Annotated in this window: 55 protein-coding genes and 1 pseudogene (1 of these 56 running past the window's edge); 24 read left to right on the plus strand and 32 right to left on the minus strand. The window is 72.1% G+C overall.

Translation table 11 applies throughout. The annotated features are described in order from the left end of the window. Nucleotides 1–82 precede the first annotated feature (82 nt). Nucleotides 83–1,293 (minus strand): annotated as a pseudogene (locus ABZ794_RS21895) (RtcB family protein); the annotation flags it as partial. A 362-nt stretch (nt 1,294–1,655) separates the two neighbouring features. Here ABZ794_RS21895 and ABZ794_RS21900 point away from each other — a divergent pair. After that, a complete protein-coding gene (locus ABZ794_RS21900; RefSeq protein WP_238689600.1) occupies nt 1,656–2,663 on the plus strand; it encodes a YafY family protein in 1,008 nt (335 codons plus the stop codon). Here ABZ794_RS21900 and ABZ794_RS21905 read toward each other — a convergent pair. Continuing rightward, nucleotides 2,658–3,965 (minus strand): RICIN domain-containing protein, encoded by a 1,308-nt coding sequence (locus ABZ794_RS21905; RefSeq protein WP_357517244.1) that lies wholly within the window; start codon nt 3,963–3,965, stop codon nt 2,658–2,660. The genes ABZ794_RS21900 and ABZ794_RS21905 overlap by 6 nt on opposite strands. 158 nt (nt 3,966–4,123) lie before the next feature. Between ABZ794_RS21905 and ABZ794_RS21910 the strand changes: the two genes are divergently transcribed. Beyond that, entirely contained in the window at nt 4,124–5,311 is a 1,188-nt protein-coding gene (locus ABZ794_RS21910) for a spore photoproduct lyase family protein (RefSeq protein ID WP_210787416.1), read from the plus strand. A gap of 18 nt (nt 5,312–5,329) precedes the next feature. On the opposite strand, the gene ABZ794_RS21915 is transcribed toward ABZ794_RS21910, so the two are convergent. Continuing rightward, nucleotides 5,330–6,163 (minus strand): M15 family metallopeptidase, encoded by an 834-nt coding sequence (locus ABZ794_RS21915; RefSeq protein WP_357517246.1) that lies wholly within the window; start codon nt 6,161–6,163, stop codon nt 5,330–5,332. A gap of 239 nt (nt 6,164–6,402) precedes the next feature. On the opposite strand from ABZ794_RS21915, the gene ABZ794_RS21920 reads away from it, so the two are divergent. Next, nucleotides 6,403–7,440, plus strand: coding sequence for a LacI family DNA-binding transcriptional regulator (locus ABZ794_RS21920; RefSeq protein ID WP_210787417.1), 1,038 nt, complete (start codon nt 6,403–6,405; stop codon nt 7,438–7,440). A 135-nt stretch (nt 7,441–7,575) separates the two neighbouring features. Here ABZ794_RS21920 and ABZ794_RS21925 read toward each other — a convergent pair whose 3' ends face one another. From ABZ794_RS21925 to ABZ794_RS21935, 3 genes are all read right to left on the minus strand, one after another. Beyond that, on the minus strand, nt 7,576–8,421 hold the full coding sequence (locus tag ABZ794_RS21925; RefSeq protein WP_238689596.1) for a peptidylprolyl isomerase: 846 nt from the start codon (nt 8,419–8,421) through the stop codon (nt 7,576–7,578). A 70-nt stretch (nt 8,422–8,491) separates the two neighbouring features. Beyond that, complete coding sequence (locus ABZ794_RS21930) at nt 8,492–9,700, minus strand: D-alanyl-D-alanine carboxypeptidase (RefSeq protein ID WP_357517249.1); 1,209 nt, start codon at nt 9,698–9,700, stop codon at nt 8,492–8,494. 47 nt (nt 9,701–9,747) lie between these two features. After that, a complete protein-coding gene (locus ABZ794_RS21935; protein ID WP_357517251.1) occupies nt 9,748–10,476 on the minus strand; it encodes a MerR family transcriptional regulator in 729 nt (242 codons plus the stop codon). 166 nt (nt 10,477–10,642) lie between these two features. Here ABZ794_RS21935 and ABZ794_RS21940 point away from each other — a divergent pair, with 166 nt between their 5' ends. Further along, nucleotides 10,643–12,937, plus strand: a complete 2,295-nt coding sequence (locus ABZ794_RS21940) for an excinuclease ABC subunit UvrA (protein WP_357517253.1) — start codon at nt 10,643–10,645, stop codon at nt 12,935–12,937. Nucleotides 12,938–13,140: 203 nt separating this feature from the next. Here ABZ794_RS21940 and ABZ794_RS21945 read toward each other — a convergent pair whose 3' ends face one another. The 5 genes from ABZ794_RS21945 to ABZ794_RS21965 all read right to left on the minus strand — a co-directional run bounded on the left by ABZ794_RS21945 (nt 13,141) and on the right by ABZ794_RS21965 (nt 18,271). After that, complete coding sequence (locus ABZ794_RS21945; RefSeq protein ID WP_357517254.1) at nt 13,141–13,560, minus strand: protein-tyrosine phosphatase family protein; 420 nt, start codon at nt 13,558–13,560, stop codon at nt 13,141–13,143. Between the two features lie 799 nt (nt 13,561–14,359). Continuing rightward, entirely contained in the window at nt 14,360–14,926 is a 567-nt protein-coding gene (locus tag ABZ794_RS21950; RefSeq protein WP_238689647.1) for a hypothetical protein, read from the minus strand. Nucleotides 14,927–15,572: 646 nt separating this feature from the next. Continuing rightward, entirely contained in the window at nt 15,573–16,217 is a 645-nt protein-coding gene (locus ABZ794_RS21955; RefSeq protein WP_357517257.1) for a response regulator transcription factor, read from the minus strand. Next, nucleotides 16,208–17,389 carry a histidine kinase gene (locus tag ABZ794_RS21960; protein WP_357517259.1) on the minus strand — a complete coding sequence of 394 codons (1,182 nt, stop codon included), beginning with the start codon at nt 17,387–17,389 and terminating at the stop codon, nt 16,208–16,210. Before ABZ794_RS21960 ends, ABZ794_RS21955 begins: the two co-directional genes overlap by 10 nt. A gap of 99 nt (nt 17,390–17,488) precedes the next feature. Continuing rightward, complete coding sequence (locus tag ABZ794_RS21965; protein WP_357517261.1) at nt 17,489–18,271, minus strand: DedA family protein; 783 nt, start codon at nt 18,269–18,271, stop codon at nt 17,489–17,491. Nucleotides 18,272–18,353: 82 nt separating this feature from the next. Between ABZ794_RS21965 and ABZ794_RS21970 the strand changes: the two genes are divergently transcribed. Genes ABZ794_RS21970 through ABZ794_RS21980 form a run of 3 tightly spaced genes read left to right on the plus strand, consistent with a single transcriptional unit; the run spans nt 18,354 to nt 20,462 of the window. After that, nucleotides 18,354–19,079 carry a carbon-nitrogen hydrolase family protein gene (locus ABZ794_RS21970; protein WP_238689445.1) on the plus strand — a complete coding sequence of 242 codons (726 nt, stop codon included), beginning with the start codon at nt 18,354–18,356 and terminating at the stop codon, nt 19,077–19,079. Between the two features lie 9 nt (nt 19,080–19,088). Next, nucleotides 19,089–19,922: an MOSC N-terminal beta barrel domain-containing protein gene (locus ABZ794_RS21975; protein WP_357517263.1), complete on the plus strand. Its 834-nt coding sequence runs from the start codon at nt 19,089–19,091 to the stop codon at nt 19,920–19,922. 39 nt (nt 19,923–19,961) lie between these two features. Continuing rightward, on the plus strand, nt 19,962–20,462 hold the full coding sequence (locus ABZ794_RS21980; RefSeq protein WP_210787483.1) for a DinB family protein: 501 nt from the start codon (nt 19,962–19,964) through the stop codon (nt 20,460–20,462). 43 nt (nt 20,463–20,505) lie between these two features. Here ABZ794_RS21980 and ABZ794_RS21985 read toward each other — a convergent pair whose 3' ends face one another. From ABZ794_RS21985 to ABZ794_RS22010, 6 genes are all read right to left on the minus strand, one after another. Continuing rightward, on the minus strand, nt 20,506–21,147 hold the full coding sequence (locus ABZ794_RS21985) for a histidine phosphatase family protein (protein WP_357517265.1): 642 nt from the start codon (nt 21,145–21,147) through the stop codon (nt 20,506–20,508). Nucleotides 21,148–21,180: 33 nt separating this feature from the next. After that, nucleotides 21,181–22,638 carry a serine/threonine-protein kinase gene (locus ABZ794_RS21990; RefSeq protein WP_357517267.1) on the minus strand — a complete coding sequence of 486 codons (1,458 nt, stop codon included), beginning with the start codon at nt 22,636–22,638 and terminating at the stop codon, nt 21,181–21,183. 98 nt (nt 22,639–22,736) lie between these two features. Next, complete coding sequence (locus ABZ794_RS21995) at nt 22,737–22,940, minus strand: hypothetical protein (RefSeq protein ID WP_238689416.1); 204 nt, start codon at nt 22,938–22,940, stop codon at nt 22,737–22,739. Between the two features lie 2 nt (nt 22,941–22,942). Continuing rightward, nucleotides 22,943–23,986, minus strand: coding sequence for a LacI family DNA-binding transcriptional regulator (locus ABZ794_RS22000; RefSeq protein WP_307850597.1), 1,044 nt, complete (start codon nt 23,984–23,986; stop codon nt 22,943–22,945). Between the two features lie 136 nt (nt 23,987–24,122). Further along, nucleotides 24,123–25,010, minus strand: a complete 888-nt coding sequence (locus ABZ794_RS22005) for a helix-turn-helix transcriptional regulator (RefSeq protein WP_210785056.1) — start codon at nt 25,008–25,010, stop codon at nt 24,123–24,125. Nucleotides 25,011–25,152: 142 nt separating this feature from the next. Next, nucleotides 25,153–25,392 carry a DUF397 domain-containing protein gene (locus ABZ794_RS22010; protein WP_091406718.1) on the minus strand — a complete coding sequence of 80 codons (240 nt, stop codon included), beginning with the start codon at nt 25,390–25,392 and terminating at the stop codon, nt 25,153–25,155. Nucleotides 25,393–25,655: 263 nt separating this feature from the next. On the opposite strand from ABZ794_RS22010, the gene ABZ794_RS22015 reads away from it, so the two are divergent. Then, nucleotides 25,656–26,306 carry a GGDEF domain-containing protein gene (locus ABZ794_RS22015; protein WP_210785055.1) on the plus strand — a complete coding sequence of 217 codons (651 nt, stop codon included), beginning with the start codon at nt 25,656–25,658 and terminating at the stop codon, nt 26,304–26,306. A 26-nt stretch (nt 26,307–26,332) separates the two neighbouring features. On the opposite strand, the gene ABZ794_RS22020 is transcribed toward ABZ794_RS22015, so the two are convergent. Next, nucleotides 26,333–27,373, minus strand: coding sequence for an aminoglycoside phosphotransferase family protein (locus tag ABZ794_RS22020; protein ID WP_357517271.1), 1,041 nt, complete (start codon nt 27,371–27,373; stop codon nt 26,333–26,335). A 124-nt stretch (nt 27,374–27,497) separates the two neighbouring features. On the opposite strand from ABZ794_RS22020, the gene ABZ794_RS22025 reads away from it, so the two are divergent. Further along, entirely contained in the window at nt 27,498–28,142 is a 645-nt protein-coding gene (locus tag ABZ794_RS22025) for an NAD(P)H-dependent oxidoreductase (RefSeq protein WP_238689419.1), read from the plus strand. Between the two features lie 99 nt (nt 28,143–28,241). On the opposite strand, the gene ABZ794_RS22030 is transcribed toward ABZ794_RS22025, so the two are convergent. Next, nucleotides 28,242–28,733, minus strand: coding sequence for a type II toxin-antitoxin system PemK/MazF family toxin (locus ABZ794_RS22030; RefSeq protein ID WP_210785052.1), 492 nt, complete (start codon nt 28,731–28,733; stop codon nt 28,242–28,244). Nucleotides 28,734–28,783: 50 nt separating this feature from the next. Between ABZ794_RS22030 and ABZ794_RS22035 the strand changes: the two genes are divergently transcribed. Both ABZ794_RS22035 and ABZ794_RS22040 read left to right on the plus strand, forming a co-directional pair. Continuing rightward, a complete protein-coding gene (locus tag ABZ794_RS22035) occupies nt 28,784–29,299 on the plus strand; it encodes an NUDIX domain-containing protein (RefSeq protein ID WP_210785051.1) in 516 nt (171 codons plus the stop codon). Nucleotides 29,300–29,325: 26 nt separating this feature from the next. Continuing rightward, nucleotides 29,326–30,558, plus strand: a complete 1,233-nt coding sequence (locus tag ABZ794_RS22040) for a hypothetical protein (protein WP_357517274.1) — start codon at nt 29,326–29,328, stop codon at nt 30,556–30,558. A gap of 169 nt (nt 30,559–30,727) precedes the next feature. Here ABZ794_RS22040 and ABZ794_RS22045 read toward each other — a convergent pair whose 3' ends face one another. From ABZ794_RS22045 to ABZ794_RS22065, 5 genes are all read right to left on the minus strand, one after another. After that, nucleotides 30,728–31,213: a DUF2267 domain-containing protein gene (locus tag ABZ794_RS22045; protein WP_210785049.1), complete on the minus strand. Its 486-nt coding sequence runs from the start codon at nt 31,211–31,213 to the stop codon at nt 30,728–30,730. A 40-nt stretch (nt 31,214–31,253) separates the two neighbouring features. After that, complete coding sequence (locus tag ABZ794_RS22050) at nt 31,254–31,652, minus strand: NUDIX domain-containing protein (RefSeq protein ID WP_210785048.1); 399 nt, start codon at nt 31,650–31,652, stop codon at nt 31,254–31,256. A 51-nt stretch (nt 31,653–31,703) separates the two neighbouring features. Continuing rightward, a complete protein-coding gene (locus ABZ794_RS22055) occupies nt 31,704–32,990 on the minus strand; it encodes a hypothetical protein (protein ID WP_357517338.1) in 1,287 nt (428 codons plus the stop codon). A 128-nt stretch (nt 32,991–33,118) separates the two neighbouring features. Then, entirely contained in the window at nt 33,119–33,940 is an 822-nt protein-coding gene (locus ABZ794_RS22060) for a sugar phosphate isomerase/epimerase family protein (protein WP_210785047.1), read from the minus strand. After that, complete coding sequence (locus ABZ794_RS22065; RefSeq protein WP_210785046.1) at nt 33,937–34,977, minus strand: zinc-binding dehydrogenase; 1,041 nt, start codon at nt 34,975–34,977, stop codon at nt 33,937–33,939. The genes ABZ794_RS22060 and ABZ794_RS22065 overlap by 4 nt, the downstream gene beginning before the upstream one ends. Before the next feature lie 115 nt (nt 34,978–35,092). Here ABZ794_RS22065 and ABZ794_RS22070 point away from each other — a divergent pair, with 115 nt between their 5' ends. From ABZ794_RS22070 to ABZ794_RS22085, 4 genes are read left to right on the plus strand one after another with little or no spacing between them, the layout of a single operon-like run. Further along, nucleotides 35,093–36,487 carry an extracellular solute-binding protein gene (locus tag ABZ794_RS22070; protein ID WP_357517278.1) on the plus strand — a complete coding sequence of 465 codons (1,395 nt, stop codon included), beginning with the start codon at nt 35,093–35,095 and terminating at the stop codon, nt 36,485–36,487. Then, nucleotides 36,484–37,440, plus strand: a complete 957-nt coding sequence (locus ABZ794_RS22075) for a sugar ABC transporter permease (RefSeq protein ID WP_210785044.1) — start codon at nt 36,484–36,486, stop codon at nt 37,438–37,440. The genes ABZ794_RS22070 and ABZ794_RS22075 overlap by 4 nt, the downstream gene beginning before the upstream one ends. Then, nucleotides 37,440–38,306 carry a carbohydrate ABC transporter permease gene (locus ABZ794_RS22080; RefSeq protein WP_091406739.1) on the plus strand — a complete coding sequence of 289 codons (867 nt, stop codon included), beginning with the start codon at nt 37,440–37,442 and terminating at the stop codon, nt 38,304–38,306. The genes ABZ794_RS22075 and ABZ794_RS22080 overlap by 1 nt, the downstream gene beginning before the upstream one ends. Before the next feature lie 54 nt (nt 38,307–38,360). Further along, nucleotides 38,361–38,966, plus strand: coding sequence for a class I SAM-dependent methyltransferase (locus ABZ794_RS22085; RefSeq protein ID WP_357517280.1), 606 nt, complete (start codon nt 38,361–38,363; stop codon nt 38,964–38,966). Between the two features lie 119 nt (nt 38,967–39,085). On the opposite strand, the gene eccB is transcribed toward ABZ794_RS22085, so the two are convergent. Further along, complete coding sequence (gene eccB / locus ABZ794_RS22090; RefSeq protein ID WP_357517282.1) at nt 39,086–40,471, minus strand: type VII secretion protein EccB; 1,386 nt, start codon at nt 40,469–40,471, stop codon at nt 39,086–39,088. 129 nt (nt 40,472–40,600) lie between these two features. Between eccB and ABZ794_RS22095 the strand changes: the two genes are divergently transcribed. Next, complete coding sequence (locus tag ABZ794_RS22095) at nt 40,601–41,320, plus strand: spermidine synthase (RefSeq protein ID WP_210785041.1); 720 nt, start codon at nt 40,601–40,603, stop codon at nt 41,318–41,320. Nucleotides 41,321–41,417: 97 nt separating this feature from the next. Beyond that, entirely contained in the window at nt 41,418–41,594 is a 177-nt protein-coding gene (locus ABZ794_RS22100) for a hypothetical protein (RefSeq protein WP_210785040.1), read from the plus strand. A 16-nt stretch (nt 41,595–41,610) separates the two neighbouring features. On the opposite strand, the gene ABZ794_RS22105 is transcribed toward ABZ794_RS22100, so the two are convergent. Continuing rightward, nucleotides 41,611–43,413, minus strand: a complete 1,803-nt coding sequence (locus ABZ794_RS22105) for an acyl-CoA dehydrogenase (protein ID WP_357517285.1) — start codon at nt 43,411–43,413, stop codon at nt 41,611–41,613. A 153-nt stretch (nt 43,414–43,566) separates the two neighbouring features. On the opposite strand from ABZ794_RS22105, the gene ABZ794_RS22110 reads away from it, so the two are divergent. The 4 genes from ABZ794_RS22110 to ABZ794_RS22125 all read left to right on the plus strand — a co-directional run bounded on the left by ABZ794_RS22110 (nt 43,567) and on the right by ABZ794_RS22125 (nt 45,609). Then, complete coding sequence (locus tag ABZ794_RS22110; RefSeq protein WP_238689427.1) at nt 43,567–43,989, plus strand: MmcQ/YjbR family DNA-binding protein; 423 nt, start codon at nt 43,567–43,569, stop codon at nt 43,987–43,989. Nucleotides 43,990–44,013: 24 nt separating this feature from the next. Further along, nucleotides 44,014–44,136 (plus strand): hypothetical protein, encoded by a 123-nt coding sequence (locus tag ABZ794_RS22115; protein ID WP_357517288.1) that lies wholly within the window; start codon nt 44,014–44,016, stop codon nt 44,134–44,136. 97 nt (nt 44,137–44,233) lie between these two features. Continuing rightward, nucleotides 44,234–44,833, plus strand: a complete 600-nt coding sequence (locus ABZ794_RS22120) for a DUF4291 domain-containing protein (RefSeq protein WP_357517289.1) — start codon at nt 44,234–44,236, stop codon at nt 44,831–44,833. An 80-nt stretch (nt 44,834–44,913) separates the two neighbouring features. Beyond that, nucleotides 44,914–45,609, plus strand: a complete 696-nt coding sequence (locus tag ABZ794_RS22125; RefSeq protein WP_357517291.1) for an alpha/beta hydrolase — start codon at nt 44,914–44,916, stop codon at nt 45,607–45,609. A gap of 117 nt (nt 45,610–45,726) precedes the next feature. Here ABZ794_RS22125 and ABZ794_RS22130 read toward each other — a convergent pair whose 3' ends face one another. From ABZ794_RS22130 to ABZ794_RS22140, 3 genes are all read right to left on the minus strand, one after another. Continuing rightward, nucleotides 45,727–46,989, minus strand: coding sequence for an MFS transporter (locus ABZ794_RS22130; protein WP_357517293.1), 1,263 nt, complete (start codon nt 46,987–46,989; stop codon nt 45,727–45,729). Next, entirely contained in the window at nt 46,986–47,606 is a 621-nt protein-coding gene (locus ABZ794_RS22135) for a helix-turn-helix domain-containing protein (RefSeq protein WP_357517295.1), read from the minus strand. Before ABZ794_RS22135 ends, ABZ794_RS22130 begins: the two co-directional genes overlap by 4 nt. Nucleotides 47,607–47,669: 63 nt before the next feature. Beyond that, entirely contained in the window at nt 47,670–49,247 is a 1,578-nt protein-coding gene (locus ABZ794_RS22140; protein WP_357517297.1) for an LLM class flavin-dependent oxidoreductase, read from the minus strand. A gap of 114 nt (nt 49,248–49,361) precedes the next feature. Here ABZ794_RS22140 and ABZ794_RS22145 point away from each other — a divergent pair, with 114 nt between their 5' ends. After that, nucleotides 49,362–49,964 (plus strand): MarR family winged helix-turn-helix transcriptional regulator, encoded by a 603-nt coding sequence (locus ABZ794_RS22145; RefSeq protein ID WP_210785032.1) that lies wholly within the window; start codon nt 49,362–49,364, stop codon nt 49,962–49,964. Nucleotides 49,965–50,058: 94 nt separating this feature from the next. Here ABZ794_RS22145 and ABZ794_RS22150 read toward each other — a convergent pair whose 3' ends face one another. Further along, complete coding sequence (locus tag ABZ794_RS22150) at nt 50,059–51,570, minus strand: phosphoesterase (RefSeq protein WP_210785031.1); 1,512 nt, start codon at nt 51,568–51,570, stop codon at nt 50,059–50,061. Nucleotides 51,571–51,803: 233 nt separating this feature from the next. Then, nucleotides 51,804–52,466 (minus strand): hypothetical protein, encoded by a 663-nt coding sequence (locus tag ABZ794_RS22155; protein ID WP_247669725.1) that lies wholly within the window; start codon nt 52,464–52,466, stop codon nt 51,804–51,806. A gap of 422 nt (nt 52,467–52,888) precedes the next feature. Between ABZ794_RS22155 and ABZ794_RS22160 the strand changes: the two genes are divergently transcribed. Further along, the gene (locus ABZ794_RS22160; protein WP_305076084.1) at nt 52,889–53,851 is read left to right on the plus strand and encodes a helix-turn-helix transcriptional regulator; all 963 of its coding nucleotides are present in this window, start codon (nt 52,889–52,891) and stop codon (nt 53,849–53,851) included. Between the two features lie 39 nt (nt 53,852–53,890). On the opposite strand, the gene ABZ794_RS22165 is transcribed toward ABZ794_RS22160, so the two are convergent. Next, nucleotides 53,891–55,279, minus strand: a complete 1,389-nt coding sequence (locus ABZ794_RS22165; protein WP_357517301.1) for a PLP-dependent aminotransferase family protein — start codon at nt 55,277–55,279, stop codon at nt 53,891–53,893. Here ABZ794_RS22165 and ABZ794_RS22170 point away from each other — a divergent pair. Then, nucleotides 55,278–55,598: the 5' portion of a DMT family transporter gene (locus ABZ794_RS22170; RefSeq protein WP_357517303.1), read on the plus strand. Its footprint extends 633 nt past the window's final position; only the first 321 of its 954 coding nucleotides appear in the window; it begins with the start codon at nt 55,278–55,280; the stop codon falls past the right edge of the window. The genes ABZ794_RS22165 and ABZ794_RS22170 overlap by 2 nt on opposite strands.

Consider the following 55,598-nt stretch of genomic DNA (forward strand, 5'->3'; position numbering starts at 1 on the left):
ACGACGACCACAGTGAGGTGATCGGCGTCCACCGTGACGGCGTGACCAGCCTGACGTGCTTGCCGGACGGGCGGCAGGTCGTCTTGAGGTGCGCGACCACCTCGACCAGGTCCTCCTGCTGGGCCATCACCTCGGTGATGTCCTTGTACGCGCCGGGGATCTCGTCGACCACCCCGGCGTCCTTGCGGCACTCCACCCCGGCGGTCTGCGCGGCCAGGTCCTCCGTGCTGAACGTCCGCTTGGCCTGCGCCCGAGACATCCGACGCCCCGCCCCGTGCGACGCCGAGCAGTACGCGTCGGTATTTCCCCGCCCCCGCACGATGTACGACCCGGTGCCCATCGACCCGGGGATGATGCCCAGGTCACCCCGGCCGGCCCGGATGGCGCCCTTGCGGGTCACCAGCACGTCCACCCCGTCGTAGCTCTCCTCGGAGACGTAGTTGTGGTGGCACGAGATCGACTCGTGGAAGGACACCTGCGGGAAGTGCTCACGCACCACACCGCAGAGCAGGGCCAGCATGACCGCCCGGTTGCGCCGCGCGTACTCCTGCGCCCACCAGAGATCCCGCCGGTACGCGTCCATCTCCGGCGTCCCGGCGAGGAACACGGCCAGGTCCCGGTCCGGAAGGTCGGCGTTGTGCGGCAGCCCTCGGGCCACCCCGATGTGCCGCTCGGCCAGCTCCTTGCCGATGTTGCGGGACCCGGAGTGCAGCATCAGCCAGACCCGTCCCTCGTCGGCGCCGCCCTGCTCCAGGCAGACCTCGATGAAGTGGTTGCCCCCGCCGAGGGTGCCGATCTGCCGCTGCGCCCGCGTCTCCAGCTGCGCCACCCGCCGGTCCAGGCCGGCGAACCGGCCCCAGAAGTCGTCCCAGCCGGCCTGCTCCAGGCCCCGGATCCGACGCGTGTCGACCGAGTCCTTGCGCTGGGCGAAGCCGACCGGAATGGTGGCCTCGATCGCGGAACGCAGCCCGGCCAGGTCGTCCGGCAGGTCGGCGGCGGTCAGCGAGGTACGGACCGCCGACATCCCGCAGCCGATGTGACCCGGGAGGAGCTGCGGCACAACGCCTGGCCGCCGACGCCGACCGCGGCCGGCGAGACGGCCTGCCGCATCGCGATCACCGAGCCGACCGTGGCGCCCTTGCCGAAGTGCACGTCGGGCATGACGGCGACACCCTGCACCCAGGGCAGCGCGCCGATGTTGCGCAGCTGCTTGGCGGCCTGCGGCTCGATGGCGTACGGGTCGGTCCAGACCCGGACCGGTGCCCGGGTACCGGCGAGGGGGGTGAATCCCATCGTGGTCTCCTTCTGTGGTGCGGTGACCGTTAATGATCGTATTTGGCGGCCAGCGGCGGTGCGCGGATACGAAAGGGCCGCCCGATCCCGGTGGGATGGGCGGCCGGCGGACGCGTCAGCGTCGGCGTCAGTCGCGCCACCCCGGCTCGTTGCGCCGCGCCGGGCGGTAGGCACGGGTATTGGCGGTGAGCTGCAAAGGGGTGCCGGTGGAGAGCAAACGCCGGCGGGCGTCGGTGCGGACGCGTCGCGACATGGCGTACTCCCCTCGGGTGTGATCGGTCGACCTTGCACCGACGACAGTAGGAGGGCTGCGGCGCGTCCGCAATGGATATCGCCGCTAGCCGTAGTGCAGACTCGCGGGCATGGTGGAGACCTCCGTGCGCCTGCTGCGGCTGCTGACTCTCCTGCAGGTGCGCCGAGAGTGGTCCGGCGCCGAGTTGGCCGAACGGCTCGCCGTCACCACCCGCACGGTACGCACGGACGTGGAACGGCTGCGGGTGCTGGGCTACCAGATCGAGTCACACCCGGGGGTCGCCGGCGGCTACCGGCTCGGCGCCGGGTCGGCGCTGCCACCGCTGCTGCTCGACGACGACGAGGCAGTGGCGGTGGCCGTCGGGCTCCGGGCGGCGGCCGGCGGCTCGGTGACCGGCATCGAGGAAACCTCGCTGCGGGCGTTGGCCAAGCTTGAGCAGTCATTGCCGTCACGGCTGCGGCACCGGGTGGACGCCCTACGCTCGGCGACGGTCTCCGCCGCGGGCGGTGGCCCGACAGTGGACGCCGACACACTCACCGCCGTCTCCACGGCCGCGCACCGTCGGGAGCGGCTGCGGTTCGACTACGCCGGCCATGACGGCACGGTCAGCGTGCGCGACGTCGAGCCGTACCGTCTGGTCTACACCGGGCGCCGGTGGTACCTGCTGGGGTGGGACACCGACCGGGCGGACTGGCGGACGTTCCGCGCCGACCGGATCCAACCCCGGGTGCCGACCGGCCCCCGCTTCGCGCCGCGGGAGCCGCCAGGTGGCGACGCGGTCGCGCACGTGCTGCACGGCGTCGGCTCGGCGGCCTGGCCACACCCCGCCCGGGTACGCCTGCACGCGTCGGCCGAGGCGATGGCGCGACGGATCCCCACCACGGCGGGCCTGCTGGAGGCGATCGACGAGCGGACCTGCCTGCTGCACACCGGCGGCGAGTCGCTGGGCAATCTCGCCGCCTTCCTCGGCACCCTGGCAGTCGACTTCGACGTGCTCGACCCACCGGAGCTGCGCACCGTCGTCCGGGACGTCGCCGCCCGGTTCGTGCGCGCCGCCGGGCCCGCGCCGGGGCGAGTCGCGGTTCACCCCGGCGCGGACGCGGCAGTGCAGCTATGACTGCGGAACCAGCCGGAAGGACTGCGCCGCGGTGCCGTTGCAGGTGTACTGGATGAGCTGGACGCTGTCCGCTGTGGACGCACCCGGCACGTCGAGACACTTGCCGCTGGAGCGGTTGACCAGGCGGTAGTAGCCGCCGCCCTCGGGCTCGGCCCGCCACTGCTGGTTGTTGCCGCCGCTGTAGGACCAGAGCTGAATCGGCGCCGAGTCGGCGGTCGACCGGTTCGTCACGTCGAGCACCTGGGCGCTGTTGTTGCGGTTGTTGACCCGCAGGTACCCGCCGCTGGTCGGCACGAACTGGTACTGCTGCGCGGTGCTGCTGTTGCACACGTACTGCTGGATGGCCGTGCCGTTGGCGCTGGCCGCGGCGCGGGCGTCCACGCACTTGCCGCTGGCCCGGTTGACAGCGGTGTGCCAGGCGGTCGGCGAGATGCCGTCGGACGGCGGGGGCGTGGTCGGCGGGACGGTGCCGACGCCGGCAAGCCAGTGCAGCCCGTCGATCAGCAGCTGGTTCTGCTGCGCGCTGTCGAACGTCGACGACAGCCCGGTGTTGGTGCTGTAGTTCATCTCGTTGTGCCCGAAGTTGGCGTAGAGCATCTTGTACTGCCGGTTGCTCCAGACGAGCGGGTAGTAGCCGCCGTACCAGGACTGGTTGGGGTCCGTGCCGACCGGGAAGCTGGACGGGTCGACCGAGGCGAGGATGTCGATGTCGGGGTTCTGCCGCAGGTCGTTGCTCCAGGAGTACCACTCGCTGATCGACGACGGGAACGTCGCCGGGAGGTTCCGGGTGGCGGCGTGGGTGCGGTTGTCGGCGCGCATCGTGACCCGGGTGGGTCCCCAGGTGTTCGTCTGGAACGAGCCGGTGCCGAGGAGGGTGTTGTAGTACCAGCTCCAGCTCGACGGGTTGGTGGTGAACGCGCTGACGTGGAAGCCAAACCACGCCCCGCCGCTCTGCATGTACTGCTGGAACGCGGCGCGCTGCGCGGTGGGCGGCGCGTCGTCCAGGAACATGACGACCTTGTACTGGGCCAGGTTGGCGGTGTTCAGCAGACCCCAGTTGTTGGTGGCCTCCCAGGAGAAACCGTGCTGGGCGGCGGCCTGCGGGAACCAGGCGCGGGCGTCCTTGACGAAGTCGATGTGCGCGGCGTCCCAGGTGCCGTTGTAGAAGGCCAGGACCTTGAACGTCGGCGCGGCCTGCGCACTGCGCGAGGCGTTGACCGCGAGACCGGCGGTCAAGGCGACGACCAGGGCGACGAACAACGACAGGATCCGTCTGGTACGGGAGGAGAGTTCTGCGATCACCTGATCGTCCCTTCGGTCGGGACGCGCGCCGCCGCGTCGAAGTGCATCTGTTCACAAGGTTTACAGATAGATGAGAGGTTATGCGCTCCGGTTGGGCGGCGTCAATCGCGAGGCGGCCGATCGGGTGGGATTCCTGCGCCAACGGGTACCCCGGCCGGATGACCAGCCCGGACGCCGTCGACGTCGACCAGCCGCTCGCCGAGGACGTACCCGCCGCACCGCACGACGCCAGCGGCGAGTGGGTGCCGACCCGCGACCTGGCCGGCCTCGCGCCGCCGGCCCGGTCGGCACGCCGCTGGACCCCGAGCCGGGTGGTGGCCACCCCCGCCGCCCTCGACCACCCGCACGGCCAACGGATCGTCGAGCGGGTGCGGGCACTCGGCATCGAGGTGGAACACCTGCGCGCCAACCGGCTCACCGGGGTACGCGGGCAGACCGACCGGGAGACCTACAACCGGGCCAAGTCGACGATGGCGATCGTGGTGAGCCCACCCTCGCGGCGCGTGCTGCAACCCATCGCGCCCAGCGCGGACTGGCGGGTCGACCTGGCCGAGGGCTGCCCGGCGCACTGCCAGTACTGCTACCTCGCCGGATCCCTGTCCGGCCCACCGGTGACCCGGGTGTACGCGGACCTCGACGACATCCTGGCCGGGCTGGCCGCGTACGCCGGGCGCGGCACGGTGACCAGCCGCAACGCGCGGCGCGCCGACGAAGGCACCACCTTCGAGGCGTCCTGCTACACCGACCCGCTCGCCCTGGAGCACCTGACCGGCAGTTGGCGGCGCGCGGTGCGGCACTTCGCCGACTGGGACGCCCCCGTGCAGTTGCGCTGGACCACCAAGTACGCCGACGTGGACACCTTCGTGGGGCTGCCGCACGCCGGCCGGACCCGGGTCCGGTTCAGCGTCAACTGCGCCCCGGTAAGCGAACGGTTCGAGGGTGGCACCGCCCGGGTGCCGGACCGGCTGGCCGCGCTGCGCCGGCTCGCCCTCGACGGCTACCCGGTCGGGCTGACCATCGCGCCGATCATCGCGCTGCCGGACTGGCGGGAGCGCTACGGCGAACTGCTCGACCAGGTCCGCGCGGCCGTCGACGGGGTGCCGGACCTGGACCTGACCGCCGAGCTGATCACCCACCGGTTCACGCCGGGCAGCAAGGAGGTGCTGCTCGGCTGGTACCCGCGTACCCGGCTGGAGATGGACGAGGAGTCCCGCACCCGCAAGCACGGCAAGTTCGGCGCGGTGAAGTACGTCTACCCGCGTGAGCAGATGACCGAGCTGCGCGACTGGTTCACCGCCGAACTGACCGCCCGCGTGCCAGGGTGCCGGATCCTCTACTGGACCTGACCTCGCGCCCCGGGCGGGTCAGCCGACCGAGGAGCGGGCTACCGGGGCGGCGAAGAACGTGTCCGGGTACGGCTCGTCGCGCAGGCTGTAGTGCCACCACTCACGGTCGTAGTTGACGAACCCGGCGTCGGTCATCAGCCGCTGCAACAACCGGCGGTTCTCCCGAGGCGTCCCGGTGATGCGGGGGTCGGCGGTGTGCGCCCGCGAGTCGAAACAGTCGAAGCCCGTACCCATGTCGATGCTGTTGTCCGCGAAGCGCTGCCCGCGCGGCGCGGTGCAGGCGACCAGCGGTTGCCCCACCCGGTACGGAGGTTGGCTGGCGGCGGGCTCGTCGACCAGTGTCAGGTCCAGGGTGCTGCCGCGGCTGTGCGCGGTGGGCGCGCCGATGTAACCGTCGGCGAAGAGCCGGTTCTTGGCCAGGTCCGGGTAGAACTCGGCCTTGGTCTGCTGCTCATCGGGGCGCTTCGACCAGGCGACGAAGTCGTCCACCGCCGGTTGCGGGCGGTAGCAGTCGTACACCTTGAGGCTGTGCCCACCGGTCAGCGCGGCGTCCTGTACGCGGCGCAACGCCTCGGCCGCCTGCCGGGTGAGCAGGCACAGCGGCTCGCGGTAGCCGGTGATCGGTCGGCCGACGAAGTTGTGCGGTGTGGCGTACCGGATGTCGGCGTGGATGCGCGGGTCGAGGTCGGTCAGCACCACGAACCCCGGCAGCGGGGCTGCCGCCGAGGTGGACGGGGTCGGCGCGGGTGTGGGGCTCGCCGACGTCGGCTGCGGCGCTGGGCGGGGCTCCGGCCGCGGGCAGCCGCCGAGCAGCCCGGCGAGCGCGAGCACGACGGCCAGGCGGTGACGCACGAGTCCTGTCTATCAGCCCGACCAGGGTCACCATCCCAGGATTCAGTTGGTCCGCCGACCGAAAGTAACCGGAAAAACTCCGGAACTTTTCCGCAACTCCAGCGAAGCTTCGAACGGCCTGGCATGTCGTCAACCCCTACCGGTGAGGCAAGATGACGCGTGGAACGGGCACGCCGTTTCGGGACACACGGTGGGCGACGCCTGATGGTCGCTCCTCCGGCTCGGTGAAGGAGACGCGGGTGGGCGCGGACGACGGACGCAGGGTGACCATCACCGCGATCGCACGGGAGGCCGGGGTGTCGGTGCCGACCGTGTCACGGGTGCTCAACGGGCGCTCCGATGTGGCCCCGGACACCCGGGAACGGGTCGAGGAGTTGTTGCGCCACCACGGCTACCGGCGTCGCACCAGCCGCAGCGTTCGCCGTGCCGGTCTCGTCGACCTGGTCTTCAACGACCTGGACAGCCCCTGGGCCGTGGAAATCATCCGGGGTGTGGAGGATGTCGGGCACGGCGCGGGCGTCGGCACTGTGGTCTCCGCGATCCACCGGCAGCCCACAGCGGCCCGGCAGTGGTTGCAGAACCTGCGCACCCGGGCCACCGACGGCGTCATCTTCGTGACCTCGCACCTGAGCCCGCCGCTGCACGCGCAGCTGCGTCGCCTCAACGTGCCGGTGGTGGTCGTGGACCCGGCCGGCGTGCCGGCCATGGACGTGCCCACGATCGGCGCCACCAACTGGGCCGGCGGGCTCGCCGCTACCGAACACCTGCTCGCGATCGGGCACCGGCGCATCGGTTTCGTGGCCGGGCCGACGCACCTGCTGTGCAGCCGGGCCCGGCTCGACGGCTACCGTGCCGGGCTGGAGGCCGCCGGGGTGCCGGTGGACGACAAGCTGATCTACCCGGGCGACTTCTACCACGCCTCCGGGTTCGCCGGCGGGACAGCGCTGCTCGACCTCGCCGACCCGCCGACCGGCATCTTCGCCTCCAGCGACCAGATGGCCTTCGGCGTCTACGAGGCCATCCGGCGCCGCGGGCTGCGCGTGCCGGACGACGTGAGCGTGGTGGGGTTCGACGACCTACCGGAAGCCCGCTGGGCTTCACCGCCGCTGACCACAGTGCGCCAACCGTTGGTCGAGATGGGACGCTTGGCGGCCCGGACCGTTCTGCGCCTGGCCCAGGGCGAGGGCATCGACTCGCCCCGGGTGGAACTCGCCACCGAGTTGGTCGTTCGGGACAGCACCGCCGCCCCGCTGACCGGGTCGCCCGCCTCGACGTGACGGCCGGAACTGCGCCGGAAACCGGTTGGACCCGTTCCGGTCCGTTCCCGAAAATTCCGGCGAGGCCGCGCCCGACCGAGATTCACCCACGGCCGGCGCGGTGAGCGACCGACGGCCACCCACCGCGCCGCACTGTCAGTGGTGGTGCCAGCGGACGGCCTTGCGGATGGTCACCGGCAGTGCGGGCGCGCCGTCGACCGGCGCCGGGTCCTCGGCGGTCGGCGCCACTCCCCCGGCGGCGATCCGGTCCAGCGTGGCCAGGCCGGCACCGTCGACCTCGCCGAAGATCGTGTAGTTGGGGCGCAGCGCGGAGTTGGCGTAGACCAGGAAGAACTGGCTGCCGTTGGTGTCCGGCCCGGCATTGGCCATGGCCAGCACACCCCGGGCGTACACCCGGCGCTCCCCGGTCGGGTCGGTGGGCGCGGGCGGCAGGTCGGTCGGCAACTCGTCGCGGTACCGGTAGCCCGGACCGCCCTCACCGGTGCCGGACGGGTCACCGCACTGCAGCACGCTCAGCGTCGGGTACGCGGTGAGCCGGTGGCACGGGGTGCGGTCGTAGAACCGCTTGTTCACCAGGTGCAGGAAGCTCTGCACCGTGCACGGCGCGGCGGCGCGGTCCACTGTCAACCCGATAGGCCCATGATTGGTCGCCAGGGTCACCCGGACGCTGCCCCGGGCCGGGGTTCGTCGCGGGTCGGGCGGCAGCGTCACCGGCCGGGCGGCTGGTTCGTCCGGAGTCTCGGTGTACGCGCACGGACCGTGGGTGGTGCGCGGCGGTCGGGTGGCGGTGTCGACAGCGGCGGGCGGCGCGGCGGAGACGCGCACCGTGTCGGCCGACGGGCCCGGGGCGGCGAGCGCGGTGGCGGACGAGCCGACGACCAGCGCCCCGGCGAGCACTGTCACCCCCGCGAGGCGGGTCAGGGCGCGCACCGGCCGGCGGGGTGCCGCCAATGCGGGGCGCGGTTCGAGTTCACTCGACACAGGGATCCTCCTGGACTGGTGGTGCCAGAAAGACCGGAGTCTATGGATGGCAGCGCCCGATGTCGATCCGTCAGGGCATCCGGCGGCGACGCCGCCACAGCAGACCACCCAACAACGCCACCACCGTCGCGCCGCTCACCGCGGTCACCGACCAGAGCCACTCCGAGCCGGTACGCGCGGGCCCACTGGCCGCCGCCGGTCGGGGCACGCCGGGTGCCGCCAGCGCGGACGGCGCCGCCGACGGGGTGGCGGTCAGCTCGCCGGGCTCGACCAGCCGGCCCACGGCGGCGTCCCGGGGCAGCGTGAAGCCCCAGTCCAGGAGGGCCGCGCCCTGCTCCCAGCCGCGTACCGGTGCCGATTCGGCGCCCAGCACTGTCACCACCAGCCGCCGTCCGCCGCGTTCCGCCGCCCCCACGTAGGTGTGCCGGGCCAGATCGGTGAAGCCGGTCTTGCCGCCGAGCGCCCCCGGGTACCGGTAGATGAGCTGGTTCTCGTTCTGGATCTCGAAGCCCTTGGTGCGCTGCGCCGGCTGGGGCGGAATCGACGTCTGCTCGGTCAGCGCGTACCGGCGGAAGGTCGGCTCGGCGAAGCAGGCCCGGGCGATCAGCGCCAGGTCGTACGCGCTGGTGAACTGCCCCTTGCCGTCCAGTCCGGACGGGGTGACCGCGTGCGTCTGGAGCGCGCCGAGGTGGTGCGCCTGCTCGTTCATGGCCCGCACGCCGGCGGCGCTGTCCGTTCCGCTGCCGAGTCGGGCCAGCGCGTTGGCGGCCTCGTTGCCGGAGTTGAGCAACAACCCGAGCCAGATGGTCTCGATGGTGTACCGGCCGCCCGCGACCAGCCCCACGGCCGAGGAGCCGGGTTCGATGTTCATGTCCGCGTCGGTGACGGTGACCGTCTGCTTCGGGTCGAGCTTGGGCAGCATGGTGGCCGCCAGCAGGAGCTTCTGCACGCTCGCCGGTGTGCCGTACTCGTGAGGGCCGCAGCCGCCGAGCACCTGGCCGCTGTCCAGGTCGGCGACCAGCCACGACGTGGCGGTGACCCTCGGCGGCGCGGCGACGCCGGCCGGCACGACCAGGCCGGCCGTGTCCAGCGCCGCGCCGCCGATCATCCGCTGCTCACCGACGGCCGGCGGGGGCGACGGCCGGGGTGGGCGGAACGCCGCTGGGGCCGGGACCCGGGGGCAGCGCACCGTCGGCGCGGCGGACGCTCCCGTCGCACCGACCGGCACGGGAGCGAGCAGGACGGCGGACGTCGTGGCCGCCAGCAGCGCAGCTCTCATGTGCCCGACCCTAGTCAGGAAGATCGCCCGGTGGGACGGGATGCCGGTCAACTCGCGTCGCCGCGACCGCGCAGGTAGTCGTGCAGCGCGGCGGTGCCCCGCAGCCGGCGCAGGCTGCGGGTGTGCAGCTCCTGCTCGCGTCGGCCCAGCTCGGCGCGGACCCGCTGAGCGCTGCCGGTGGTCCGCAGCTCGCCCAGCACCGCGGCGATGATCTCGAACGGGTACGCGCCCCGGCGCAGCAACGCGATGACCTGCGCCGCGCGTAGCTCCGCCTCGTCGTACACCCGGTAGTTGGTGCCCGGGGTGCGGCCCGGCCGTAGCAGCTCGCGCTCCTCCCACAGCCGCAGCTGCGAGGTCCGGACCCCGACCAGGGCGGCCACCTCGCCGATGCGGGCGCCGTGGCGTGGCGCGGGCCGGGCCGCCGGTGGGCCGGCCAGCACGGTCTCGAAGGCGCCGAGCACCCGGCGGATCTCGGCGCGTTCCCGGTCCAGCTCGGCATGGCCGCCGTCGAGCGCCGCCAGGGCCGCCGGCAGGTCACCCGTGTGCACCGCCGCCATGATCTCCCGGGTACGGCTCCAGCCGTGCCCCTCGGCCAACCGCCGCGCCACTGTCAGCGCCCGGGCGTGCTCGGTGGTGAAGATCCGGTAGCCGCTGGCGGTGCGGCGCACCGGCGGGAGAACCCCCAACTCGACGTAGTTGCGCACCTGCTGCACCGAGATCCCGACGGTGGCCGCCAGGTCCACGGCGCGCAGCCGATCCTTCGAGGCGAGGTCCACGCGAGCCACCGTACCGCTTACGACGTGATTTGAGACTTTCCGGGGCATGCTGCTGAAGCCTGCGCTTGGATCTCGGCGAAAGTCTCTACATGAGGATGAATGAGACAATGGAATCCGCCAGTGCCCGGCGGGGCAAAGTCCCGCCACGATTCCGTGAAGGGTTCGTATGTCGCAGCCAGCATGGTCCGCCGCCGACAGCCACGACATGATCGAGGTACGCGGAGCGCGGGAGAACAACCTCGCCGACGTCTCGGTCGACATCCCCAAACGCCGGCTGACCGTCTTCACCGGTGTCTCCGGGTCGGGCAAGTCGTCGCTGGTCTTCGGCACCATCGCCGCCGAGTCCCAGCGCATGATCAACGAGACCTACAGCGCGTTCCTCCAGTCGTTCATGCCGAACCTCAACCGGCCGGACGTCGACTCGCTGCGCAACCTCAGCGCGGCCATCGTCGTCGACCAGGAACGGATGGGAGTCAACTCCCGGTCCACCGTCGGCACCGCCACCGACGCGTACGCCATGCTGCGGATCCTCTTCAGCCGCCTCGGCCAGCCGTCCGTCGGCGGCGCCGGGGCGTTCAGCTTCAACCTGCCCGAGGGCATGTGCCCCATCTGCGAAGGGCTGGGCCGCGTCTCCGACCTCGACGTCAACGAACTCGTCGACGTCGAGCGCTCCCTCAACGACGGCGCGATCACCGTGCCCAACTTCGCTGTCGACTCCTGGTACTGGCAGACCATCGTCGGCTCCGGGCTGTTCGACCCGGACGTCAAACTCCAGGACTTCACCCCGCAACAGTGGGAGGACTTCCTGCACAAGCCGGCCACCAAGATCAAGGTGGGCAGCAACAACTGGACGTACGAGGGGCTGGCGGTCAAGGTCAAGCGGCTCCTCCTGTCCAAGGACCGCGAGTCGATGCAACCGCACATCCGCGCCTTCGTCGACCGGGCGGTCACCTTCACCAGCTGCGGCGACTGCGGCGGCACCCGACTCAACGCGGCGGCCCGGTCATCACGGATCGCCGGGCACAACATCGCCGACTGCTCAGCCATGCAGATCAGCGACCTGGCCGCGTTCGTCCGCACCGTTGACGACCCGGGGGCCGCGCCACTCGTCGCCAACCTCCGCGACCTGCTGGACTCCCTGGTCGAGATCGGTCTGGGCTACCTCAGCCTGGACCGCGAGTCGGCGACCCTCTCCGGCGGCGAGGCGCAACGGGTGAAGATGGTCCGGCACCTCGGCTCCAGCCTCTCCGACGTCACCTACGTCTTCGACGAACCCACCGTGGGCCTGCACCCGCACGACATCGCCCGGATGAACGACCTGCTGCTGCGGCTGCGCGACAAGGGCAACACCGTGCTGGTGGTGGAACACAAACCGGAGACCATCGCCATCGCCGACCACGTGGTCGACCTCGGACCGGGCGCCGGCACCGACGGTGGTCGGATCTGTTTCACCGGCGACATCCCCGGCCTGCGCCGCTCCGACACCCTCACCGGCCGACACCTGGACCACCGGGTGACAGTGCGCGAGGCGGTACGCCAACCCACCGGGCAGCTCGCCATCCGCCAGGCCGACCTGCACAACCTGCACGACGTGGACGTGGACATCCCACTCGGGGTCCTCACAGTGGTCACCGGCGTGGCCGGCTCCGGCAAGAGCTCACTGATCCACGGGTCGCTGCGCGGCCGGTCCGGGGTCGTCATCGTCGACCAGTCCCCGATCCGTGGCTCACGACGCAGCAACCCGGCCACCTACAGCGGACTGCTCGACCCGATCCGCACCGCCTTCGCCAAGGCCAACGGGGTCAAGGCCGCGCTGTTCAGCGCCAACTCCGAGGGCGCCTGCCCGACCTGCAAGGGAATCGGCCTCATCTACACCGACCTGGCGATGATGGCCGGCGTCGCGAGCGTCTGCGAACGGTGCGAGGGGCGACGCTTCACCGACGAGGTGCTCACGTACACGCTGCGCGGCAAGAACATCCACGAGGTGCTGACCATGTCGGTCACCGAGGCGTACGCGTTCTTCCCCAGCGGGGCGGCGCACCTCATCCTCGGCCGGCTGGTCGACGTCGGGCTGGGCTACCTCAGCCTCGGCCAGCCACTGACCACCCTGTCCGGCGGGGAGCGGCAACGACTCAAGCTCGCCATCCACCTGGCCGAGAAGACCACCACGTACGTCCTGGACGAGCCGACCACGGGCCTGCACCTGGCCGACGTGGACCAACTGTTGGCCCTGCTCGACCGGATGGTCGACGCCGGGAACACGGTGATCGTCATCGAGCACCACCAGGCGGTCATGGCACACGCCGACTGGCTCATCGACCTCGGCCCCGGCGCCGGCCACGACGGTGGCCGCATCGTCTTCACCGGCACACCGGCCGAGCTGGTCGCCACCGGCGACACCCTCACCGCCAAGCACCTCCGCGAGTACGTCAACAACCCGGCGGGGATCGGCCAGAGCTGACACCGCTGCCCCCGCTACCGGCCGGAGCACAGTAGCGACGGGTGCCGGCACGAGCGGCTGTGGTCCGGCGGTACCAGCGGCGGCGGTCGGCTGACACGGCGTCACGGGTGGCCGGCACGAGCGACGGTGGTTGGCCGGAATCGCTCCGGCCGACGGCGGCGGCGGCGCTCCCGCAGCGCTCCGGCGGCGGCCCGGCGGCGGTGTCAGGTGACCCGGCGCAGCCAGCGCCGCTGCCAGGGGGTCTCCACCGCCTTCGGGTGGTAGCCGGCCCGCACCCACGGCACCGCCCGCTCGACCGGCAGACCGTCGAGGATCGCCAGCGCGGCCAGGGCCGTTCCGGTCCGACCCACCCCACCCCGACAGGCCACCTCGACACGTTCACCGTCGTGGGCGCGTCGCAGGGCCTCCCGCAGGACGTCGAGGGCTTCGACACGGTCGAGCGGCACCCAGAAATCAGGCCACCGGATCCGCCGGTGCGGCCAGGCCGGCTCCGGGCCGGGTGCCAGCAGCACGGCGAAGTCGGCGGGCGAGGTCGCGGCAGCGACGCGGCGTCCGCGCACCGTCGCCCCACTGGGGAGTACGAGTACGCCAGACTGCTCGGACCACGGCTGCGCATCAGTCATCCGGACATTGTGCCGCGACGCTCTGAGGGGTGAGCACAGACAGCGCCGCCCCCGGCCGGTGGGCCGGGGGCGGCGCTGGTGTCGGTGTGCAGGTCGCCTCTCGGCGAGTGGCACGACGCGGCTCCAGCCAAACGGTATTCCGCGAGGGCGATATTAGGTGAGGCCCGGGGACACTGAGTCACACCGACACTCTCCACAACCAGCCCGCCGCCGCCGTTGTTCCCACACCCCGCCCACCCATCCGATCGGCGCCCCGCAGCCCGCCACGTGGCGGTCACCCGGCCCCGCCGCACCGCCGTGGCACCGCACCGAGGGCCGAGGCCCGCCCTACTCCCGCCGCACCGCCGGCTGGCGTCAGCCGTCGCTGGCGTCCGTGGCCGGCATTGGGCGGTGGCATCAACGCCTCGCCGCACCACCGGTGGCGGCGGTCGGCCGGCCGCAACGCCCCACCGCTCGCCGGGCCGATGCGCCGACGGGTTCCATCGCTGAACACCGGTCGCCTCACGACCGCGACACCCGCCATCGCGTCGCGCTTCGGCCATGACCCACGAGATCTTGGACGTTTTCCGTTCGCGCCGGACGGAAAATGTCCAAGATCTGCTGGCAGCCACCGACCGGACCGCGCCATCCGCTTCCGACGGGCACGCGGCGTCGCGGCATCGGCGACCAGCGGCATGTGCCTGCCGCACGGAAACGGAACGTGCCACTGGCCGGCACCCCGAGTGCGGGTGCCGGCCAGTGGTCGGTGCGGTGGTGCTGTGGTCTTGCCGTGCTGGGTGCTGGGTGCTTGTGGTGTGGGTCAGCTGTTCCAGTGCTGGGCGACGAGGTCGGTGGCCTGCTGCTCCCACTGGGCGTAGGCGTCCGGGTAGGCCGACACCTGTACGGTCTGGGCGGCGTCGGTCAGCGGCATGTCCTGCCACCCGTCGACCTGCTTGAGGCCCTTGAGGAACGCGGTGGTGGAGTACTCGGGGTCGGTGATCTGCTCCGGGGTGCCCCAACCCGAGCTCGGGCGCTGCTGGAACAGGCCCAGCGAGTCGTGGTCGTTCCGGTCGCCCAGGTGACCCAGGTTCTCCAGCTTGGACTCCTGCAGGCTCGTCGCGATCGAGATGACCGCGGCCCGCTCGGGCAGACCGGCCTTCTTGGTGGCCGCGATGATCGCCTTCACGTTGGTGGTCTGCTCGTCGTTGAGGGTGATGTGGGACTGCTCGCCCTGCGGCTTCGGCGCCGCCGACTGCACGGCCACCGCAACCGCCTTGGCATCCACGGCCGGGGTAGCGGCGTGGGCGGCGATCGGGCCGGCGAACACACCACCGGCGAACGCGAGACCAGCAACAGACAGCATGCTCTTACGGAAGATCGTGTTCATGGGGGTAGCTCCTTCGGGGGTAGAACACCCGCACCGCCAAAGAGGGGGACGGCGGTGATGGGTGTGAGCACCTCGTCCGGCGCTGCACGTACCAAGGGGAAAGTCTTGGGGGTGACACCCTGTCGGGCGTCGGGGTCGGCGACCTGGCGAGCGGGGGGCTCGTGGCGCCGGGTCCCTGTGTAACGACCGGGGGGCCGGGGTCATTCCGGGGTCGGCCCATCTGCCGGCACCCTCGTCGTGGCGGTGCCCGGTGGTCGTTCGTGGGGACTGTAACGACCCGGTGGAGGCTGGCATTCCGGCCTGCGCGACCAGCCCATGGGTGCGGCGGCCGGTCGGTGGTACTGCGATCGTCAGGGTGTGTAACGACCCTGAGCCCGCCGTGATTCCGGCCCACGAGTGCGCCCGGCCACACCCCACAACCACACTCCAACGGACAAAGCGCCCACACGACACCGGGCCCACGTCGTCGAACCGGCCCTCACCGGGTGATCCACTCGGGTCCACGGAAGTCGGGGCATCCCGGACACCCGGACACCCCCGACATCAAGGATCCCGAGTCGATCATGCCCGGCCCGGGACACCCGTGCCCGGCGTCCGATTCCGCATGCCTGGCCGCCGCCGTGCCCGGCATGCGAGTCCGGGCGGGTCAGGTGCCCAGGTAGCGCAGGATTGCGAGGATTCGTCGGCTGTAGCCCGTTGTGTGTGCGAGGTCGAGTTTGTCGAAGATCGCGTTGACATGCTTCTCGACGGCGCTCTGCGATACGTGCAGCCGCTGGGCGATGGCGAGATTCGTATGGCCCTGGGCCATCTCGTGCAACACGTCCCGTTCCCGCGGCGTGAGCCGACCGAACGGGTCGGGCCGATCCGAGCCGGCCACCACCTGACGGACCACCTCCGGGTCGAGGGCGGTGCCTCCGGCGGCGATCCGGTCGAGTGCGTCAAGGAAGTCGTCCACCTGGGCGACCCGGTCCTTGAGCAGGTAGCCAACTCCCTCGGGACGGTCCGCGAGCAGCCGCCCGGCGTAACGCCGCTCCACGTACTGGGAGAGCACGAGGACGCCGGTGTCGGGCCACCGACGACGAATCTCCAGGGCGGCCCGTAGCCCGTCATCGGTGTGGTTGGGTGGCATCCGGACGTCGGTGACGACCACGTCGGGACGTGATCGTCCGACCGCCTCGACAAGCTGGTCGGCGGCCCCGACCGCCGCGAGCACCTCGTGCTCCTCGTCGGCGAGCAGCCGCGTCAGGCCCTCCCGGAGCAGCGTCGAGTCTTCGGCGAGGACTAGTCGCACGGCAGCTGCGCCAGCACTGTCGTCGGACCTCCGGCCGGGCTGGTCACCAGCAGCCGACCGTCCAGCGCGGCGACCCGCCGCGCGAGCCCGGACAACCCGCGTCCGGCCGGGTCCGCCCCGCCGACGCCGTCGTCGTGTACGCGCATCCGGATCCACCCATCCCGTACTCCGATTTCGACAGTGACCAGGGTAGCGGCGGCGTGTTTCGCGGCGTTGGTGAGCGCCTCGCAGGCCACGAAGTACAGCACCGTCTCGACCTGCCGGTCGGGGCGGACGGGCAGCTCGCAGCGGATCCGCACCGGCACCTCGGATCCGCGGGCGACGATGGCCAGGACCTCGCCCAGATCGCTGTCGTTCAGTGCTGACGGGTAGACCCGCCATGCCACCTCGCGCAACTCTTCGATGGCCCGCTGCACGTCCTCGTGCGCCTGGGCGAGCAGTGCGTGTGTGCGGTCGGCGTCGCGGGCGCGCCGGGCCCGGCCGAGCAGCATGCCGAGGGCGACCAGCCGCTGTTGGAGGCCGTCATGCAGGTCGCGTTCGATGCGCTGCCGTTCGGCGTCGACAGCGGCGATGACCCCGGCCCGGCTGGTGGTCAGCTCATGGACCCGCCGCGTCAGCTCGGCCCGACTTCCCGGCCCGAGCAGTCGTCGCGCCAGCCGGATGTCGAGCGCGGCGATGCTGGCAACGGCCTGAACGTTGAGCAGGAACAGCACCGCCCCGACGGCGATCTGGGACAGGGCGTCGAGGAGGGTCAGCTCTCCGCGCAGCGCCGCGCGCAGCACGATCCCGGCCAGCACCATGCCGACGCCGAGCACGGTGTACGCCAGCAGGCCGAGCGTGCCGGGTAACAGTCGGGCGGCCAGGTAGCCGAGCTGCCGGCGGGTCGCCACGGTGTTCGGCGCGGGCAGATCCTCTGCGGCGAGCGGCCCGGTGAGGCGGCGATGTTCCATCCGTACCAGCCGCTCCCCGTACCGGTCGGTCAGGTCAGCGACCCGACGGCCGGCCGCGGGCGCTACCGCGCGCACGCTGGATGCGGCGGCCGCGACGGCGAGGAAGGCGAGCTCGACGGCGGCCGTCGCGATGCCGACGGCGACGCCGAGCGGCAGCCGGAGCCGAAGCCACCACCCGCCGGTTCGCCGCTCCCCCATCACCTCGCCCGCCTTCCGCACCACGCCTGGTCCCCCTTGCTCTGCCTCATCTGATCCGCCCGCAGGCGACCCGGGGGTGGTGCGTGGGGTGAAGCAGAGCAAAGGGAACCAGAAGAGGGCTGGCTACCGCTCGTCCGAGGCCCACGATCCGCTTCGGTAGAGGGTGCCGCGACCGCCCGGGTCGGGCATCCCGTTCATTGCGCTCTGCTCGGGTTCGATCGGCTCGGGGTTGCGGGCGGCGCGGCGGGCTTTGAGCACGCGGGACCCGACGAACCAGGCAGCCGCCGCCACGCAGACCACGATCACCACTTTCTGGAGCGTGCCGACGTAGCCCTCGACGAGGTGCCAGTTGTCGCCCAGCAGGTAGCCGGCGAGCACGAATGTGGTGTTCCAGATCAGGCTGCCCAGCGTGGTGTAGAGCAGGAACGTGGTCACCGGCATCCGCTCCACGCCCGCCGGGATGGAGATCAGACTCCGGAAGATCGGGATCATCCGGCCGAAGAAGACCGCCTTCACACCGTGCCGCAGGAACCACGCCTCGGTCCGGTCCACGTCGCTGAGCTTGACCAGCGGAAGCCGGGAAACGATGGCGCGCATCCGGTCGCGCCCCAGGGCCGCGCCGATCAGGTAGAGCGCGAGCGCGCCCACCACCGAACCCAGCGTGGTCCAGAAGATCGCACCGACCAGACTCATCCGCCCCTGCGCGGCGACGAACCCGGCCAGCGGCAGGATCACCTCACTGGGGATCGGCGGGAAGAGGTTCTCCAACGCCACCGCCAGGCCGGCACCCGGCCCGCCGAGTCGTTCCACCAGGTCAGTGACGTAGCCGACGATCCCGTCCTGTGGTGGCTCCGCTGCGGCGGCGGGGGTTCCGGTGGCGAACACGGCGTGGGACGTTCGAATCATGCGCCCACGTTACGAAGTCATCCTGAGAGCCGACCATGGGGCCGACCGCCCGACCGCGCGGGTCGACCACACCGGTGGGGGTGTGGAAAGCCGCACCCCGCTGCGGCTCGCCGTGGTCCAGCCGGCGTGCGTACCCCTGGATGTCGCGGCGAACGCGCGGGCGCACGCCGCCGCGGTCCGCGCGGCGCGCGCCCGGGTGGTGGTCTTTCCGGAGCTGTCGCTGACCGGGTACGAGTTGGACGCGCCGGTCGTGTCGGTCGACGACCCGCGGTTGACGCCACTGGTCGACGCGTGCGCCGAGGCCGGTGCGCTGGCCCTGGTCGGTGCGCCGGTCACCGGCGAGAACATCGCGATGCTGGCGGTGACCGGCGGCGGTGCGAGTGTGGCGTACCGGAAAATGTGGCTGGGGGACGCGGAGGCCCGCCGGTTCCGGCCCGGCGACGCCCCGGTCGTGCTCGATGTGGACGGTTGGCGGGTGGGGTTGGCGATCTGCAAGGACACCGGCGTGGCCGCGCACGCGGACCGGACGGCAGCGCTCGGAATCGACGTGTACGCGGCGGGTGTCCTCGAGTCGGCCCGCGACGCCGCCGTGATAGACCAGCGGGCGCACCGGATCACCGCCACGCACCGGGTCTGGGTGGCGGTGGCGAGCTTCGCCGGGTCGACCGGCGGTGGCTACACCGAGGCGGCGGGGCGGTCGGGCGTCTGGACGCCCGACGGCGAGGTGTACGCCCGCGCGGGCACCGAACCGGGCGAGTCGCTCAACGTCAGCCTCACGTCGCCGGACCGGGGCGGCGGGCGCGGTTAGGGTGACGGGATGATCTCCGGACGGGTGGTGCAGCTGCGGCGGTACCCGGTGAAGTCGCTGCTCGGAGAGCGGACCTCGGCCGCCGACATCAGCGCGAGCGGCGTCGCGGGTGACCGCGTGCTGGCCCTGCTGGATCAAACCAGTGGACGGGTGGCCAGCGCCAAGCAACCCCATCGCTGGCGCGGCCTGCTCACGCTACGAGCGACCGGCGGGCCGACCGATCCGGTACGGATAACCCTGCCCGACGGCCGGCGCCTGTCGAGCGAGGACCCCGACATCGACGCGGCGCTCAGCGCGGCGGTAGGCCGCCCGGTGATGCTCGTCGACGCCGTACCGCCCGGCGCCACCCTGCTGCGCTCGCACCCGGAGGCGGTGCTCGCGGCCGGCCTCACCGACGAGGTCCCGGCCGACGAGAGCCGGCTCGGGTCGCTGCTGCCCGGGACCTTCTTCGACTTCGCTCCGATCCACCTGGTCACCACCGCGACCCTGGACCGGATCGCCGGGCATCTGCCGCCCGGGGCGGGGACGGTGGAACGCTACCGGCCCAACCTGGTGCTCGACACGGACACGGACGCCTTCGCCGAGAACGGCTGGGTCGGCCGGGAACTGCGCGTCGGCCCGGACCTGGTGCTCGCCGTGCTCGCACCGACGCCGCGCTGCGCGGTGCCGACGCTCGCGCACGGCCCGCTGCCCCGCGAGACCGAGGCGCTGCGGGTGCCCGCCCGGCTCAACCGGATCGAACCGCTGCCCGGAATGGGTCCCCAGCCGTGTGTCGGCGGGTACGCCACCGTGGTCCGCTCCGGGCGAGTGGCGGACGGCGACCACGTTTCGGTCGGCCCGTGAGTGTTTGCGCGCCGGCAATGACCTTGGAATGCTTCGGGAATGACCTCCTTTCCCCCGACCTTCGCCGATGATGTCGTCGGCCAGTCGGCCCAGAAGCAGTTCGAGGCGTTCATCGACGAGCACCGCAGAGCGCTCAACGGCTACCTGGACGGGCTGACCGAGGAGCAGGCCCGCCGGTCGTTGGTGCCGTCCCGGACGACGCTGCTGGGTCTGGTGAAGCACGCCGCGTTCGTGGAGAAGGTCTGGTTCGACGAGGCCGTCACGTGTCGGCCCCGGGCCGAGATCGGCATCCCGGCCACGCCGGACGAGTCGTTCATCCTCGACGACGGCGACACGATCGCCTCGATCCAGCGAGCGCACCGCGAGGCGTGCGAGGCCTCCCGCCGCGCGACGGCGCCGCTGGGCCTGGACGACCTGCTTCGCGGCAACCGGCGCGGCCCGCTGCCGCTGCGCTGGGTCTACCTGCACGTGCTGCGCGAGCTGGCGCAGCACTGCGGGCACGCGGAGATCCTGCGCGAGCAGATCCTGGCCGCCGACTAGCCGCGCCGCCGGCCGAAGCTGGTCGCGCGCGGCGTGGCCCGGATCACCCTCTGGCCCAACCGCCGGTGTCGGCGAAGCGACGCAGCGTCCAGCGGGCCGGCGGCCAACTGCCGGGGTCGTGGTCGGTGGTCCATTCGGTGATCGAGGCCGGGGGCACGTCCAGGTCGAACGCCCGGAAGACCGGCTGCGCGCCGAGCGCGTGGAAGGCGCCCTCGACGGTCTCGCTGTGGCCGACCAGGACCACTGTGGAGCCCCGGTGCCGGTGGGCGATCTCCATGATCGCGCGGCTGACGCGGACCACCAGCTCCGCCCAGCTCTCGTTGCCCTCCTCGAACGGTCGGAACACACCGCCACCCGCCACCGCGTGGTCGGTGCGGAAGAGGGCTGTCGGCAGGCCGTCGGCGTACGGGGGTGTGTGCCAGGTGCAGAGACCGCAGTCGGCCACGGGCCGGACGCCGAACGCCGCGCCGATCGGTTGCGCGGTCTCGACGGCCCTGCGCAGCACGGACGAGTAGACCGCCACCGGCCCGTCGACGGCGACCTCGCCGGTGAGCCGGTTGGCCAGGTCGTGTGCCTGCTCGTGGCCGAGGGCGGTGAGGCCCCGACAGCCACGTGGCCCACCGATGATTCCTTCGAGCTGGTGGACCGACTCGCCGTGTCGCACGAAGATCAGACGTGTCCGCATCGGGACATCATGCCAGCGGTATCGACGGCAGTATCAGTCGTCCGTACGGCTGGTGGAGAAGGTGTCGGCCCGGCTGAGCAGAGCGTCCAGTTTCGCGCCCGTCTGCGCTGGTAGACGGTCCCGCCGCACCAGCTCGGCGATGTGGTCCCGTAGGTCGGCGACGCGCTCGGCGCGGTCCCTGGTGCGGCGGTTGAGGTCGGCCAGGTCGTCACGCAGATCTTCGGCGGTCTTCGGGTCGACGTCACCGCGGGCGACCGCGGTGGCGAGGACGGCGGCGAATTCGCTGCTCACCTCCCGGAAGCTGACCGGTAGCTGCTGCCCCACGGTCGGGGGCGCGGTGCTGGCGGTGGGGCGTGTTGGGGACGGTACGGCCGGCGTCGGCGAGTGTGTCGTGGGCGCGAGGGCCGGGGCGGAGGTCGACGGCGCGGCGGCGATCTCGGCCGGGTCGGGTGTGCCCGGGTTGCCGAGCGGATTCTCCACGAACAGGACGCCGATGCCGATCAGCACGGCGAGCACGGCCGCGACGAGCACGGCGAGGGGCCGACGTGTTCGGCGTCGGGCCGGTGCGGCGGCTACCGGGACGGGGCGGGCCACCACCGACCGGTCGATCAGGGTGGGCGGGTGGGCGGCCGGCCGGATGCGCAGCAGCTCGGTGGGCGGCTCGACCGGCTGACCGGCGCCGAAGCGGCGGGCCAGGTGTGCGGCGCTCGGCCGGTCGGCCGGGTTGGCGGCCAGGCAGGCGACGGTCAGCTCGGCGATGTCGGCGGGTAGACCGGGCACCCGCAGCGGCGGCACCGGGGTGCCCCGCCGGTGCACCTCCAGCGCGTCCTCCCAGCTCTGCACGGGCAGTGGCGCCCGCCCGGTGAGGGTGCGGTAGAGCAGTGCGCCGAGGGCGTACACGTCGCTCGCCGGGTCGGGAGGGCCGGCGGTCAGCCGTTCCGGGGCGAAGTAGGCGGGGGTGCCCATCAGCGGTTCGCCGGACTGGCTGTCGAGGCCGCCGAGCGCGGCGATGCCGAAGTCGAGCACCTTGGCGCCGGTGTCGGTGAGCATGACGTTGCCGGGCTTGACGTCGCGGTGCACGACGCCGATGCGGTGCGCGGCGGCCAGCGCGGCGGCGATCTGCCCGGCCACCCGGACCGCCTCCGGCCAGGGCAGCGGCCCGGTCCGCAGCCGGTCGGCCAGGTTGTGACCGTCGACGAGCTCCATCACCAGGTACGGGACCACGACGCCGCCGGCCAGGGTCGCCTCGGCGTAGTCGTACACCTGGGTCACGTGTGGGTGGGTCAGCCGGGCGGCCGCGCGGGCCTCGCGTTGGATGGTGGCCCGCAGCTGTGGGTCGGTGGCGAACTGCCCGGCGAGCACCTTGATCGCGACCGGCCGCCCGAGCACCTCGTCGTCGCCTCGCCACACCTCGGACATGCCACCGAGACCGATCCGCTCGTGCAGTACGTAGCGGTCGTGGAGGCGGAGAGTGGGCGTGAGCGGCGACATGGCTTCACCAGTCTGCCTGGCAACACCGCCCTCGACCACTCTGCGTGCCCGGACCCACACTGTTCGTCCCGTGCGTACCGGAATGGGATTGGTGCGTGTCAGGAGCAGCGCGGGGTGCCGGGCAGCGGTCGCGGTTGGATGCGGTCGGCGAGCCGGCGCAGGGCGAGGGCGGTGGCCTGCCGGGTCGGGGCGAGCAGGGCCCGGCGGGGGTGGTCGACCTGGACCGGAGCGTTCGGTCGGGCCGAGTTGACGTGCCGGTTCATGGCGTCGAGCGCGGTGATGTATCCGCTGGGAAGTTCCATGGTCAACTCCTCGGGACGGGTCCGGTGGAAGCCCGGACGACGAGTGCGGTGGGCAGCAACACGTGACCGGCCGCGGCGTCCGCGGGTGGGTCGAGCAGCAGTTCGGCGGCGATCCGGCCCTTCTCCTCGGCCGGCTGCCGGACGGTGGTGAGGCCGGCCGCGGCGGCCTCGGGGACGTCGTCGAAGCCGGTCACCGAGACGCTGGGACGATCATGGGCTGGCCGTGCGGCCAGGGCGTCCAGCACACCGAGCGCGAGGACGTCGGAGCCGGCCAGCACGGCGGTCGGCGGCGCGGGTTGGTCGAACAGCCCGGCGATGGCTGCGGCTGCCGCCGGGCGGCTGTTGCCGGGGACGTTTACCAGTGTCAGCTCGGCCCAGCCGACGCCGACCTCGGCGAAGGCGTCGGCGAACCCGCTGAGCCGGCCTCGGGTGGTCGGATGCGGCACCTGGTCGACCCCGGCCACTGTGAGCGGGCCGGCCGGCGCGTCGGGCAGCACGGAGTCGGCGAGCAGCGCCACCCGACGGTGCCCGAGCCCTGCGACGTGCGCGGCGGCGCTGCGTGCGGCGGCCCGCTCGTCGATGCCGACGAAGCGTTCGTCGGCGCTGGCGTCGTCGCGGGCGGCCGTGCTGACGAACGGCAGCCCGCGTTGGCGGATCACGTCCAACGCCCATTCCTCGTCGGCGACGCAGTAGACGCAGAACCCGTCGACGGCGGCGTTCTCCACCGCCTGTCGGGCGTCGGTCACCGCTGGGGGCAGCGGCACCAGCAGCATGCTGGTGCCGTGCCGTTCGGCCGCCGCGCCGACGCCGGCGAGGAAGCGGACCGCGAACGGGTCGGTGAAGGCGTACGACAGTTGCGAGGTGAACAGCACCCCGATCGACCCGACGAAACCTCGGCGCAGGGAGCGTGCGGTGGGGTTGGGGCCGGGGTACCCGAGTTGCCGGGCGGCGTCCAGGATCCGCTCGCGCAGGGTGGCGGAGAGCTGGTCGGGACGGCTGTAGGCGTTGGACACGGTGCTGCGCGAGACGCCGACGGCGTCGGCCACGGCTTGCAGTGTTGGCTTCACCGGCACCTCTCTGTATCGATCCAGTCTGTATCGATACAGAGACTAGCCCGACCGGTCGGCGTCGGTCAATACGTGGGCTGAGAGTCCCTTTGCGCGGGGCCTACGACGACGAGGGTCAGGCCGGGTAGGTGTCGTCCAGCAGCCGGCCGAGGATCTCCGCCGTACGCTCGGGCGGCTCGGCCTCGACGCAGAGCCGCTCCATGGCCACCGCGTAGTAATCCAGGTCGTCGCGCTTGTCCAGGTAGATGGCGCTGGTGAGCTGTTCGATGTAGACGATGTCCGGAAGCTCCTGGTCGCCGAAGCGCAGGATGGTGAAGGCGCCCCCGGCGGCGGCGTGGCCACCGGCGGCGAACGGGATGACCTGCAACCGGATGTGGGGCGACTTGGTCGCCTCGATGAGCGCGGTGAGCTGATCGCGCATGACCTCGGCCCCGCCGATGGGCCGGCGCAGTGCCGCCTCGTCCACCACGGCCCAGAGCTGCGGCGGGTTCTGCCGCTGGAGCAACTGCTGACGCTGCATCCGCAGCGCGACGCGCCTGTCGATCTCACCCGGACCAGCCGCGCCGTGCCCGAGCAGCACGACCGCCCGGGCGTACTCCCGGGTCTGCAGGAGGCCGGGCACGAACTGCACCTCGTAGCTGCGGATCAGCGCGGCGGCGGCCTCCAGGCCCAGGTACGACTGGAACCAGGAGGGCAGCACGTCGCCGTAGCGGTGCCACCAGCCGGGGCTGTTCGCGTCCCGCGCGAGTTTGAGCAGCGCGTCGCGTTCGTGGTCCTCGGTGACGCCGTAGAGGGTCAACAGGTCGGCGACGTCACGCTCCTTGAAGCCGACCCGACCCAGCTCCATCCGACTGATCTTGGATTCGGAGGAGCGGATCTCCCAGCCGGCGCCCTCCCGGGTCACTCCGCTGGACTCCCGGAGACGGCGCAGTTGGGCGCCGAGCAGCATGCGCAGCACGGTCGGCCCGGATGTCGGGCCACCCTCGGCGGGAACCATCGTCACGTGCGGACCTCCGGACACCGACCCACGACGGCCGGGCGCCCCGGCCCGGCCGACGTGTAAGCATGCCATGGACCGACAGTGAGGTGAACTCCTCCGCGCCGGTGAATCAGTCCCGTCACCGGGACGACCCACCCTCGGACGGTCAGTTGATCAGGTGGTCGAAATCTCCGTCCCGCGCACCGAGAACGAAGGCGGCGATCTCATCCACTGTGTAGATGAGCGCCGGCCCTTCCGGGTGTCGTGAGTTGCGGACCGCGATGCCCGCTCCCTCGGGCAGTTCGGCCAGTTCGACGCAGTTGCCGCTGGGGTTGCTGCGGCGACTCTTCTGCCAGCTCAGCGGAGGCAACTGGTGGATCGGTACGCCATTGGGTGGCTGCTGCATGGGGGCGTCTTTCTGTACGAGCCCGCCGGTGGCCGTGGGAGGAGCGGTGACGGCGAGGGGGTGCGGTATCGACATTGGACGGTTCTGCACGTGCATCTGCTATTGCATCTGCATCCGACGGCGAGCATGATAACGCACATGATCGGTGCCCATCCGTTCACTTTGAGTTACCCCCACACGGGCAACGATCAGGCAAAACTGGGCCCGACGCGGCGTGCCGCGTCAACCGAAGGCTGGAGGCGGTCGCGGCGATGGGAGGGTTCGTGCCGGATCCGATGAGTGTCGCCTCCGGCGTCTGCGCGGCGGGCGCGCTGCTCTCCTCGTGGCAACTACGCCGACGGGCGGTGCGCGCCGAGGCCGAGATCGGTCACCTCCAGGCCGAACTGGCCGCCGAACGGCACGCCGCCAGTCACGACCCGCTCACCGGGCTGCCCAACCGCCGCGCCTTCTACCGCCTGGCAGCCGCCCTGCTCACCGACGCCGCCGGCCAGCCGCTGATCGCCGTGGTGCTCGATCTGGACGACTTCAAGCAGATCAACGACCGGTACGGGCACGCCGCCGGCGACCAGGTGCTGATCAGTGTTGCCGAACGCCTCGCCGGCTTCGCCGGGGACAACCTCGTGGCGCGCCTCGGCGGCGACGAGTTCGCCGGGCTGCTCTCCAGCCCCACCGTCGACCGGCGCTGGATCGAGCACTCGACCCGCCGGCTCAGCGAGACCGTCGCCGCGCCGATCCGGCTGAGCGCGTGCAGCGTCCGGGTCACCGCGTCCGTCGGGCTCGCCCCGGTGACCGGCCCGGCCCAGCTCACCGACGCGCTCAGCCGCGCCGACGCGGCCATGTACCAGGCGAAGAGCCTCGGTGGCGCCCGATCGCCCCGCCAACTGGTCGACAGCGCGTTCCTCGGCGAGCGCTGACCGTTCAGCTCCGCCCTTCTTCGTGGCTACCCGCTACGGACAGCCCGCGCCTGTGGGTCGAGACCGCGCACCGCCGCGTCGGCGAGGGTGACCAGACCCGCCGGTGACACCAGCCCTCGCACGATCCGCGCCGCCCGCTCCCGGTCGGCCGCCTCGGCGTCGAGGTCCAATGCCTGGCGGGTCCAGTCGCTGAGGTCGTCGAGCGCGCGGACCGCGAGGAACCAGGCCAGGCGCACCGGGTCGACGTCGATCCTGCCGTAGCCGGCGAGCGCCGCCTGCTGCTGCTCGGCACTGATCGGCGCGAAGGCGAGCACCCCACCGAGGACGAACATGAGGTCGCACTCGGGCGGGGCGAGCACAGCGTCGTCCCAGTCGATCAACCACACGTGCCCGTCCGCGCCGAGCAGCAGGTTGCCCAGGTGCGGGTCGCCGTGGCAGACGACATTCGGGCCGGGCCGGTCGCGCTGGTCGACGGCACGGCGCTCGACCTCGCGAATCAGCACCCCCAGCCGGTCGGCCACCGTGGACCACACCCCCGCCAGCTCCACCACCAGCGGGTCCGCGAGGTCGGCCCGGTCCGGATCGCGCAGCCGCGCGGCCACCGCGCGGGTCGCGGTCACGATCGAGGGGTACGCGGCACCGCCCGCCGGTAGCAGCCGGCTCAGCTCGTCGGTCACCGGCACCTCGTGCACGGCGGCCAGCACCTCGCCGTACGCGCGCCAGTGCGCGCCGGTCATCGGGCCGTCGAGCGCCCGCTGGTCGGAGACCCACGGCACCACCGAGAGGCGGCGGCCGTCGTGGTCGATCGACAGCCGTCCGCCGTCGGCCCGCAGCGGCGCGGCGATGCCCGGCACCCCCTGTTCGGCCAGGTACGCCGTCACGACCAGGCCGGCCGGGGTGCCGCCACCGCTCAGCTTGACCGCGTACCGAGAGCCGTCGACGGCCCGAGCGAGCCACAGTCGGGCGTGCTGGTCCGCGCCGGAGGTGACCGGCTCCATCGTGGACAGGTGCAGGCCGAAGCCCGTCCGTACCTGTTCGGCCACCTGCCGTGCGACGTTCGGCACCATGCGGACACCATGCCAGCGCTCCGGCCGTCGACCCAGCGGTTTTGCCGGTCGCAGGGGTGTTCTGAGACGTCCTAGCCGGGTATGGCAGGCCAGTACCCGAACACGACCGCCGAGAGGAACCGACGTGGCGACCATCAGCGCCCTCGTACTCAACTGCACCCTCAAGCCGTCACCGACGCCGTCGAGCGCCGAGCAGCTCGGTCGGGAAGTGCTCGCCGAGCTGGCCGTGCAGGGCGTGGAGGGCGAGATGATCCGCGTCGTCGATCACGACGTGCGTTTCGGGGTGTCCACGGACGAGGGCGACGGCGACGGTTGGCCGGCGATCCGCGGCAAGCTGATGGCCGCCCAGGTGCTGATCATCGCCACGCCGATCTGGCTCGGCCAGCCCTCCAGCGTCTGCAAGATGGTCCTCGAACGCCTCGACGCCGAACTCTCCGAGACCGACGCCGACGGCCGGCTCCTCACCTACGGCAAGGTGGCCGGTGTCGCCGTGGTCGGCAACGAGGACGGCGCCCACCACACCATCGGCGAGGTGCAGCAGGCGCTCAACGAGGTCGGTTTCACCATTGCCGCCGCCGCCGCGACCTACTGGGTCGGTGAGGCACTGCAGACCGTGGACTACCGCGACGCCGGCCCCAAGCCCGACACCACCGGCCGCACCACGAAGGCCCTGGCGCTCAACACCGCGCACCTGGCCCGACTCCTCGCCGACCAGCCGTACCCGCCGCCGGACGCGAAAGGCGCGGCAGTCGGCCCGAGCCGCGAATAGACCTCACCGCCAGATGCATCACTGCCCGGGCTGCCCCACCGCCGGGGCAGCCCCGGCGCGCGGCTCGTTACCGATCCGCGCCAGCCGTGGCCGGCGCGGTCAGCGCCAGCCGTAGCCGGCGCGCAACGCCTGCCCGACGCGGTCGAACCGGGGCCGATCCAACACGGCGCCCTCCCGGCGGATGCTGTCCTCGCGCATGGTGAGCACCCGGTCCAGCCGGACCCAGCTCGGCCGGTTGTCGCGGTCCCACTCGCCCGGCCCGAGCGCGAACCAGTGCCGCTGCCCGTGCCGCTCGCTCTGGCTCGACAGCATCAGCCCGAACAGGGTCCGGCTGTGCCGCCCGACGACAAGCACCGGCCGGTCCTTGCCCTGGCGGGGGTCGTCCTCGTACGGCACCCACGTCCAGACGATCTCGCCCGGGTCGGCCTGACCGTCCCGCTCCGGAGCGTAGGTCAGCTCCCGACGCTGCAAAGCGCTCACCTGACGGCGGCGGGCCACCTGCGCGGGCGCCGGCCCGGTACGCCGGGGCGACGGGATCACCGCACCGACCCGGGAGATACGCGCCGCGACATTCCTCAACAGACCAGCCACGGCGGGCAGCCTACCCGCTGCCGAAGGGGGCGGTACGACAGACTGGCTCCATGAACGAGCTGCCCCGTGACCTGCCGATCCTGGAGCGACGCGCGGTGCGGGTGGTGGTCACCGACGGCACCGACCGGGTGTTGCTGTTCCACACCCGCGACCCGGACCACGCCCGGCTGGGCACCTGGTGGGAGCTGCCGGGCGGTGGCATGGATCCCGGTGAGACCTATCGCGACACGGCGGTGCGGGAGCTGCGGGAAGAGACCGGCATCGTGATCAGCGCCGACCAGGTTGGTGCGCCGAACTGGCGGCGGCGGGCGAGTTTCCTGCACCGCCAGTTCCGGCACGTCCAGGACGAGGTTGTCGTCGCCGTACGGCTGACCGGCCCCGGCCCGGACGTGGACGAGGCGCACCGGCTCGACTACGAGCGGGAGGACTACTTCAGCTTCCGCTGGTGGCCGTTGCCGGCGGTGATGGCCAGTAGGGAACGGTTCTACCCCGGGCAGCTCCCCCGGCTGATCAGCCCCTTTCTCACCGGCACGGAGATCGACGAGCCGTTCGAGCTGTGGTCGTGAGCCGGGCCGGCGGGCAGAGTGGGGACATGAGGACCGATCTGCACGGGCCGCTCTCCGCGTACGCCGCGCGGCTGCACGCCACAGCCGGCGACCGACACCACGTCGCCTCCCCGCTCGGCGCCTGGCTGCTGCTCGCGGTCGCTGCCACGACGGCCGAGCCGGCCACCGCGAAGGGAACAGCCGCGGAGCTGGTGCAGGCGCTGGGCACGGACCTGCCGAGCGCGGCCGAGGCCGCCCGAACGCTGTTGGACGCGCCGCACCCGCTGGTCGGGTCCGCCACCGCGCTCTGGCACCGAGCGGGGCAGGGCGACGGCGGTGCGGCGGCGTGGCGGGCCGCGCTGCCCAACACGACCGAGGTCGGCGTCCTGCCCGATCAGGCCGGGTTGGACGCCTGGGCGCGCGAGCACACCCTCGGCCTGATCGAGACGTTTCCCCTGCCGGTCGGGCCGGACGTGGTGCTGGCCCTGGCCAGCGCGTTGGCCACCCGGGTGTCCTGGGCGACCCCGTTCGACGTCGCCGACGCACGCGCACTCGGCGGGGGCAGCCCGTGGGCCGGTCAACTGCGGCAAGCACTGCGCAGCCCGAGCCAGGGCCACCGCTGCGCCATCGTTTCCACCGCGCGGGCCGGTGACGTGATCGTGCACGCCGCACCGGCCCAGACGACCGACGGCGCGGGGCTGGTCGTCCTCTCGGTGGCCGCCGCACCGCAGGTGCCACCGGCCGAGGTGCTGGCCATCGCGTACGACCTCAGCGCCGGCGCGGCCGACGGCGCGCAACCGACGGGCAGCCGCTCGCTGTTCGACCTGCCGCTCGGCGAGACTCCGCTGTGGACGCTGACCGAGGAGCGGGTACGCACCCGGGCCCGCGACGGCCGCGAAGAGCGGCACACCGCCGTCCTGCCCTGCTGGTCGGCCCGGAGCGACCACGACCTGACCGCACCGGTGCTCGGCTTTCCGGCCGTGGCGGCCACGCTGGCGACGGCGACGGCGCTGCCGATGGAGCGCTTCGAGGCACGGCAGACGGCGGTGGCCCGGTTCGACAGGTACGGCTTCGAGGCGGCGGCCGTGACCGCCATGTTCGGGTTGACCAGCCTGCCACCGGAGGGGGTCGCACGCACCGCCGAGCTGCGCTTCGGCCACCCGTACGCGGTGGTGGCCGTCGCCACCGATGCCAGGGCCGAGGGCGTCACCGGCCCGTGGCACGGGGTGCCGGTCTTCTCCGCCTGGGTGGCCGAGCCCGAGGAGGTGTCCGAGGCGTGAGTTACCTCGCGGAGGAGCAGGTGGCCGGGGTGCTCGGGCGGCCTACTCGCTGATCACGGCGAACGCCTACGACCCGACGGGTCAGGACGGCCACTTCGCCTGGTGCGTGGCGGCCCTCAACCGGGCCGACGTCACCGGGGCACTCCTGGACTGACCCCGCCGGGCCGGGTCAGAACCCGCCGTCGCGCGGCAGCCGCGCCACCATCTCCCGGAACTCCCGCACCGTCATCGCCGTGCGCAACGTGGCGAAGACGGCACCGGTTCCGGCCCGGGCGGTGGCCGGGTCGACCCCGGCACGCTGTTCCACCCGACGAAGGAACTCCGTCGGGCCGGCCTCCATCGGGGTCGCGCCGGCACCGCCGACCTCCAGGCCCACCCCGCTGGTCAAGCCATCGGCCCCGGCATCCGGGCCGAGGGCGCCGGCCGCATCCGGGGCTGGGAGGGCCGTCCCGGCCGGATCCGGGGCCGGGCCGCTCAGGTAGCCGTCGACCTCGTTCGGAAGGTGCCCGACGAGGTCGCCGGGCGCGCCGCCGGTCACCCGCTCGGCCAACGTCTGCAGCACGGCGCGGGCGAGCGCGGCGGCCTCCTCGGCCGGCAGGCCGGACCGTTGGGACACCGCGTCGATGAAGTACGGGAACCCGTCGCCGTCGGTCACGCTCGGCCGGTTACCCCTGGCCGGCCGCGACAAACTGCCGCTAGGCCAGCAGACCCTCGGCCAGCAGGTGGTCGAAGATGATCTGGTCGACCGGCGAGGTGCGGTGTCGGTCCGCGTACCCGAGCCAGGCCATCTCGGCGATCTCGCTGGCCGGCCGCAGCTGTCCCCGGTAGTCGGCCCGGTAGCAGGTCATCCGCACGGTGATGCCGGTCGTGTGGCCGTGCGCCTGGGCGGTGAAGGTGCCCAGCCGCACGGCACCGGGCACGTCGACCTCGACGCTCAACTCCTCGTCGATCTCCCGACGCAGGGTCTCCAGGTCGGTTTCGCCCGGCTCGCGCTTTCCGCCCGGCAGGTACCAGACGTCCTTGCCCACCGACCGGGTGCTCAGCACCCGACCGTCCTCGACGAGGATCCAGGCCACCTTGTCGATCTCGCGCACGATGCTCCTTACCGCCGCCGGGACCGGGGACGCTACCACCCGGCAGCGTGCTCAGTCGGCGAGCAGGTCGAGCAGCAGCGCGGCGGTCCAGCTGAACGCCGGTGAGCCCAGCCCGGCGCCGGTGTCCGGGTGGAAGTACTCGTGGCAGCCGGCTCCGGCGACCAGACCGATCATCGAGCGGCGCAGCCCGGCGGCCAGCTCCGGGTGCCCGTGCCCGAGCAGCCCACGCCGGACCAGCCAGCCGATGTTGAGCCAGCTCGGCCCGCGCCAGTACCGCAGCGGCTCGAAGTCGGGTGCGGTGCGGTCGTAGGTGGGCAACGGCCGGTCCATCCGACGGGCCACCCCGAAGCGCGCCGACCGGGCCTCGACGACCAGCGCGTCGGCGTGCCGGGCCGGCAGGTCCGGCAGGATCAGGGGGGTCAGCCCGAGCACGGTACGGGCGCTCACCAGGCGGTCGGTGCGCAGGTCACGCGGCTGGAACGTGCCGGTGTTCCGGTCGTACAACCGGCGGAGGAGAGCTTCGGTGATGCGGGTCGCTCGGGCCCGGTGCGGCCCGGGGTCGTCGCCGACGAGCGCGGCGATCTCGGCGAGGGCGTGTTCGGCGGCCCCGAACGCCGCGTTGAACAACGGGCACTCCACCAGGAAGGGGTGACCGGCGGCGAGGTCGCGGTCGGAGTAGCCGCGCTCGCGGTAGGCGGCGACGATCGCCAGGTAGCGCGCGTAGTCCAGGTCCGTGGGGCGGTGCGCGGCGTCGGCGTGCGTGGTGTCGTGCCGACGGTACGCGCGCATGACTGCCGCCTCGGCCGGCACGGCGGCCATCGGCTCGTCCCACGCCGGGCTGTTGTCCAACCCGGACTCCCACGGGTGCACGATGCAGACCAGTCCGTCACCGGCCACGTCCCGCCGCTCGGCCAGGTAGCGCTGTTGGGCGACCAGCGCGGGATAGAGCCCGCGCAGCGCGGCCAGCCCGGTGGGGTCGGGCGTCCGCCGGTACGCCAGCAACGCGGCGAGCGCGTGCACCGGCGGCTGGACCAGGCCGGAGGTGGCCACCGTCGGTGCTCCCGGCACGTCGGCCGAACGCCACATCTCCGGCCCCGGGAAGTACGCGCCGACCCGCAGCGCCGGGTTGAACACGATGTGCGGCACCCGTCCGTCGGCCCACTGCGCCCGGAACAGGCTCGCCAGCTCCCGCCAGGCACGCTCGGGGCGGACCTGGGCCAACCCGATCGCGATGAACGCGGAGTCCCAGCTCCACTGGTGCGGGTAGAGCGTGCGCGAGGGCACCGTGTGGCCGTGTTCCCAGTTCGCGTCGAGCGTGTCGACAGCGAGTCGACGCAGCCCGGCCGCGTCGGCCGGGCCGGTGCCGGCGGCGTCGGCGCGCGTCGCTGCGGCGTCGACGGGCACGCCGACGCTGGTCGGCTCGGCATCGAAGCGCGCGCCGGCGCTGGTCAGCCTTGCGTCGGCGGTCACGCGGCGGCCCGCCGGGGCAGCGCGTGTCGCAGCACCGTGGCGGCCTGTTGCAGGGCCCGGACCGGGTCGCCGCGGAGCCGGCACTCCAGGGCCAGCCAGCCCCGGTAGTCCAGCTCCAGCAGGGTACGCACCAGCGCCGGCCAGTCCAGGTGCCCGGCGCCGGGCTGGTACCGGTTGGAGTCGCTGACCTGTACGTGCCCGAGGTACGGCGCGGCGGCGCGCAGCGCGCGGTGCACGTCGTCCTCCTCGATGTTCATGTGGAAGGTGTCGGCGACCACCCGGACCGACGGCAGCCCGAGCGCGGCGCAGAGCGCCACCGCCTGGTCGAGACGGTTGACCATGTGGTCCTCGTACCGGTTGAGGGGTTCCAGGAAGAGGGTGACCCCCTCGGCCCGGGCGTGCTCGCCCAGCTCGCCGAGGGCGTCGAGGAGCACCTGCCGGTCGCCGTCCGGGGCCCGGGGCGGCTCGAACGGCGGCAGGCGTCGGGAGAACATCCCCCAGGCGGCCGGGGTCATCACCCCGACGCCGCCCAGCTCGGCGATCACCGAGAGCTGGGAGCGCAGGTTGCGGACGGCGTCGGCGGACCGGGCGGGGTCGAAGTCGCCGATGAAGTGGTCCATCTCGACGCAGACGGTGGGCATCACCACCCCGGCGGCGCGGGCCCGGCGCAGCTCGGGCAACCGGCGGGCGAACGCCAGGTCGCCGCGGCCGCGTAGCTCGATGCCCTGGTAGCCGAGGGCGGCCGCGAGGGCGTACTTCTGGATCAGGTTGGTGCCCGGCAGGAGTTGTTCCTGACAGGCCAGCGCGATGGTGGTCATGAGAACCTCAGCACGACTTGGAGGACGTCACCGGCGCCGCGGTCGAGCAGCGCGAGGGCGTCGGCGACCGCGCTGGCGTCGACGATGTGGCTGACCAGCGGCAGCGGGTCGACGCTGCGGTCGGCCACCAGGTCCATGAAGGTCTGCGCGACCCGGTCTCCGGTCCACCGACCGGCCATGCTCGGCGCGGGGGTGGGCCCGGAGACCTGGGCGGCCACCAACTGGATGCGGTTGTGGTGGAACTCCTCGCCGAGGCCGAGCGCCTCGGCCTGGCCCTGGTAGAAACCGGCGGCCACGACCCGGCCGGCGTGGGCGGTGGAGCGGATCGCCTCGTGCAGCGCCGGGTACGCGCCGGACAACTCCAGGCAGACATCGGCCCCCCGGCCGTCGGTGGCCTGGCGCAGCACGGCGGCGGCGGAGGTGACAGTGGCATCCACAGTGGATCGCGCACCGTATCGGGCGGCGTGCTCCAGCCGGCCGGGAACCGGGTCGACGGCCACCACCCGGGCCCCGGAGAGCACCGCGAGCCGGGTCGCGAGCAGCCCGATGACACCCTGGCCGAAGACGCCGACCCAGTCGCCGAGGTGCAGGTCGCCGGCGAGCACGGCGGTCAGCGCGATGGCGCCGGGGCGGGCGAAGACCGCGGCGAGCGGATCCAGCCCGGTGGGGAGCGCGCGGACCGCGTCGGCGGCGAGCACGGCCTCGGCCCGGTGCCCCCAGATGCCCCAGACGAGCTGCCCGGGATGCCGGTCGGTGACCTCCGGCGCGACCTCGATGACCTCCCCGACCTCTTCGTAGCCGAAGCCGATCAACGGGTAGGGCACCGGCGTCTGTCGGGGGACGAACATCCGGGCGGCGTCGTCCCAGTCCTTGCTGAGTCGGGGATTGCTGCCCCGGTAGAGGGTCAGCTCGGTGCCGGCGGAGATGCCCGAGTAACAGGTGCGGACTCGGACCTGGCCGGGGCCGAGCGGATCCGGCGGGCAGGGCTCGAGGCTGATGCGTCGAGGACCGGCGAGAGAGACCACCCAGTTGCCCATGTGTCACATCCCGGTAGCACTGGGCTCCAGGATAGCAAAAAATCGCGATATGTCTTGCTATTGATCAATCGAAGGTGTTGGATCCTTCTTGTACCCTTCGAGAGGAGTGCCATCGATGTCAGCACCTCCGAGGCGGATACTCGCCACCACCCTGATCCTGGCACTGACCACGTCCACCCTGCTGGCCTGCGGCGACGACGAACCCGACAGCAACAGCAAGAAGATCACCGTCTGGAGCCTGGAGGATGTGGCCGACCGGGTCACCGCCACCAAGGCGATCATCGCCGACTTCACCGCCAAGACCGGGATCCAGGTCGATCTCGTGACCGTCAACGAGGACCAGTTCCCCTCCCTGATCGCCGCCAACGCCGCCGCCGGCGACCTGCCCGACGTGGTCGGTTCGGTCTCCCTCGCCGGCATCCGTACGCTCGCCGGCAACGAGCTGCTGCACGCCTCGGCGAACGCGGAGGTCGTCGACAAGCTGGGCAAGCAGACGTTCTCCCCCCGAGCGCTGGAGCTCACCTCCGACGACGGCAAACAGCTCTCCGTGCCCAGCGACGGCTGGGGGCAGCTGCTCGTCTACCGCAAGGACCTGTTCGCCGCGGCCGGCCTACCCGCCCCCGACACGTACGAGCGGATCACCGCCGCCGCGGCCCGACTGAACACCGGCGGCGTCGCGGGCATCACCGCGGCGACCGCCCCCAGCGACGTGTTCACCCAGCAGACCTTCGAGCACCTGGCGCTGGCCAACGGCTGCCAGCTCACCGACGACTCGGGGAAGGTGACACTGGATTCACCCCAGTGCGTCGAGGCGTTCCGCTTCTACGGTGACCTGATCCGCACCAGCTCGGTGAAGGGCGCGCAGGACGTGGACACCACCCGGGCCACCTACTTCGCGGGTAAGGCGGCCATGGTGATCTGGTCACCGTTCATCCTCGACGAGCTCGCCGGTCTGCGCAACGACGCCAAGCCGACCTGCCCCCAGTGCCAGGCCGACCCGGCGTTCCTCGCGAAGAACAGCGGGTTCGTCACCGCGATCAAGGGCCCGAACGGCGCCGAACCGGCCCAGTACGGCGAGATCAGCTCGTGGGCGGTTCTCGACGGCGCGGTGACCGACCCGGCGAAGTCCTTCGTGGAGTACATGCTCGGTGACGGCTACCCGCGCTGGTTCGGCATGTCCCCCGAGGGCCGCTTCCCGGTGCGCAAGGGCACCCCCGCCGAGCCGGAGGCGTACCTGACCGCCTGGAACACCAGCCAGGCGGGTGTGGACGCGAAGAAGCCCCTCACCGACGTGTACGGCGACGAGGTACTGGCCACGCTGCGCCGCAGCCCGGACACCTTCGGGCGCTGGGGGCTCACCCAGGGGCAGGGCAAACTCGTCGGCGCCATGCTCGGCGAGTTGCCGGTGCCCAAGGTGCTGGGCGACCTCGTCTCCGGCAAGTCCGACGCGGCGGCCGCCGCCAACCGCGCCACGAAGGACGTGGACGCCATCAAGGCGGGCGTCAATTGACCACCACCGCGCCCGGCCCCGGCCGCTCCCCCACCAGGGAGCGGTCGGCGCCACCCCGGCGCCGACCGTTGACCCTGCGCCGCCGCGAATCCCGGGCCGGGCTCGCGCTTGTCGCACCGACCCTGCTCGTCACCATCGCGGTCATCGGCATCCCGATCGTGTGGACAGTGGTGCTCGCCTTCCAGCGGGTCCGGCTGGCCACGCTGCGCAAGACCGGTCTGTTCGGCGAGTTCACAATGGACAACATCGACCGGGTGCTGCACACCCCCGGCTTCGCCGAGACGCTGTGGGTCACGCTGATCTACAGCATCGGCGGCACCGTCGGGTCGATCCTGCTCGGCCTGGTGGCCGCACTGGTCGTCCGCCGGCCGTTTCGGGGTCGCACCCTGGTCCGGGCGTCCATGCTGCTGCCGTACGTGGCACCGGTGGTCGCCGTGACGTTCGTCTGGCAGGTGATGCTCGACCCACAGCTCGGCATCGTCAACGCCTGGGGTCAACGCCTGCTCGGCTGGGACGCCCCGGTGCCGTTCCTCACCCAGGAGTCGACAGCGCTGGCCACGGTGATCGTCTTCGAGGCGTGGCGGTACTTCCCGTTCGCGTTCCTGTTCCTGCTGGCCCGGCTCCAGGCGGTGCCCGGCGAGTTGGAGGAGGCCGCCCGGGTCGACGGCGCCACCCCCACCCAGCGGTTCCGGCACATCCTGCTGCCGCAGCTGCTGCCGGTGATCGCCCTGCTGGGCGTGCTGCGCTTCATCATGACGTTCAACAAGTTCGACGACGTCTACCTGCTCACCGGCGGTGCCGCCGGCACCGAGGTGGTCAGCGTGCGGGTGTACGAGTTCCTCACCGCCCGTACCGACATCGGGGCCGCGGCCGCCCAGGCGGTCGTGCTGGCCGTGGTGCTCATCGTGTTCGTGCTGATCTATCTGCGCTTCTTCGGACGGAGGGTGGGCTGATGGACCGGGACGTGGTCGAGACGGTGAGCCTGCGCTGGCTGCGCCGCCTGGTGATCGCCGTGTTCCTGGTGATCACGGTCTTCCCCTTCTACTACATGCTGGTGCTCTCGGTGCGCCCCATCGAGCGGCTGCTGCTCGACCCCGGGGCGCTGGTGGTCGGCTTCGGTGAGCTGACCGTGGCCACGTACGCCGAGGTACTCAAGGCCACCGACGACGGCGGCCAGGGTTTCCTCACCTTCATCCGCAACAGTGGGCTGGTCGCCGTCGCGGCGACAGTGCTCACTCTCCTGGTCGCGATCCCCGGCGCGTACGCGGTGGCCCGGCTACGGTTCTTCGGCCGGAGGCAGGTGGACTTCCTGTTCCTGGCGGTCTACCTGTTTCCGTCGATCGTCATCGCGATCCCGCTGTTCGTGGTCTTCACCCGCGCCGGGCTGCGCGGCTCGCTGTTCGGTCTGGTGCTGGTCTACATCTCGCAGACGTTGCCGGTGTCGGTCTACATGCTGAAGAACTACTTCGAGACCATCCCGGTCAGCCTGGAGGAGTCCGCCGCCATCGACGGCGCCGGCCGACTCGGCATCATCCGTCGTGTCAGCCTGCCCCTGGCGATGCCGTCGATCATGGCGGTCGCGCTCTACGACTTCATGATCGCCTGGAACGAGTTCCTCTTCGCCCTGCTGTTCCTGGTCGACAAACCCAACCGGTGGACGGTGTCGCTGGGGTTGTCCCTGCTCGCCGACGGGGTGGAGGTTCCCAAGACCGTGCTGATGGCCGGCTCGGTCGTGCTCACCCTGCCCATCGTGATCCTCTTCTTCGCCAGCGAACGGCTGCTCACCGAGGGGCTGACCAGCGGCGCGGAGAAGGGATGATGGTCTCGTCCGGGTCGCCCGCCCGGCCCCCACCGGCCCGGATACGGTGGCCTCATGGCCAACCCGACCCGCTGGGCGACCGACACCGGTCCCGAGCACTCACAGTGGTATATCGACCGGTTCCGCAAGCTCGTGGCCGAGGGCGCGGACCTCGCCGGCGAGGCCCGACTGGTGGACGCCCTCGTCGCGCCCGGCTCCCGCATTCTCGACGCCGGCAGCGGCACCGGCCGCGTCGGTGCCGCACTGGCCGAGCGGGGCCACACGGTGGTCGGGGTGGACGCCGACCCCGCGCTGGTGGATGCCGCCCGCGCCGACTATCCCGGCCCGACGTGGCTGGTCGCCGACCTCGCCGACCTGGATCTGCCGGCGCTGGGTGAGGCCGAGCCGTTCGACGCGGCGGTGCTGGCCGGCAACGTGCTCGCCTTCGTCGCCGTCGGCACCGAACCGGAGGTGCTGCGCCGGGTGGCAGCGCACCTGCGACCCGACGGCGTGCTGACAGTGGGCTTCGGCACCGAGCGCGGCTACCCACTGACCGCCTTCGACGCCGACGCGGTGGCCGCCGGGCTGCGCGTGGAGCAGCGCTTCGCCACCTGGGACCTGCGCCCGTGGCGCGACGACGCCCCGTTCGCGGTCACCGTCCTGCGCCGCCCGCCAGACTGACACCGCCTGCCACGCGTTGCTTCCCGGTGATCAAGAGATTTGCGTCAGCCTCGCGCCAGGTTCTGACGCAAACCCCTTGATCACCGCGGCCCCAGCGCACCGCCACAGCTTTGGGCGGATCAGTCTGGGGCGGCGACGGCGCGGGCGGCGGCCGGGTCGAGGGTGGCGCCGGCGGGCACCAGGCTGACCAGCCCGGCCGGTAGCCGCACCGGCCGCACGCCGCGGTAACCGAGCATCGGGAGCACCTCCCGGTCGGCCAGCACGTACCGTCGGCCCAGGTCGGTGACCACGGAGACCGCGCCGCCGGTCGCGCCGGGCGCCGCGACGGCCTCGACCACCGCACCGCGGCCCGGCTCCACCACCACGTGGTCGGCCAGCACCGCGCCGCCGGTGGGCGCGGTGCGGGGCACGGCCGTCAGGTCCCGCGGCGGTACGCCCCAGCGCACCTCACCAACCCCGCCGTCGTCGCCGATGCGGGTGCAGAGCGCCCCGCCGTCGCCGGCCGCGAGCCGGGGCGGGGTCGGTGGCGGGGCGTTCGGGCCGGTCGGGGCGAGATCCGGCACCGTGGGCAGGGCGGCGAACCGACCCAACGTCATCGGCTCCGGCTCGACCTGCCCGGTGCGGGCCAGCAACAACCCCGCCTGCAACTCGGTGATGCCGGCCAGGCCGGCGTCGAGCGCCACCGCGTACTGCCGGCCGCCACCGGAGTTGCTCACCAGGTAGACGGTGCCGATCGCCGCACCCGGCACCCGGGTGGCGGGCCGACCCAACGCGGGCGGATCGAGCGGGGCGAGGTCGGTGCCGGCGGGCAGCGAGTTGAGCAGCGCCGGCGCCACCCGAACCGCCTGGGCGCGGGTGGTGGCGAGCGCCGCCAGCACCCGGCTGGGATCACGGACGAGGTAGCGGCGCTGGTGCCAGACCAGGTACAGCCCGCCGTCGGGGTGGCGCAGCAGCAGCGCGTCATCGCCCAACGGCCGACCGCCGTCGGGCTCGGTGCCGATCAGCAACGCGGAGCGGGGCACCTCGACGCCCGCGCCGGCCGGGACCATCGAGCAGACCGTCCACGCCGTGGCGGCCAGCCGGCCCGGGGCGGGTAGCGAGTCGGGTGCGTCGGCGATGCCCAACGGCAGCCCGCGCGGCACCCCGTCGATCGTGCGTCGGGACACCAGGACCGTCTTCGAACGGTCCGCACCGACGATGAGCAGCGCCGAGGCGTAGTTGAGCACCGGGTGCAGCTTCTGCTCGCGGTAGACGAACCGGGCGCCGGACTCCTTCTCCACGATCACCGCGCCCGGGTCGCGCCACCCCTTGCCACCACCGGCGAACAGGCCGTAGAGGGCGAAACCACCGAGCCCGATCGCCGCGACCAGGACGCTGGCCAGGCCGGCGCCGGCCAGCCGCCGAAACGGCGACTGGGCGGGGTCGGTCTCCCGCATCACCAGGGCGGCGACCGCCCGCTGGACGCTGAACTGGTAGGAGTGCAGCTGGTCCTGCCGCGACGGCATGAGTCACCTCCGGTGGATCGGCCGGGCACAGGATATGCGCTGCGTCGATCTCCTGCGGACCCTGCGTGGCCGCCCGTCGCGGGGCAACCGCTACCATCCGTGGACGAATCCGGCGGCGAGAGGGCACCCGTGGGCGCGCGTTTCGAAGAGCTGGCCTGGCGGGAGACCCCGATCGGCGCGATCAGCCTGCGCCGACGCCGGGACCCGGCACTCCAGGTCGAGGTGTACGAGGTCAAGCTCGACGACGAGTACCTGATGTCCAGCCTCTTCCCGGTCGCGGAGATCGAGCTGGCCCGGCTCGGCCTCGCCGAGGTGGCCGGTGACTCGCTCGACGTGGTGGTGGGCGGTCTCGGGCTGGGCTACACCGCCTGCGCGGCGCTGGGCGACCCCCGGGTGCGCTCACTGCTCGTGGTGGAGGCGATCGAGGACGTGATCGACTGGCACCAGCGAGGGCTGCTGCCGTTCGCGGCGGGGCTCGCCGAGGACCCCCGGACCCGCTTCGTGCAGGCCGACTTCTTCGCGGCGGTGGCCGGTGACACCGGTTTCGACGCCGAGGTGCCCGGCCGGCGGTTCGACGCGGTGCTGCTCGACGTCGACCACTCCCCGCGCAACGTCCTGCACCCGAGCCACGCGGCGTTCTACCCGCCGGCCGGGTTGCGTCGCCTGGCCGCCCTGCTACGCCCCGAGGGCGTCTTCGCGCTCTGGTCGGACGACCCGCCGGACGCCGAGTTCACCGCCGCGCTCACCGAGGTGTTCGCGAGCGTACGCGCGCATGTCGTGCCGTTCGCCAATCCGCTGACCGGCGGGGAGTCGGCGAACACCGTCTACGTGGCGCGTACCGGCTCCTGATCGACTTCGGTAGGCCGCGCCCGCATGGTGTCGGCCGGACGGGGAACGAGAAGCGGGGGCCGGCCGCACCAGGCGCGGCCGGTTACGGGAGGTCGACATGCGTGCACTGCTCTGGGTTGTCGGCGTGGTCGCCGGCGTGCTGATCCTGCTCGGGTTGATCCTCGAGGCGGTCCGCTGGCTGATCATCATCGGCGTGATCGCGCTGGTGATCGTGATCGTCTGGGGCGTCGTCAAGGGGCGGCAGGCCGTGAGCCACCGGTCCCGTCGACGGTGACGGGCGGCGGGACCGGTCAGAACCAGTCCGGGCGCATGTCGAGCGTGGTTCGGTCCCGGCTCTCCAGCAGGTCGAACTGCGGGCCGGTCCTGGGCAACTCGACGGCGAAGAAGTAGCGGGCGGCCTGCCGCTTGCCGGCGTGGAACCCGTCGCCGGCCCCCTCCGCCGGCAGCGCCAGCACCTGCTCCAACCACATCCACGCGATCACCACGTGCCCGACGGCCTCCAGGTAGGCGCTGGCGTTGGCCAGCGCGAGCACCGGGTCACCGTCGGCCCACAGTCGACGGGTGACAGCGGTGACCCGGTCCCCCGCGGCGGCCAGCCGCTCCGCCAGCTCGGACGCCTCTCCCCCGACCTTGTGGGCCCGCTCGACCGTGTCACCGATCGTCGTGGTCAGCAGGGCGAGACCAGCCCCGCCCTGCATGATCATCTTGCGTCCCAGCAGATCCAGTGCCTGGATGCCGTGGGTGCCCTCGTGGATCGGGTTGAGCCGGTTGTCCCGGTAGTGCTGCTCCACATCGTGGTCGCGGGTGTAGCCGGCACCCCCGAGCACCTGGATCGCCAGGTCGTTGGCGGCGAGGCACCACTGCGACGGCCAACTCTTGGTGATCGGGGTGAGCACGTCCAGCAGCAGGTGCGCGCGCTCGCGGTCGGCCTGGGCAGGGGCGGTCTTCTGCTCGTCGAGCAACCGCGCGCAGTAGAGCACCAGCGCCAGTGCCCCCTCCACGTAGCTCTTCTGGGCCAGCAGCATCCGTCGTACGTCAGGGTGGTCGATGATCGGCACCTGCGCGGCGGCCGGGTCCTTCGCGCCGACCGGCCGGCCCTGCGGCCTCTCCTTCGCGTACGCCAGGCTCTTGAGATAGCCGGTGTAACCCAGCGCGGTGGCGCCCGCGCCGACCCCGATCCGGGCCTCGTTCATCATGTGGAACATCTGCGCCAGACCCTGGTGCGGCGCGCCGACCAGGTGACCGATCGCTCCGGCGCTGCCGGCCGGGGTGTGCGCGCCGTCGCCGAAGCTGAGCAGGGTGTTTGTGGTGCCGCGGAACCCCATCTTGTGGTTGAGCCCGGCCAACGCCACGTCGTTGCGCTCACCGAGCGACCCGTCCGGGCCGACCAGCACCTTGGGCACGATGAACAGCGAGATGCCCTTGACGCCGGGCGGTGCGCCCGGGATGCGCGCCAGCACCAGGTGGACGATGTTCTCGGCCAACTCGTGGTCGCCGCCGGAGATCCACATCTTGGTGCCGAAGAGCCGGTACGTGCCGTCCGCCTGCGGCTCGGCGCGGGTGGTGATGTCGGCCAGCGAGCTGCCGGCGTGCGGCTCGGACAGGCACATGGTGCCGAAGAACCGACCGTCCAGCATGGGCCGGACGTAGGTGTCCACCTGCTCGGGGCTGCCGTGAGCCAGCAGCAGGTTGGCGTTGCCCAGGGTGAGGAACGGGTAGGCCGAGGTGGCCACGTTGGCGGCCTGGAACCAGGTGAAGCAGGCCGCCGCGACGGCGTGCGGCAGTTGCAGGCCACCAACAGTGGCGTCCAGCCCGGCGGTGAGCAGGCCCGTCTCGGCGAAGCTGTCCAACGCCGCGCGGACCTGCGGGATCAGCCGCACCCGCTGCCCGTCGAAGGTGGGCTCGGCCAGGTCGGCGGCGCGGTTGTGCGGGGCGAACTGCTCGGTGGCCACTCGCTCGGCGAGATCCAGGGCGTCGTCGAAGGTCTCCCGGGAGTGCTCGGCGTAGCGGGGGCGCTCGACGAGTTCGGACACCCGCAGCCACTCGTGCAGCAGGAAGTCGAGGTCACGGCGGGAGAGCAGGGTGGACGGCACGGCACTCCTCAGCGGGCACGGGGGCGGGTCGGGCCGGGGCGACGGCCCACTGTCGCCCCGCCCATCCTGGCGGATCGACGGGGCACGCACCACCGGCCCGGGCGGGGTTCGACGAGCGGAACGTGTCACACCGACCGGTTAGCGTCGTTGTCCGTGACCGCACCCGGAGACGTCCCGCCCGAGGTCCTCGACCGGCTGCGGCCGATCTGCCTCGGGTTGCCGGAAACCTACGAGGAGCCCGCCTGGGTGGGCACCCGCTGGCGGATCCGCAAGCGGACCATCGCCCACGTGCTCACCGTCGACCCCGACCGCCAGCCGGTGCACGGACGGGCTGCCGCACTCGACCAGCCCGCCTGCCTGCTGACCTTCCGGTCGCCACTCGACGAGATCGCCGGGCTCCTCGCCACCGGGCACCCCTTCTACAAACCGGACTGGAGTCCGAACGTGATGGGCATGGTCCTGGACGAGGACACCGACTGGGAGGAGGTCTGTGAGTTGCTCACCGAGAGCTACGTGGTCATGGCCCCGAAGCGGCTCGCCGCCCGGGTCGGCCCTTCGGCACCGCCGATTGGCTGAGCGCCGAGGGCACCCTGCCGCCGGTTGAGCGCCGACGGTCTGCACCTGACCGCCGGGCTCAACGGCGGGGTCTCGGCCGTCGAGTACCCGGTCCAGATCCACCGGATGCCGGTGGAGATCGGGCCGCCCGCCCGGGACCACGCCTGAGTGCCCAGTTCGGCAGCCGCCGGTCGGCACCGGGTCTCCCCCGGCTCGGGTACGAAACCCGGTGGAGAGGTGCCCTCCGGTGGGTGAAGATCGCAGGGTGTCCGTTCCTGCCCGTCAGATCCGTGCTCGTTTCTCGGCCGACACGATCACCGTGTACCAGGCGTACCCACCGGAGATCGCGCTGCCGGCGGTGGCCGCCGGTCGCTTCGTGCCCCCCTTCAAGCGGGACCGGATGACCTGGATCAAGCCGTCGTTCCTGTGGATGATGTACCGCTGCGGTTGGGCCACCAAGCCCGGGCAGGAGCGTGTGCTGTCCATCGACATCACGCGGGAGGGCTTCGAGTGGGCGCTGGCGAGAGCCTGTCTGAGTCACTACGACCAGGGCCTGCACGGCGACCGGGCGACGTGGTCGCGGCAACTCAAGGCCAGCCCGGTACGGGTGCAGTGGGATCCGGAACGGACACTGCACCTGAGCGCGTTGCCCTACCGGTCGTTGCAGGTCGGACTGTCCGGCGAAGCCGTCACCCGTTACGTCGACGACTGGACGGTCAGCGTCACGGACATCACCTCCACCGTCCACCGCGTACGGGACCTGGTGCGGGGCCATGACGTGCGGGCGGCCACGGACCACCTGCCGGCCGAACGAGGCTATCCGCTGCCGAGGCAGATCGCGGCCCACCTCGACGCCACCGGCTGACCCTTCGCGGTCACCGGCCCAGGCCCGCACCTGGTCCTGACGTTTCGGGGCTGTCGGAGGGTGCCGCTAGGGTCCCGGCCATGGCTGATTTCGTGTTGGTGGCGGGGGCGTGGCTGGGATCCTCGGCATGGGACGAGGTGGTGGCACCACTTCGGGCGGCCGGCCACGGCACGCACGCGTTGACCCTCTCCGGTCTCGCCGACCGGCGGGATGTGCCCGCCGGGCAGCAGACCCACGTGCAGGACATCGTCGACGAGATCGAGCGCGGCGACCTGCGCGACGTGGTGCTGGTCGGGCACAGCTACGCCGGCATTCCGGTGGGCCAGGCCGCCGAGCGGATCGGCGACCGGTTGACCCGGGTGGTCTTCGTGGATTCCGAGGTGCCGGTCGACGGTGGGTCGTTCGCCTCCGGCTGGTGGCAGGGCCAGGCGGCCTTCGAGGCGCAACTCGCCGACAACGGCGGCGATTGGGCTCCGGCCGGCGTGGCCGACTTCGACGGTCAGGGTCTCACCGACGAGCAGATCGCCCGGCTGATCGAGGGCACCACGACGCACCCGGGGGCCACGTTGACCGAGCCGGCCGTGCTGACCCGGCCGCTGGGTGAGCTACCGGCGACGTACGTCAAGTGCCTGCTCGACGGGCCTGAGCCCAACGACACGGTGGCGAAACTGCTGACCAGCGACCACTGGCGACTGGTCACCATGGACACCGGCCACTGGCCGATGTTCTCCCAGCCCACCGAGCTGGCCCGGATTCTGTTGGTCGAGGCCGGCTGACCTTCGCTGGCCGGGGCCGCAGCCCCAGACCAAGGCGATCCGAGCTGCCGACGACGAGGGCTGCCGTACGGCGGCCCCCGCCGTCACCGGCGGCATCGTCGAGCGCCGCGGCAGCCCTCAGGTCGTGTCGAGGGTCTGGATGTGGCGCACCGGTGACGCGAGCAGCCACAGCACGGCGAGCACGCCACCCAGGCCGGCGATGGCCAGTGTGGGCCGCAGCCCGATGGTGGTGCCCAAGGCACCGCCGACCAGCGCGCCGAGCGGTCGGATGCCGTAGTTGACGGCGCTGTAGGCACCGGCCCGGCGTCCCAGCGCGTCGGCGGGTGTCACGGCGATGAGGAGGGCGTTGAGGTTCACGTCCATCAGCATCACCCCGACGCTGGAGACCAGCTCGATGGCCGCCAGCATGGCCACCTTCGTCCAGGTGGGTCCGGACACCAGCGCGGTCAGCGCCAGTGGCGCGGGGAAGAGCACCGCGCCGATCATGGCGGTGCGGCCCAGACCGATGGCGCGTGAGACTCGCGGTGCGAGCGCCGCGCCCATGAATCCGCCGATCGCCCCGAAACCGAGGGCGATGCCGATCGCGCCGGCTGACAGGTCGAGTTCGCGGCTGGCGTAGAGCACCAGCAGCGCGCCGGTGATGAAGGTGAAGAAGTTGACAGTGCTGGTGCAGCCGAGGGCGGCCCGCAGCACCGGGTGCCGCAGCACCAGCACGAGCCCTTCGCGGACCAGGCCGAGGGTGGACGTCCGACGCGGTGGTGGCGTGGCCTCGGTCACCGGGATGCGGCTGAGCAGTAGCGCGGAGCCGAGGAAGGAGAGCGCGTCGACGACGATCGCGACCGGCGCGCTGAGCGCCTGGACCAGCCCACCGCCGACGGCCGGGCCGGCGATGAAGGAGAGCGATCGGCTCATGCTCATCTTGCTGTTCGCGTCCACGTACGCCGATCGCGGCACCAGGCCGACGAAGAACGCCTGACGCGCCATGGCGAAGAGCACCGCTCCGAAGCCGGTGAGCAGTGCCACCAGGTAGAGCTGGGTGAGGGTGATCGCGTCGAACAGGTAGGCCACCGGCAGGCTGAGCAGCACAGCGGCGCGAATCAGGTCGGCGATGATCAGCAGTCGCCGCTTGTGGGTGCGCTGGTCCACCCAGGCGCCGAGGAACAGGCCCAGCAGGTTGGGCAGCCAGATCAGCGCGGTGAGCACGCTGACCTGCACGGGTGTGGCGGTGAGCAGGGTGACGGCGATCAGCGGTAGGGCCAGTTCGCTGATCCGATCGCCGAAATGGGAGATCGTCTCGCTGATCCAGAAGGTGCGGAACCGCCGGTCACGGTGCAGGGCCGGCGGGGGCCCGGTGTCGGTGGGGACGTCGGTGGCGGTCATGACGCGGGCGCGCCGTCGTCGCCGGGCTCGGCCGGGGCTTCGTCCCCCGCCTCGGGCAGCAGGTAGCGCAGCATCCGGACGATCCGCGCGTCGGCCGGGGCCGGCTCCTCCTTGCGCCGCACGTACGGGGCGATCAGCTCCTCGATGGACTCCTCCAGTTGCCGCAGTTCGTCGGCGGTGGCCACGAACCTGGTGTCGGCCATGCCGGCCAGCGCCCGCCACTCGGGGTCCAGCCGGGGCTCCTCATGCAGCAGCCACTGCTGGGGTGCGTCGGCGTTGCGGGCGAACATCTCGCCGCGTAGCTGCTGGCTGGCGGACTGCCCCTCGGCGCCCTCCGGCACCGTGAAGCGGAAGCCGCGGGCTGCCGCCTGCCACCAGCGTTCCCGCTTGCTGGTGGCACCGTCCCAGTCGAGGACCAGGCCGAACGTCGCGAGGTGCCGCAGGTGCCAGCTGACCACCGACGGTGTGGCGCCGACGTGCGGCGAGAGCCCGGTGGCAGTCGCCGGGCCGTGCCGCTGAAGGTGCTCCAGGATCGCCAGCCGGACCGGGTGGGCCAGCGCCCGCAGCGCCTGCGGCTCACTGATCTCGAAATCCCCGTACGGATTCTTGAGAGACATGTTTCGAGAGTAGTCTCTCAGATTTGATCGGGGCAACCCCGAGCCGCCGCCACGGCGCGTTGATCAGGCGATGCCCAACCGCGCCAACGGCTCGACCAGCTCCCGCTCCTCGTAACTGAGGTGCGACAGGAGGGCGTCGGTCAGCAGGTCCACCGCGGCCCGCAGCTCGGCGAGCCCGTCCGGAGACCCGACGTACGCGACCAGGGCCCGGTCGACACCCTCCAGCACGTCGTGGATGACGTGATGCTCCTGCTCCAGCCGGTCGACCACCGGGCCGAGTCGGGGGTCACGCGCCCGCAACCTGGGGAAGAACGACTGGTCCTCGATCGTGTGGTGGGTGGTGACGATGCGGCAGTACGACTCGCAGTAGACGCCGAGAGTCCACCGGTTCTGCCTCATGGTCATCGTGTTGATGTGGGACCGGGCCGCGCCGGCGTCGATCTCGCCGGCCGCCACCTGCTCGATCAGGTCGTGAATCTGGGCCAGTTCGGCGCGCAGGCCGTCGTGGATCTGCACGAGGTGCGCGCCGGTGGCCTGCTCCTGCGGGGTGTAGGTGCGCTCCGGGTCGGGCGCGGGCCCGGTCGGCCGGCTCGACTCGTCCCACACCTGCTGCCCGCTTCGCCGTACGCCGTCGTCCGGGGTCGGCACCACGGCGAACGCGCCACCGGTCGCGGTGGCGCGGCTCGCCCGGGCCGGCGGCGCAGCGACCGGCTCCGGCTCCAGTTCGGGCGTACGCTCCGGAGCCGCGCCCCGGTCACGTTCGGCCGCGACCAACTCGCGGACGGCGGGGGCCACCTCACCGGCGAAGCGGCGCAGGTCGTCGGGGTCGTCGCTGCCCAGGATGAAGGTGCCGACGCCCTCCTCCAGTGCCAGCTCGGCCAGTTCCTCGGCCCACCGCTCGGCGGGCCCGTTCAGCGGGCCGCGCCCGACGGTCGAGAACTCTCCGGCGATGTTGAGCAGCCGGCGCACGTCCTGCGGGGACCGGCCGGCCTGCTGCGCGGCGTCGTCGATGATCGCGTTGCCCCTGGTCAGATCACCGGGCTGGAGATAACCAAGCGTGGGCAGCCAGCCGTCGGCCCGACGACCGGTGAGCTGGAGCATCCGGGGCTTGTACGCACCCAGCCAGATCGGCACCGCGTGGGCCGGCGCGGGACCGCGCTTGGCGCCCACCACCCGGTAGAACTCGCCGTCGACCCGCACTCCGCCGCGCGTCTCGACGTCCCAGAGCTGACGGACGACCTCGATGGCCTCCTCCAGGGCTCGTACGCCCTGGCCGGGGGTCAGCCGCCGGCCGCCCATCGCCTCGATGGCATCCCAGAACGCCCCCGCCCCGAGGCCGAGGCTGATCCGACCACCGCTGAGCAGGTCCAGGCTGGCCACACTGCGGGCGAGGACCGCCGGCGGGCGCAGTGGCAGGTTGGTCACGTTCGCCGCCAGGTGCACCCGGTTGGTGCGGGCCGCCACGAAGCTCAGCAGCGTCCAGGTGTCGAGGAACGCCGGCTGGTACGGGTGATCCTGGAAGGTGACCAGGTCCAACCCGACCTGCTCGGCCAGGACGGCGACACCGACCGCGCGGTCCGGACTGTCAGCGCTGGGCGTGACGAAGGAGCCGAAGACCAGGTCGTGGCCGTAGTCGCTCATCTGCGAGCCTCCCGATTTCCTCGACGCCTCGGACGATGCGTCGCAACCTTAACCTTATGACAGACAGAACATCTTCCGCCAACAAGGTCTGACTCACTGCGGTATTGTCGGGGCATGACGGGTGCCACTCACCGGCCGGACCGGCCCGATCCGCTCGACGACGACCTGGGCTGGATGCTCGGCATCGTCTTCCGCGGCTACGTCCGGGCGGCCGAGCACGCGCTCACCGACTTCCCCGGTGGCCCGCGCGGCTACCAACTGCTCACCGCGGCCAGCAACGGGCCGGCCCGGAACCAGGGCGCGATCGCCGAGGAGATCGGCATCGACCGCACAGTCCTCACGTACCTGATCGACGACCTGGAGCGGCCCGGGTTCGTGGCCAGGCGCGCGGACCCGGCCGACCGGCGCAACCGGCTGATCGAGGTCACCGACGCCGGCCGTGCCGCCTGGGAGCAGCGGCGGTTGGCGCTGCGGCAGGTCGAGTCGCACCTGCTGGGGGCGCTCACGTCGACCGAGTCGGCGACGCTGCGGTCACTGCTGCAGAAGGTCGCCTGCTCGGCCCAGGCGGTGGACCCGTTGCGCGACCTCTGCGAGGTGGTGACACGGGTGCAGGCCGACTCGGCGACGGCGGCGCCCGCTACGCGCCGGACCGGCGCCGCGGCGGCGCGGAGCGGGCGAACCGCCACCCCCCGAGCCCGCCGCAGCAGGCCCGACTGACCCGCGGATACTGCGGGCGGGCCCGCCCCCGCACCGCCCGACGTCGTCCGTCGAGCGGTGCCGGACAGGCCCGCGATGTCGCTACCGCACCGGGTCAGCGCACGTGCACGAAGACCGGGTTCGAGTAGAACCACAGGTCGTCCCACGGGCTCTCCAGCCCGTCGGCGAGCGGCTCGGCCTCGTCGGTGCTGGTGCCACGCACCCGTGCGTAGGTGTCCGCCTCGACATTGCGCAAGGTGTGCCGGATGACGTAGCTGTCGCCGTGCCGACGCCAGTCCCGCGGGCCGAACCGGGCCGCCACAGTGGTGGTGGGGTTGGTGTCGGCGTCCAGGCTGGCGCTCGGGCCGGTGATCTGGCCGACGATCAGGTCGACCCGGCGGACCTCGGGCCGGTCACCGTTCGCGTTAACCCCACCCAGCGGGCGGAAGGTGATCTCGATCTCGACATCGGTACGGCTACGACGGCTCACCGTGATCGTCTCGCCCACCTCGGCGGTCCTGCCCTGGGACGTGGCGGTGACGTCGAGGCTGCGGATCAGGTCACCGGTGGTGACCCAGATCCGGCCGTTGCGCAGCCCGTCCATGATGTCGCCGTAGTCCTGGCGGGCGTGCACGTACGTCTTGCTGTACTCGCCCGGCCAGAAGTCGGAGCCGCCCCGGGTCCAGTGCACGTGCGAGTCCGAGGTCGCGGTGATCCACCAGCGCCGACCCTCGCCGAGCAGTGAGTCCCACAGACCGCCGACCCGGGCGGTCATCTGGTCGAAGCCGCCGTAGGTGGGGTGGTTGCCGTAGCCGCCCCGCTTGCCACCGTTGAGCGGGGCGGCCTGGTGACCGGGCGCACCCTCGAAGCCGATGTAGACGTCCGGCGCGGCGTTGTTGCCGTTGCGGAACTCGCGCGGGGTGTCCTGACCGTAGACGCCAAGACCGGGCGCCGATCGGGACGCGTGGTGGGCGATCACCAGCGGCTTGTGCGGCATGCCCCGGGCCACCTTGAGGAACTCCACCATCTTGGCCTCGGTGTCACGGGCCGGGTCGGTGGGGAACGCGTCGTACTTGGCGAACCGGCTCTCCAGCTCGAAGAGCTGCTTCGCCTCGTCCTCGTGGCGCGGGATCATCAGCGTGTGGTGGTCCAGCGAGGGCGCGTCGAACTCCATGCCCCAGAACTGGAGCACCTCGGGGACCAGCTTGCGGGACCGCAGCAGGTCGGGGTACGCCTGCTCGATGTTCACCTTCGAGTGGGTCGGTCCACCGTGGTCGGTGCACATCGCCCAGGTCAGGCCGAAGTTCTTCGCCATGATGGCGTTGGTGACGATCGGGTAGACCGCGTCCGCGCCCTTGTGGAAGACGATCGGGGACTTCGTGGTGTCGAACTCGCCGCTGTACTCGGAGTGGATGTGGTGGTCGCCCGCACGCCACGCCCGGTTCTTGGAGTTGCCCCGGTCGGTTTTGTCGTCGTCACCCGGCCGGCGGTCCTCGTCGGCCCAGGCCGCGCCGGCCCCGACCAGTGGGCTGGCCGCGGCCAGCGTCGCGCCGACGCCCGCGTACTTGACCAGCTTGCGCCGGGACAGCTGCGCGTGCTCGGTCTCTTCGGGATGCTTGTCTCTCACCTGAGAGCCTCTCCTCGATCAAGCGAATGCTCTTTCGATCAAGGAGCCTCGGAGAAGGCGGTGAACAGCCGTCGTACGCAGCTGGTGCGCACGATGAACACCCTGCCCCGACCTGCGCGCAACGCCGGGTGGGGCAGCAGCGGGTCACCCCGTGCTCGCGCGGTGTCCAGTCGGGACCGGCACCGACGTGTCCGGGTCAGGGCACCGGACGACCGGTGTCCCCGGCGGCGCGGTCAGATCCGGGCGCGCGGCAGCCAGCCCAGGAATCGGAGCCGGACCCGGGGCAACGGCAACGTGGGCAGGTCCTGAGCGGCGGCGACGAGGCAGGAGCCGAGATAGACCGCGAGGGAGGCGCGCGCTCCACCGAACTCGGCGAGCAGTTGGCTCTGCTTGGTGGCGCAGGGCCACTCGCGGCCGCATCCGGTGCAGGTCCAGCTCGGCGGGTTGGGCAGGTGCTCCGGCAGCTTGGCGCGGCGGTACCGGCCGACGACGCTGTTGTCCGAGCGCACGTCGCGTCGCCGTGCCGCGGGACCTTCGTTGCGGTGGGCCACCGGACGGGCACCGGGCAGGTAACGCCCGACGGTGCCGAAGAGCACCCCGACGCGGATCAGGGCGTCCGGTCCGATCTGCTGGGTCAGCAACGCGGTCATCAGGTAGTGCCCCAGCAGGTCGAAGGCCTCACGGTGCAGACCCAGGTCGCGGCAGAGGTCGACGAACTCCGGCGTGGTCAGTGGCACCCGGTCGTCGAGTGCGCGGCGCAGCACCTCACGGAGCCCACGCCCGAGCCTCTGCAGCGCGTCCCCCTCGCCCAGACCCAGGCTGTCCTCGTCCGCCACCCGGGCCAGCGCCTCGGCGACGGCCAGCCGAACGACGCGGTCAGGATCGGTACTGTCCAACGCTTCCCCCTCCGTGGGCCGGCCTCCCGGCAGTGACCCGGTCATCCTCCGACGAATCATGAACAAGATTTCGCTGTCGGTCGCGCGGGTGGCTAGGACAGCAGGCGCAGAACCATTTGGCGCGCTAGCCGGAAAACGAAGTCGAGCTGCCGACACATCGCAGTGATTAGCAGGACGGCACGTAGGCGATTGTCGTATGGTGACATTCCCATCTACAGATATTGCGTTTCAGCGTCAGTGAATGGTCAGACCAGATCCGACACGCTCAACCGGTCGCTGCCGTCCCGCTCGCGACGTTCCATCCCACCGCGCCACCGGCCAACGACGTGCCGGGTCACCGCCGAGCACCCCGGCACGTCCCGAACCTGCCGTCGGCACCCGTTCCAGCACCCGGCGGCACCTCCACCGGACGGAGACAGCGGATGACGTCATCGCCAGTGCAGACCCACCAGTTCGACAGCCGTGACCCGGCGGCCATCCAGCAATTCCTGTCCACGACGTACGACCCGAGACTGCGCATTCAGAGCAGGAACGGATACCGGCTCACCCACCACCGCGCCGACACCGGCCCCTTCGCCATCGCCACCACCCGCCAGACCGGGCACCTCGAGATCGATGCCAGCACCCTCGGCGGGCTGGTCATCGGTCGCACCCGCACCGCGCACGTCGATCGCTCCTGCGCCGGATCGGCCCACCGGTTCGGCCCCGGGGAGGTCTTCCTGGTCACCAGGCCGGAGGAGCCGTGCACCGTCCACTGGCATCCCGGTGAGGTGGAGCTCTGCGTACTGGACCTGTCGGTGCTGGCGCAGGTGGCCACCACCGCGCCGGCCCGCCGGCCCGGTCGGATCGAGTTCACCGAGCTGGGTGCCGCCAGCACGGCCCTCGCCCGGCAATGGCGCAACACCACCAGCTTCGTCCGCGACGTCGTGGTGAACAGCCCGGCTGCCGGGGCACAGTCGCTGGTGATCGGCAACGCCGCCCGGATGCTGGCCGCGGCGGCGCTCGCGGTCTTCCCCAACACCGCGTTCACCGAACCGACCGCCGCGGACCGGAACGACGCCACCACCGCCACGCTCCGACGGGCGATCACATTTCTCGAGGAGCACGCCGACCGGGACATCAGCGCCGCCGACATCGCCGGCGCCGCCGGCGTCTCCCTCCGGGCGGTGCAACTCGCCTTCCGCCGACACCTCGGCACCACCCCCATGGCCTACCTGCGGCGGATCCGGCTCGTCCGGGCACACCACGACCTGGTACGCGCCGACCCGCGCCAGGAGACGGTCTCGGCGATCGCCAGTCGATGGGGATTCGCCAGCCACAGCAGGTTCACCGCGCGATACCACGCCAGCTTCGGCGTGCCGCCGCGCGAGACGTTGAACACCTGAGACCCGCGCGCAGACGCCAACCAGCCAGGCGCCCGGTGTTCAACGCAGGACGCGGGCGAGGCGTCGAACGGCCTCGTCCATGAGTTCGGGTGCGGCTGCCGCATAGGTGAGGCGCAGGTGCGGGGCCGGGGGCTCGGCCGCGTACCAGGGCCGGCCCGGGAAGACGGCGACGCCTTCGGCCGCCGCGGCAGCGGCCAGTGCCACGTCGTCGGTTCCGGCAGCGAGGCGTACCCAGAGGTGCATGCCGCCACGTGGGATCGACTGTGGAACAAGGCTTGGCAGATGCCGACGTAGCGCGGTCAACAACGCGTCACGGCGTGTCCGGAGGGCAGTGCGCAGTGCCCGGCGATGCCGCGACCACGCCGGAGAGGTGAGGAAGTCGATCGCCGCCTGTTGCAGTGGTCCCGCGACGAAGAAGTCGTCGAGCAGCCGAGCAGCGCGCAGTCGCGCCCCGGCGGGGCCACGGGCTCCGACGGCGGCGACGCGCAGCCCGGGGGCAGTCGACTTGGTCAGCGAGCGCAGGTAGATGACGTGACCGTCGGGATCATCGCTGGCCAGTGGTGGCGGGGCCGGATCGTCGATGGTGAGGTCACGGGCGTAGTCGTCCTCGATCAGGAACGCCCCGGCGTCGCGTACGGCCTCGGCGACCTGCGCCCGGCGGTGCTCCGCCAGCGTCGCGCCGTGCGGGTTGGCGTACAGGGGCTGGCAGTAGAAGAGCCGGGCGTCGGTGCGGGCGAACGCGGCGGCGAGTTGGTCGGGCCGTACACCGTCGGCGTCAGCCGGCACGGGCACCACCCGCAGCCCGGCCGCACGGGCCGCGGCCAACGCACCCAGGTAGGTCGGCGACTCGACGAGCAGGGCGTCGCCGGGCGCGGCGAGCGCCCGCAACGCGGACGACAGGGCGGCCTGCCCACCGGGGCAGATCACCATGTCCTCGGCGTGCAGCCCCGCCCCGGCCTCGCGGGCGAACCAGGCGCGCAGGTCCGCGCGACCCTCGACCGGCCCACGCTGCCAGCTCGCGGGCTGGCGGGCGGCTCGGGTCAGGGCGCTGCCCAGCGCAGCAGCAGGCTGTAGGTCCGCGTGGAGGTAGCCACCGGACAGCGGGATCGTTCCGTCGGGCGTCAGCGCCAACAGCTCCTGCATCTCGTCCTGGCCGAACCGACGGGGCCCGAGCGCGACGGTCTGCCAGGACAGGTCGGGTACGCCCGGCTCGTCCGGCGGAGCGGCCACAAAGGTGCCTCGGCCGGGTCGCGCCTCGATCAGCCCCTCGGCCGCCAACTGCCGGATCGCCTCGGCGACGGTGACCGGCGAGGCCTGATGCCGGGCGGTCAGCTCGCGTATCGAGGGCAGCCGGGCACCGGGACCGGCGACGGCCGCGAGACCGCGCAGATCTTGGATAACGCGTTGCGCTGCGTTACCGTTTTCCATGAGGGACAAGAGTAGCGCTACTGCCAGAAACACGGTAACAGCGGATCGGATCGTCGGGCTCGGCCTCGGCGCCCTGGGCGTGCTCGGCTTCAGTCTGTCGCTCCCGGCGACCCGCATCGCCGTGCAGCAACTCGATCCGTGGTTCGTCGCCTTCGGCCGGGCTGTCGGCGCGGGGCTGCTGGCATGGACGTACCTGCGTCTCACCGGCGCACCGCGGCCCACCCGCGGTCAGTGGCAACGGCTGCCGGTCGTCGCCCTCGGAGTCATCGTCGGCTTTCCCTTGTTCACCTCGATGGCGCTTCTCACCCAGACCTCCGCG

Origin of the sequence: Micromonospora sp. NPDC047187 (assembly GCF_040643355.1) — a bacterium.
GTDB lineage: Bacteria > Actinomycetota > Actinomycetes > Mycobacteriales > Micromonosporaceae > Micromonospora > Micromonospora salmantinae.

Excerpts from the sequence above, each read along its gene's own strand:
- ABZ794_RS21900 (WP_238689600.1), top strand. The coding sequence starts at position 1,656 with ATGGTGGAGACCTCCGTGCGCCTGCTGCGGCTGCTGACTCTCCTGCAG.
- ABZ794_RS21910 (WP_210787416.1), top strand. The coding sequence starts at position 4,124 with ATGACCAGCCCGGACGCCGTCGACGTCGACCAGCCGCTCGCCGAGGAC.
- ABZ794_RS21930 (WP_357517249.1), bottom strand. The coding sequence starts at position 9,700 with ATGAGAGCTGCGCTGCTGGCGGCCACGACGTCCGCCGTCCTGCTCGCT.
- ABZ794_RS21940 (WP_357517253.1), top strand. The coding sequence starts at position 10,643 with ATGTCGCAGCCAGCATGGTCCGCCGCCGACAGCCACGACATGATCGAG.
- ABZ794_RS21945 (WP_357517254.1), bottom strand. The coding sequence starts at position 13,560 with ATGACTGATGCGCAGCCGTGGTCCGAGCAGTCTGGCGTACTCGTACTC.
- ABZ794_RS21950 (WP_238689647.1), bottom strand. The coding sequence starts at position 14,926 with ATGAACACGATCTTCCGTAAGAGCATGCTGTCTGTTGCTGGTCTCGCG.
- ABZ794_RS21965 (WP_357517261.1), bottom strand. The coding sequence starts at position 18,271 with ATGATTCGAACGTCCCACGCCGTGTTCGCCACCGGAACCCCCGCCGCC.
- ABZ794_RS21975 (WP_357517263.1), top strand. The coding sequence starts at position 19,089 with ATGATCTCCGGACGGGTGGTGCAGCTGCGGCGGTACCCGGTGAAGTCG.
- ABZ794_RS21980 (WP_210787483.1), top strand. The coding sequence starts at position 19,962 with ATGACCTCCTTTCCCCCGACCTTCGCCGATGATGTCGTCGGCCAGTCG.
- ABZ794_RS21985 (WP_357517265.1), bottom strand. The coding sequence starts at position 21,147 with ATGCGGACACGTCTGATCTTCGTGCGACACGGCGAGTCGGTCCACCAG.
- ABZ794_RS21990 (WP_357517267.1), bottom strand. The coding sequence starts at position 22,638 with ATGTCGCCGCTCACGCCCACTCTCCGCCTCCACGACCGCTACGTACTG.
- ABZ794_RS21995 (WP_238689416.1), bottom strand. The coding sequence starts at position 22,940 with ATGGAACTTCCCAGCGGATACATCACCGCGCTCGACGCCATGAACCGG.
- ABZ794_RS22010 (WP_091406718.1), bottom strand. The coding sequence starts at position 25,392 with ATGCAGCAGCCACCCAATGGCGTACCGATCCACCAGTTGCCTCCGCTG.
- ABZ794_RS22020 (WP_357517271.1), bottom strand. The coding sequence starts at position 27,373 with ATGGTGCCGAACGTCGCACGGCAGGTGGCCGAACAGGTACGGACGGGC.
- ABZ794_RS22035 (WP_210785051.1), top strand. The coding sequence starts at position 28,784 with ATGAACGAGCTGCCCCGTGACCTGCCGATCCTGGAGCGACGCGCGGTG.
- ABZ794_RS22040 (WP_357517274.1), top strand. The coding sequence starts at position 29,326 with ATGAGGACCGATCTGCACGGGCCGCTCTCCGCGTACGCCGCGCGGCTG.
- ABZ794_RS22060 (WP_210785047.1), bottom strand. The coding sequence starts at position 33,940 with ATGACCACCATCGCGCTGGCCTGTCAGGAACAACTCCTGCCGGGCACC.
- ABZ794_RS22065 (WP_210785046.1), bottom strand. The coding sequence starts at position 34,977 with ATGGGCAACTGGGTGGTCTCTCTCGCCGGTCCTCGACGCATCAGCCTC.
- ABZ794_RS22070 (WP_357517278.1), top strand. The coding sequence starts at position 35,093 with ATGTCAGCACCTCCGAGGCGGATACTCGCCACCACCCTGATCCTGGCA.
- ABZ794_RS22080 (WP_091406739.1), top strand. The coding sequence starts at position 37,440 with ATGGACCGGGACGTGGTCGAGACGGTGAGCCTGCGCTGGCTGCGCCGC.
- ABZ794_RS22085 (WP_357517280.1), top strand. The coding sequence starts at position 38,361 with ATGGCCAACCCGACCCGCTGGGCGACCGACACCGGTCCCGAGCACTCA.
- eccB (WP_357517282.1), bottom strand. The coding sequence starts at position 40,471 with ATGCCGTCGCGGCAGGACCAGCTGCACTCCTACCAGTTCAGCGTCCAG.
- ABZ794_RS22100 (WP_210785040.1), top strand. The coding sequence starts at position 41,418 with ATGCGTGCACTGCTCTGGGTTGTCGGCGTGGTCGCCGGCGTGCTGATC.
- ABZ794_RS22125 (WP_357517291.1), top strand. The coding sequence starts at position 44,914 with ATGGCTGATTTCGTGTTGGTGGCGGGGGCGTGGCTGGGATCCTCGGCA.
- ABZ794_RS22130 (WP_357517293.1), bottom strand. The coding sequence starts at position 46,989 with ATGACCGCCACCGACGTCCCCACCGACACCGGGCCCCCGCCGGCCCTG.
- ABZ794_RS22135 (WP_357517295.1), bottom strand. The coding sequence starts at position 47,606 with ATGTCTCTCAAGAATCCGTACGGGGATTTCGAGATCAGTGAGCCGCAG.
- ABZ794_RS22140 (WP_357517297.1), bottom strand. The coding sequence starts at position 49,247 with ATGAGCGACTACGGCCACGACCTGGTCTTCGGCTCCTTCGTCACGCCC.
- ABZ794_RS22145 (WP_210785032.1), top strand. The coding sequence starts at position 49,362 with ATGACGGGTGCCACTCACCGGCCGGACCGGCCCGATCCGCTCGACGAC.
- ABZ794_RS22160 (WP_305076084.1), top strand. The coding sequence starts at position 52,889 with ATGACGTCATCGCCAGTGCAGACCCACCAGTTCGACAGCCGTGACCCG.
- ABZ794_RS22165 (WP_357517301.1), bottom strand. The coding sequence starts at position 55,279 with ATGGAAAACGGTAACGCAGCGCAACGCGTTATCCAAGATCTGCGCGGT.